This is a genomic window from Hymenobacter siberiensis (assembly GCF_018967845.1).
GTDB lineage: Bacteria > Bacteroidota > Bacteroidia > Cytophagales > Hymenobacteraceae > Hymenobacter > Hymenobacter siberiensis.
Map to the genome: position 1 here is coordinate 1 of NZ_JAHLZZ010000002.1, position 56314 is coordinate 56314.

Annotated in this window: 55 protein-coding genes and 1 pseudogene; 36 read left to right on the top strand and 20 right to left on the bottom strand. The window is 63.1% G+C overall.

Going from position 1 to position 56314, the window contains the following annotated elements; genetic code table 11:
• A pseudogene (locus KQ661_RS20710) lies at positions 1–255 on the top strand (dihydrolipoyl dehydrogenase family protein); the annotation flags it as partial.
• Between the two features lie 143 nt (positions 256–398).
• Here the strand turns inward: KQ661_RS20710 and KQ661_RS20715 are convergent.
• Positions 399–1175, bottom strand: coding sequence for a TIGR04283 family arsenosugar biosynthesis glycosyltransferase (locus tag KQ661_RS20715; RefSeq protein WP_216728026.1), 777 nt, complete (start codon positions 1173–1175; stop codon positions 399–401).
• Between the two features lie 413 nt (positions 1176–1588).
• Here KQ661_RS20715 and KQ661_RS20720 point away from each other — a divergent pair, with 413 nt between their 5' ends.
• Positions 1589–2215, top strand: a complete 627-nt coding sequence (locus tag KQ661_RS20720; protein WP_235727351.1) for a TlpA family protein disulfide reductase — start codon at positions 1589–1591, stop codon at positions 2213–2215.
• Between the two features lie 408 nt (positions 2216–2623).
• Positions 2624–3472, top strand: a complete 849-nt coding sequence (locus tag KQ661_RS20725; protein WP_216728027.1) for a sterol desaturase family protein — start codon at positions 2624–2626, stop codon at positions 3470–3472.
• A 219-nt stretch (positions 3473–3691) separates the two neighbouring features.
• Here the strand turns inward: KQ661_RS20725 and KQ661_RS22960 are convergent, their stop codons facing one another.
• Positions 3692–3844 (bottom strand): DUF547 domain-containing protein, encoded by a 153-nt coding sequence (locus tag KQ661_RS22960; RefSeq protein WP_317196161.1) that lies wholly within the window; start codon positions 3842–3844, stop codon positions 3692–3694.
• On the bottom strand, positions 3841–4179 hold the full coding sequence (locus KQ661_RS22965) for a DUF547 domain-containing protein (protein WP_317196162.1): 339 nt from the start codon (positions 4177–4179) through the stop codon (positions 3841–3843). Before KQ661_RS22965 ends, KQ661_RS22960 begins: the two co-directional genes overlap by 4 nt.
• A gap of 442 nt (positions 4180–4621) precedes the next feature.
• Between KQ661_RS22965 and KQ661_RS20735 the strand changes: the two genes are divergently transcribed.
• From KQ661_RS20735 to KQ661_RS20770, 8 genes are all read left to right on the top strand, one after another.
• The gene (locus tag KQ661_RS20735; protein WP_216690920.1) at positions 4622–5674 is read left to right on the top strand and encodes a tyrosine-type recombinase/integrase; all 1053 of its coding nucleotides are present in this window, start codon (positions 4622–4624) and stop codon (positions 5672–5674) included.
• Between the two features lie 490 nt (positions 5675–6164).
• Positions 6165–7649 carry a BON domain-containing protein gene (locus KQ661_RS20740; protein WP_216728028.1) on the top strand — a complete coding sequence of 495 codons (1485 nt, stop codon included), beginning with the start codon at positions 6165–6167 and terminating at the stop codon, positions 7647–7649.
• Between the two features lie 67 nt (positions 7650–7716).
• Complete coding sequence (locus KQ661_RS20745; protein WP_216728029.1) at positions 7717–8535, top strand: universal stress protein; 819 nt, start codon at positions 7717–7719, stop codon at positions 8533–8535.
• Between the two features lie 33 nt (positions 8536–8568).
• The gene (locus KQ661_RS20750) at positions 8569–9390 is read left to right on the top strand and encodes a universal stress protein (protein WP_216728030.1); all 822 of its coding nucleotides are present in this window, start codon (positions 8569–8571) and stop codon (positions 9388–9390) included.
• Between the two features lie 44 nt (positions 9391–9434).
• Positions 9435–10280 (top strand): universal stress protein, encoded by an 846-nt coding sequence (locus tag KQ661_RS20755; protein ID WP_216728031.1) that lies wholly within the window; start codon positions 9435–9437, stop codon positions 10278–10280.
• A 441-nt stretch (positions 10281–10721) separates the two neighbouring features.
• Entirely contained in the window at positions 10722–11801 is a 1080-nt protein-coding gene (locus KQ661_RS20760) for a site-2 protease family protein (RefSeq protein WP_216728032.1), read from the top strand.
• A gap of 40 nt (positions 11802–11841) precedes the next feature.
• On the top strand, positions 11842–12684 hold the full coding sequence (locus tag KQ661_RS20765; RefSeq protein ID WP_216690914.1) for a universal stress protein: 843 nt from the start codon (positions 11842–11844) through the stop codon (positions 12682–12684).
• 78 nt (positions 12685–12762) lie between these two features.
• Positions 12763–13680 (top strand): universal stress protein, encoded by a 918-nt coding sequence (locus KQ661_RS20770; RefSeq protein WP_216690913.1) that lies wholly within the window; start codon positions 12763–12765, stop codon positions 13678–13680.
• Positions 13681–13843: 163 nt separating this feature from the next.
• Here the strand turns inward: KQ661_RS20770 and KQ661_RS20775 are convergent, their stop codons facing one another.
• The 10 genes from KQ661_RS20775 to atpD form a co-directional block, all read right to left on the bottom strand.
• Positions 13844–14755, bottom strand: coding sequence for a F0F1 ATP synthase subunit gamma (locus KQ661_RS20775; protein ID WP_216690912.1), 912 nt, complete (start codon positions 14753–14755; stop codon positions 13844–13846).
• 252 nt (positions 14756–15007) lie between these two features.
• Positions 15008–16552: an alternate F1F0 ATPase, F1 subunit alpha gene (locus KQ661_RS20780; protein ID WP_216728033.1), complete on the bottom strand. Its 1545-nt coding sequence runs from the start codon at positions 16550–16552 to the stop codon at positions 15008–15010.
• The gene (locus KQ661_RS20785) at positions 16539–17405 is read right to left on the bottom strand and encodes a F0F1 ATP synthase subunit delta (RefSeq protein ID WP_216728034.1); all 867 of its coding nucleotides are present in this window, start codon (positions 17403–17405) and stop codon (positions 16539–16541) included. Before KQ661_RS20785 ends, KQ661_RS20780 begins: the two co-directional genes overlap by 14 nt.
• 13 nt (positions 17406–17418) lie before the next feature.
• A complete protein-coding gene (locus KQ661_RS20790; protein WP_168674861.1) occupies positions 17419–17688 on the bottom strand; it encodes a F0F1 ATP synthase subunit C in 270 nt (89 codons plus the stop codon).
• Positions 17689–17703: 15 nt separating this feature from the next.
• A complete protein-coding gene (locus KQ661_RS20795; RefSeq protein ID WP_216690909.1) occupies positions 17704–18399 on the bottom strand; it encodes a F0F1 ATP synthase subunit A in 696 nt (231 codons plus the stop codon).
• Positions 18389–18697 (bottom strand): ATP synthase subunit I, encoded by a 309-nt coding sequence (locus KQ661_RS20800; protein WP_216727013.1) that lies wholly within the window; start codon positions 18695–18697, stop codon positions 18389–18391. Before KQ661_RS20800 ends, KQ661_RS20795 begins: the two co-directional genes overlap by 11 nt.
• On the bottom strand, positions 18690–19022 hold the full coding sequence (locus KQ661_RS20805) for an AtpZ/AtpI family protein (RefSeq protein WP_216690907.1): 333 nt from the start codon (positions 19020–19022) through the stop codon (positions 18690–18692). The genes KQ661_RS20800 and KQ661_RS20805 overlap by 8 nt, the downstream gene beginning before the upstream one ends.
• Before the next feature lie 12 nt (positions 19023–19034).
• Entirely contained in the window at positions 19035–19433 is a 399-nt protein-coding gene (locus KQ661_RS20810) for a F0F1 ATP synthase subunit epsilon (RefSeq protein WP_216690906.1), read from the bottom strand.
• A 167-nt stretch (positions 19434–19600) separates the two neighbouring features.
• The gene (locus tag KQ661_RS20815) at positions 19601–19987 is read right to left on the bottom strand and encodes a cupin domain-containing protein (RefSeq protein WP_216690905.1); all 387 of its coding nucleotides are present in this window, start codon (positions 19985–19987) and stop codon (positions 19601–19603) included.
• Between the two features lie 113 nt (positions 19988–20100).
• On the bottom strand, positions 20101–21576 hold the full coding sequence (atpD, locus tag KQ661_RS20820; RefSeq protein WP_216728035.1) for a F0F1 ATP synthase subunit beta: 1476 nt from the start codon (positions 21574–21576) through the stop codon (positions 20101–20103).
• Positions 21577–21858: 282 nt separating this feature from the next.
• Between atpD and ppsA the strand changes: the two genes are divergently transcribed.
• From ppsA to KQ661_RS20845, 5 genes are all read left to right on the top strand, one after another.
• On the top strand, positions 21859–24294 hold the full coding sequence (ppsA, locus tag KQ661_RS20825; RefSeq protein WP_216728036.1) for a phosphoenolpyruvate synthase: 2436 nt from the start codon (positions 21859–21861) through the stop codon (positions 24292–24294).
• 72 nt (positions 24295–24366) lie between these two features.
• Complete coding sequence (locus KQ661_RS20830; protein ID WP_216690902.1) at positions 24367–25125, top strand: MlaE family ABC transporter permease; 759 nt, start codon at positions 24367–24369, stop codon at positions 25123–25125.
• Positions 25126–25209: 84 nt separating this feature from the next.
• Complete coding sequence (locus tag KQ661_RS20835; protein WP_216690901.1) at positions 25210–25986, top strand: ABC transporter ATP-binding protein; 777 nt, start codon at positions 25210–25212, stop codon at positions 25984–25986.
• Between the two features lie 124 nt (positions 25987–26110).
• Positions 26111–27112: an MlaD family protein gene (locus KQ661_RS20840; RefSeq protein ID WP_216728037.1), complete on the top strand. Its 1002-nt coding sequence runs from the start codon at positions 26111–26113 to the stop codon at positions 27110–27112.
• Positions 27113–27501: 389 nt separating this feature from the next.
• Positions 27502–28047: an LOG family protein gene (locus KQ661_RS20845; protein WP_235727353.1), complete on the top strand. Its 546-nt coding sequence runs from the start codon at positions 27502–27504 to the stop codon at positions 28045–28047.
• A gap of 126 nt (positions 28048–28173) precedes the next feature.
• Here the strand turns inward: KQ661_RS20845 and KQ661_RS20850 are convergent, their stop codons facing one another.
• Together KQ661_RS20850 and KQ661_RS20855 are read right to left on the bottom strand one after the other, a co-directional pair.
• Positions 28174–29577 (bottom strand): MBL fold metallo-hydrolase RNA specificity domain-containing protein, encoded by a 1404-nt coding sequence (locus tag KQ661_RS20850; RefSeq protein ID WP_216728038.1) that lies wholly within the window; start codon positions 29575–29577, stop codon positions 28174–28176.
• A 289-nt stretch (positions 29578–29866) separates the two neighbouring features.
• Complete coding sequence (locus tag KQ661_RS20855; RefSeq protein WP_216690898.1) at positions 29867–30208, bottom strand: thioredoxin family protein; 342 nt, start codon at positions 30206–30208, stop codon at positions 29867–29869.
• A gap of 399 nt (positions 30209–30607) precedes the next feature.
• Here KQ661_RS20855 and KQ661_RS20860 point away from each other — a divergent pair, with 399 nt between their 5' ends.
• The 4 genes from KQ661_RS20860 to KQ661_RS20875 all read left to right on the top strand — a co-directional run bounded on the left by KQ661_RS20860 (position 30608) and on the right by KQ661_RS20875 (position 34237).
• A complete protein-coding gene (locus tag KQ661_RS20860; protein WP_235727355.1) occupies positions 30608–32218 on the top strand; it encodes a sensor histidine kinase in 1611 nt (536 codons plus the stop codon).
• Between the two features lie 65 nt (positions 32219–32283).
• Positions 32284–33342 carry a response regulator gene (locus KQ661_RS20865; protein WP_216728039.1) on the top strand — a complete coding sequence of 353 codons (1059 nt, stop codon included), beginning with the start codon at positions 32284–32286 and terminating at the stop codon, positions 33340–33342.
• A 177-nt stretch (positions 33343–33519) separates the two neighbouring features.
• Entirely contained in the window at positions 33520–33783 is a 264-nt protein-coding gene (locus tag KQ661_RS20870; RefSeq protein WP_216690896.1) for a hypothetical protein, read from the top strand.
• 55 nt (positions 33784–33838) lie between these two features.
• Positions 33839–34237, top strand: coding sequence for a hypothetical protein (locus KQ661_RS20875; protein WP_216727018.1), 399 nt, complete (start codon positions 33839–33841; stop codon positions 34235–34237).
• Positions 34238–34673: 436 nt separating this feature from the next.
• Here KQ661_RS20875 and KQ661_RS20880 read toward each other — a convergent pair whose 3' ends face one another.
• The 4 genes from KQ661_RS20880 to KQ661_RS20895 form a co-directional block, all read right to left on the bottom strand.
• Positions 34674–35744 carry a chemotaxis protein CheB gene (locus tag KQ661_RS20880; protein WP_216728040.1) on the bottom strand — a complete coding sequence of 357 codons (1071 nt, stop codon included), beginning with the start codon at positions 35742–35744 and terminating at the stop codon, positions 34674–34676.
• A gap of 596 nt (positions 35745–36340) precedes the next feature.
• Positions 36341–37654, bottom strand: a complete 1314-nt coding sequence (gene nhaA / locus KQ661_RS20885; protein ID WP_216728041.1) for a Na+/H+ antiporter NhaA — start codon at positions 37652–37654, stop codon at positions 36341–36343.
• Positions 37655–37717: 63 nt separating this feature from the next.
• Positions 37718–40348 carry a cation-translocating P-type ATPase gene (locus KQ661_RS20890; protein ID WP_216728042.1) on the bottom strand — a complete coding sequence of 877 codons (2631 nt, stop codon included), beginning with the start codon at positions 40346–40348 and terminating at the stop codon, positions 37718–37720.
• 241 nt (positions 40349–40589) lie between these two features.
• Positions 40590–41414 carry a universal stress protein gene (locus KQ661_RS20895; protein WP_216690891.1) on the bottom strand — a complete coding sequence of 275 codons (825 nt, stop codon included), beginning with the start codon at positions 41412–41414 and terminating at the stop codon, positions 40590–40592.
• A gap of 230 nt (positions 41415–41644) precedes the next feature.
• Here KQ661_RS20895 and KQ661_RS20900 point away from each other — a divergent pair, with 230 nt between their 5' ends.
• Positions 41645–42661: a 2-hydroxyacid dehydrogenase gene (locus tag KQ661_RS20900; protein WP_216728043.1), complete on the top strand. Its 1017-nt coding sequence runs from the start codon at positions 41645–41647 to the stop codon at positions 42659–42661.
• A 137-nt stretch (positions 42662–42798) separates the two neighbouring features.
• Here KQ661_RS20900 and KQ661_RS20905 read toward each other — a convergent pair whose 3' ends face one another.
• Complete coding sequence (locus KQ661_RS20905) at positions 42799–43404, bottom strand: TlpA family protein disulfide reductase (RefSeq protein ID WP_216728044.1); 606 nt, start codon at positions 43402–43404, stop codon at positions 42799–42801.
• Between the two features lie 132 nt (positions 43405–43536).
• On the opposite strand from KQ661_RS20905, the gene KQ661_RS20910 reads away from it, so the two are divergent.
• The 15 genes from KQ661_RS20910 to KQ661_RS20980 all read left to right on the top strand — a co-directional run bounded on the left by KQ661_RS20910 (position 43537) and on the right by KQ661_RS20980 (position 55881).
• Complete coding sequence (locus KQ661_RS20910; protein ID WP_226915991.1) at positions 43537–43860, top strand: ArsR/SmtB family transcription factor; 324 nt, start codon at positions 43537–43539, stop codon at positions 43858–43860.
• A gap of 65 nt (positions 43861–43925) precedes the next feature.
• Positions 43926–44744, top strand: coding sequence for a sulfite exporter TauE/SafE family protein (locus tag KQ661_RS20915; protein ID WP_216690888.1), 819 nt, complete (start codon positions 43926–43928; stop codon positions 44742–44744).
• Between the two features lie 45 nt (positions 44745–44789).
• A complete protein-coding gene (locus tag KQ661_RS20920) occupies positions 44790–46145 on the top strand; it encodes an MBL fold metallo-hydrolase (RefSeq protein WP_216726955.1) in 1356 nt (451 codons plus the stop codon).
• Between the two features lie 278 nt (positions 46146–46423).
• A complete protein-coding gene (locus tag KQ661_RS20925) occupies positions 46424–46744 on the top strand; it encodes a rhodanese-like domain-containing protein (protein ID WP_216728045.1) in 321 nt (106 codons plus the stop codon).
• Between the two features lie 70 nt (positions 46745–46814).
• The gene (locus tag KQ661_RS20930) at positions 46815–47375 is read left to right on the top strand and encodes a YeeE/YedE family protein (RefSeq protein WP_216690885.1); all 561 of its coding nucleotides are present in this window, start codon (positions 46815–46817) and stop codon (positions 47373–47375) included.
• A gap of 9 nt (positions 47376–47384) precedes the next feature.
• Positions 47385–48032, top strand: a complete 648-nt coding sequence (locus tag KQ661_RS20935) for a class I SAM-dependent methyltransferase (RefSeq protein ID WP_216728046.1) — start codon at positions 47385–47387, stop codon at positions 48030–48032.
• A complete protein-coding gene (locus tag KQ661_RS20940; protein ID WP_216690883.1) occupies positions 48029–48439 on the top strand; it encodes a DUF6691 family protein in 411 nt (136 codons plus the stop codon). The genes KQ661_RS20935 and KQ661_RS20940 overlap by 4 nt, the downstream gene beginning before the upstream one ends.
• A 24-nt stretch (positions 48440–48463) precedes the next feature.
• Positions 48464–49513 (top strand): c-type cytochrome, encoded by a 1050-nt coding sequence (locus tag KQ661_RS20945; RefSeq protein WP_216728047.1) that lies wholly within the window; start codon positions 48464–48466, stop codon positions 49511–49513.
• A 9-nt stretch (positions 49514–49522) separates the two neighbouring features.
• Positions 49523–50986, top strand: a complete 1464-nt coding sequence (locus tag KQ661_RS20950) for an OprD family outer membrane porin (protein WP_216728048.1) — start codon at positions 49523–49525, stop codon at positions 50984–50986.
• A gap of 19 nt (positions 50987–51005) precedes the next feature.
• Positions 51006–51554 (top strand): DsrE family protein, encoded by a 549-nt coding sequence (locus tag KQ661_RS20955; RefSeq protein WP_216726961.1) that lies wholly within the window; start codon positions 51006–51008, stop codon positions 51552–51554.
• Positions 51555–51658: 104 nt separating this feature from the next.
• Positions 51659–52960, top strand: a complete 1302-nt coding sequence (locus tag KQ661_RS20960; RefSeq protein WP_216726962.1) for an MFS transporter — start codon at positions 51659–51661, stop codon at positions 52958–52960.
• Positions 52961–53112: 152 nt separating this feature from the next.
• Positions 53113–53577, top strand: coding sequence for a helix-turn-helix domain-containing protein (locus KQ661_RS20965; protein ID WP_216726963.1), 465 nt, complete (start codon positions 53113–53115; stop codon positions 53575–53577).
• Positions 53565–54200, top strand: coding sequence for an IS630 family transposase (locus tag KQ661_RS20970; RefSeq protein WP_216728049.1), 636 nt, complete (start codon positions 53565–53567; stop codon positions 54198–54200). Before KQ661_RS20965 ends, KQ661_RS20970 begins: the two co-directional genes overlap by 13 nt.
• Before the next feature lie 491 nt (positions 54201–54691).
• Positions 54692–55456 (top strand): ParA family protein, encoded by a 765-nt coding sequence (locus KQ661_RS20975; RefSeq protein ID WP_216728050.1) that lies wholly within the window; start codon positions 54692–54694, stop codon positions 55454–55456.
• Between the two features lie 35 nt (positions 55457–55491).
• The gene (locus tag KQ661_RS20980; RefSeq protein ID WP_216728051.1) at positions 55492–55881 is read left to right on the top strand and encodes a hypothetical protein; all 390 of its coding nucleotides are present in this window, start codon (positions 55492–55494) and stop codon (positions 55879–55881) included.
• Positions 55882–56314: the final 433 nt, after the last annotated feature.

Here is a 56314-nt window from a genome sequence, read left to right on the forward strand (position 1 = left end):
AAATTCCGGGTGAAGACCGACGTGACCACCGGCTGGTTTACTTCCCGCCGGCTGAGCACGCCCGTTTCGGCCTACAAGCTGCTGGTAGACGAGGATACCGACCAGATTCTGGGTGCCCACCTGTTGAGCCCCAACGCCGAGGAAGTCATCAACCTGTTCATGCTGGCCATGCACGCCAAGCTGCCGGCCAATGAGGTGAAGCAACTCATTTTCGCCTACCCAACGGCTGCTTCGGACATTATTTACATGCTATGAGGCATCGTTTGTTCGACGTTCGGAGTAGTTGTTTATTTGAGTAAAGCATCTGGCAGCAGCTCGATAGCAGCACAGCCGGCTTATCCCAACTACTGGTGTTTAAGCGGCTGTGCTCTGTCGCTGCGGCCACCTGCCATCATAGCCTACAGCTTGTCCTGCCGAATAAGCCGCTGGTAGAGTCCTACCAGCCGCGCCTGCGATACCCCCAGCCAGTAGAGCCCAGCCAGCAGGGTAAAGGCCGCCTGCAGGCGATACACCCCGTTATCGAGGTACTTGCGGGCGGAGGTGATAACGGCGCGCGGCATTATTTGAAACGGCCCGTGCGCCTGCAGTCGCTGCACAATTTCCTGGTCCTCCATCAGTAGCAGGTCCTCGCGAAAGCCGCTTATCTGCGCGAACAGCTCGCGCTGCACGAACAGGCTTTGGTCGCCGAAGCGCACCAGCAGCAGGGGTAGGCGCGTGCACCAGGCGCTGAAGCGCAGGAACCAGTGCCCGTGGTCGAAAGCCAGGCGGTAGCAGCCGCTGCCGTAGCCCTGTCGCCGGGCCCGCCGCAAGTCGGCTACGAAGCCGGGCGGGGGGTAAGAGTCGGCATGCAGGAAATAAAGGATGTCGCCGCTGGCATGGCTGGCGCCGTAGTTGAGCTGGGCGGCGCGGCCCTTGCGCGGGCTGCGCACCACGGCCGCGCCCGCCCGCCGGGCCAGCCCCCGGGTGTCGTCGGTGCTGCCCCCGTCGACCACAATGATTTCCAGGTCCGGCTCATCGACCGTGGCCTGGCGCAGACAGACCAGCAGCGCCCCGATACCGGGGGCTTCGTTGTAAGTCGGAATGATGATGCTGACCGTTGCCACCGCGATGTCCCCGGCCCCATAACCCGCCGGAACACGGGGTAAAAGCACAGGGGTGGGGACGGCAGATGGCATGTGTTAAGTACTAAGCTGAAAGGAGGGGGCAATCATCGGTCGATTTCCCACATTTGGTCATCAAAAGGGAGGGCCAGAGGCATTTCAGCCCAATGGTTCTACCCCGAGTACGCCCGCCCGGTGCGGGGTGTTGCCGGGCCGGGCAAATAAAAGGTATTCCAATTGCAAGGATTTTTTCCTATTTCCGACCACCCGTCTGCAAACGGGCTCGGGGCGGGTCGACGCTCCTTTTGTCAATGGAGTTGTTTAGAAAGTCACAAAAGGTACTCAAACGGTGATGCAGAGCGCAGCGAAGCATCTTGCTCGCATCGTTGAACGGGCCTGACGAGGCGAACGGTGATGCAGCGCTGCGCGCTGCATCACCGTTCGGGGACTTTCTAAACAGCTTCAATAATCTTTTTTAGAAACTGCAGATGTTGAATTGTAAAAGGCGCCGGTCGTGGCTTCCCCTGGCCCTGCTGGTGCTCGCGCCGCTTACCGGCCTGCATCCCATGGGGCGCAGCGGCGGGCAGCACAGCCAGCTGGCTACCGGCCGCTGGCAGGCCGAGACACCCGCCCGGGCTACTTCTGCCATGCCGGTGGCACTCACCAAGCACGCAAACTACCCCCACAACCTGCCCTTGGTCACGCTCGACGGCCTGGCCGTGAACCTGAGCGACCTGGAAGGCAAAGTGGTGTTCGTAAACCTATGGGCCAGCTGGTGCCTACCCTGCGTAGTCGAGCTGCCAGGCATTGAAGCACTATATAAAAAGATGGACCCGAGAAAGGTTGCCTTTGTTCTGATTTCACTTGATGAGAACCCAGCGAAGGCGAAGGCCCTGCTCAAGCGGCGGGGCTACACCTTTCCGGTCTATTTCCCTCCCAATAACCGCCCGCTGCCCGCGCCGTTCGATTCCAGCTCTATCCCGTCCACCATTATCCTCGGGCCCGATGGGCAGGTTGCCGCCCGCTACGATGGTATGGCCCGGTACAACACGCCGGAATTTAAAGCTGCCCTGGAGCAGCTGGCCGGTGCTGCCAGCCCGTCGGCAGGGGACTAACGCCGTTCTCAAACACGATAGGACGTTTTCTTCAGCCTGTACTTTCCGCGCCGGGAAGCCGGATGCAGGACAGGAAAAAGGTGGCCTTAGAAGCTGTTTAAATTAGCGGAGAATATCGTTTAAACGGTGTAGAGACGCAGAAATGCGTCTCTACACCGTTTAAAATCAGAAGAATTGACTCAAGCTTCTTGGCCGATTGGGCTTCGGGAGCACCGGCCAAGCAAGCCACACGCCCCGAATGCAGTATTCCGGCACAACGCTGCCGAATGGCTGCCCGATATGCCCTCCCACATGCAGACGCACCGGGCAACCCCGCCGATACCAACGCAGTATTACCACTCATTGCTGCTCCTGTTTTTCGCTCACTTACCCCCTGTTGCCGTGGCGCTACTTCCCTTTTCCGCTCCCTTGTTGCGCCGTTTCGACCGCTGGGCCGGCCCGGCGCTGGCCGTAGCCGCCCTGGGCCTGCTGCTGCTCGAAACCCGCCACCCCCTGCGCCGCCGCACCCGGCCCCGGCCCGAGCGGTGGCTGCGCAATGCCCTGGTGGCCGCGCCCGCCCTGCCCGCCATGCGACTCACGCTGCTGCCGGCCATGGTGGGCCTGGCCCAAACCTGGGCCCCCGGCCGGCCGGTGCTGGCCCGCCTGCCAGCGCCCCTGCGCCTGGCCGCCGAAGTGCTGCTGCTCGACTACCTGGGCTACACCTGGCACCGCCTGCTGCACGCGCCCCTACTCTGGCGGCTGCACCGCGTGCACCACAACGACCTGGACATGGATCTGACCACGGGCTGGCGCTTCCACTTTGGCGAGATGCTGGCCAGCATTCCCTGGCGGGCAGGGCTGCCCGCACTGCTGGGCGTGCGGCCGGCCACGGTGCTGGGCTTCGAAGCCGTGTTTGAGGCCTGCACGGCCTTTCACCACAGCAACTGGCGGCTGCCCTTTGCCGTGGAGCAGCGGCTGGTGCGCGTCGTGGTCACGCCGCGCACGCATGGCATCCACCACTCGCAGGTACAGCGCGAAACAGACAGCAACTTTGGCGTCGTGCTCACGCTTTGGGACCGGCTGCACCGCACCCTGCGCCTGAACGTGCCCCAGCAGGCCCTCACCATCGGTGTGCCCGCCTACCCGGAAGCGGCACAGATGCCGGTGGCGCGCCTGCTGGCCCTGCCGCTGGAGCCGCTACAGCCCTGGGCCCGCCCCGACGGCTCGGTACCGGCCCGGGCAGAATTGGCCGGCCCGCTGCACGTGCTGGTGCCGTAAGGCCTAAGCCGTTTACTGCTCGTTGAGCTGCCAGTTATAGTCCAGTAAGGTAACCGGGGTCTGTTCGTCGATTTTGGTTTTCGAATACCGATTTACCCACTTGGCCACCGACTGGCCGTTGCTGGTCCAGTCGCTCTTGTACCAACCAAAGTAGTTGGAGAGCTGTGCCTTGCCGGGGCTGATGCTATTTTTAGCCGGGTCGTTCAGAAAGTCATGGCCCTAGGCATCAAGCTGGGCATCGAGGCGGGCGGCGGTGTAGGGCTCGTTGCGCAGCCGGGCGCAGGACATGGAAGCGCACACCAGCGCGAAGTGAATGCGCGGGTCGTCGTACTGCTTGCGCAGTGTACCGTGCTCGATGTTGTCAAGGCTCATTTTCTCGCCCCCGATACTAAAAACTTCGCGGCCCAGGGCGTCGTCACGAAGGGAATTTGAATGGAGGAACCGATTTCCTTGATGCTCTTGACGGGGTAGTAATTCAAAATCAGCCGGATGGTGTAGGCATTGTAGGCGTTTATCCAGTACGCCATCTGCTCGTTCTTGCTCCAGCTGGCCGCCGGCGGGTTTTTGCTCAGCAGTGCCAGGTATTGGTTGAATTCTTTCTCGTCGGCCTTAAAGACTTTGTAGTTGACCAGGCCCTTTTCGGTGACGTATTTTTTCAGCAGCCGGTCGTAGCCGCTGTGGTCCGTTGCGGGGCCGGCCGTGGCCATCGTATAGGTAGTTACCGGCAACAGGGCCGGTTCAGTGTGGCGAAGGCCGCCACCGCAGCGGCTCCTATGGCGATGATGGCCAGCACGGGCAAAAAAGAGGTTTTCATAGTTTTGAGATTGGTGGCGCTGGAGCCGTAGTCGCCCAACTCGCTCCGGCCTTACAAAACGCCGCGTAGTGCGCGGCGGCCACTTTCGGACAAGCCCGATATCACGGCATCACGGCATGCAAGCCAAAACGTATCTGACTGCTTAACCTTCCTTGCAATACCCTTTTCAATAATTCATAAGGCTGGGCAAATATAAGTTATGATAATGTTTACTTATCATAACTTATATTTGACAGACAAAAAGGACAGCTTTTCGACCGTTTTTGACACCTATATATAAGGTATCGATTCGCGAGCCGTATCAGCTCGCTTTAGCACTACCTGAAATCCATTCCATGAGCGAAGACCTTTCCCTTGTCGCCTCGTCCAACGCCAACCAGTCGGTCAGCGCCCAACTGGCCCGGGCCTCCGCCAAAGTCGCGGGCTTTCTCGAAACCGGTCTGCAGGGCGCGGCCAATACGGAGCGCGCGTACACGTCCGACCTGAAAAGCTACGTGGCCTTCTGCGAGCAGCACGGTTTGCGGGCGCTGCCAGCCGACGTGGAAACGCTCACCGAGTACGTGGCCTATCTGGCCACGGAAAAAGCGGAGCCGGCAGCCGGGGACCGGCAGAAAAAAAAGAAGGGGCAACAGCCGCTCACCGGGCCGCACGCGCTGGCCACCATCAAGCGGCACCTAGCCGCCATCCGCAAAGCCCATCAGCTTGCCGGCTACCGGCTGCCGGCGACGTTGGATGCGCTCAACATCGTCATGGAAGGCATTGCCCGCACCTTAGGCAAGCGGCAGGACCAGGCGCAGGCCTTCACCGTCGAGGAGCTGAAGCAGGCCATTCGCCGAATTGACCTGGAAACGGCGGCTGGCCTGCGGGACCGGGCGCTGCTGCTGCTGGGCTTCGCGGGAGCCTTCCGGCGCTCGGAGCTGGTGGGGCTGAACATTGAGCAGCTGGAATTCACGGAGCGGGCCTTGCTGGTCCACCTGGCCAAAAGCAAAACCAACCAATACGGTGCGGTGGAGGACAAAGCCATTTTCTACGCGCCCAATATGGACTTCTGCCCGGTGCGCAGCCTGCGGGCCTGGCTCAATTTGCTGGGCCGTACCACAGGGCCGCTGTTCGTGAAGATTCCCCGGACCACGCCGGGGCGGCTGGCTACCCCATCGGAAAAGCGACTTTCTGATATTTCCCTCAACAAGCTGGTGCAAAAGCGGCTGGGGCCGGGCTACTCGGCGCACTCGCTACGCGTGTCCTTCGTGACGGTGGCCGTGCTCAACGGGCAATCCCACAAGGCGATTAAAAACCAGACCAAGCAAAAAACGGATGCCATGATTGAGCGCTATACCCAGCTCAACAACGTGGTATCGTACAATGCCGCGCAGGCGTTGGGCTTATAAACCTGACAGCTACGCGCCCGCCGGGCACTGCGTGCCCTCGGCCTTTTGCCTTGATGAAGCCCCGCCATTTCTTGCCTGTTCTGTGGCGGGCGGGGCCTGGCTGTTGGTGCAGGGATAGAACGGACGAATTGGCTTCATTAACTCTTCATTTGATGAATATCACGCGCTGCGGCAATTCTTGTCATGGGGCTTGCCGCGCTTTTGATTGATTTTTGTATCAATCCAGCTTTCAATTGACTTTCAGCGCGATGCCAGCGCATAGCTAAAACCTGCCAGATACCTGGAGTACTGCTGTGGGGGCTTGCAAGTACTGCGCTGCCGTCTACTTGCAGAACGACGATGTTGCAGGTACTACCCCGGGACATCGCCCTCACCCTGAGGCTCATGGCCCGCAACTCGGCGCGCGCCGAAATATGCGCCGCCGGTGCTCCTGAAGAGCCGCAAAGCTTATCAATTCATTGAATTGCAATATATTATCTCTCCACCAGTTATGGTTACGCCTCATCTCCTGATTATACCAGCCACCGCCGAAACCATGGCCGATACCGACATTACCATGGCCATCAAACGGCTATTTACCACCCAAAAAGGCCTGGACGAGCATTTGCTGGACGTGGCCACGCACGAGGGCCTGGTAACGCTGACTGGTTTCACCGACAACCTGCTGGCCCGGCAGCGGGCCGAGGACATTGCCCTGGCCGTGCGCGGCGTGCGCGGCGTTGCCAGCACGGTGGCCGTGCGCACCCCCACCCGGCCCGATGCCGACTTGCAGCGCGACGTGTGCGGCACCCTGGCCGACGACCCCGCCACTGGCGACTATCAGGTGCAGTGCGCCGTGGCCGGGGGCGTGGTCACGCTCACGGGCATGGTGCAGTCGTGGGCCGAGAAGCAGCTGGTGCTGCGCGTGGTGCAAGGCGTGCGGGGCGTGACGAGCCTCATAACGGAGGGCCTGACCATTCAAAAGGGCAAAATCGTGAATTCTGACGAGGAAATCACCATTCAGATTCAGGAGCTGCTCGACTGGGATATTCGGGTGAACAGCGCCTTAGTGCAGGTGCGCACCATCGAGTCCGTGGTGCACCTGTCGGGTACGGTGGGCACGGCCACGGAGCGGGACCACGTCATAGCCATAGCCTACCAGACCGGAGCCGCCCACGTAGATGCCCGCGACTTGCTTGTGGCCTACTGGGCGCTGAGCAGCGAGCTGCGGCGCGGGAAGTTTGCGCTCCGGGCCGACGAGGCCGTTGTGGAGGCCGTGCGCGGCGCCCTGCACCGCAACCCACGCGTGCGCTGCTCCGAAACGCTGGTGCAGGTCCATGAAGGCATTGTGACGCTGGCCGGTACGGTGAGCAACCTGCGCGCCCGCCAGGAAGCCGAGCACGACGCCCGCCTCGTAGTGGGCGTGACCGAAGTACACAACCTACTGAAGGTACGACCCAGCGGCCTGGTGCCTGATGCCGATATTCGCCAGGCCATTCTGGCCGCGCTGGCCCGTGACCCCTACGTGGGGCACTTCTTTTTTACCGTGAGCGTGAGCAACGGCCAGGCCACTGTGCACGGGCAGGTAGACCATGCGTTTGAGCGCGAGCGGGTGGGCGATGTGGCCGCAGGGGCCAGTGGCGTGCTGGCCGTGGCCAACCTGGTAGCCGAGCCCGCCGAAGCGCGGCCCGAAGCCCTTGCCCGGCCGGACAGCCCCGACCCCGACTCTGACTATGCGCTGGCCGGCCGCATCCGGGAGCGCCACTTCTGGTCGGCCAGCCTACACGACCAGGATATTGACGTGCAGGTGAGCCACGGCCACGCCACCCTTACCGGCACTGTGGACAGCTGGCCCGAGCGCCAGCAGGCCACCCTCGAAGCCTACAAGGCCGGAGCCCACGACGTGAAAAACCACCTGCTCGTGCTGGCCCCGGCAGGCCCCGGGCAGCAGGGCCCTCATCCCCCTGCTCATCTGCTAACCGACACCCACCGCTAGCGCTAGCACCCGGACTGGCCGGGCCGCCCACGGGTTTTCCAATTCACCCCTTTTTTCTCCTACTGCTATGGCTTCCCCCCTTGTCGTACTGACTGATTTTTACGCCGTCACCGCCCGGGCGCTGTCCTACGCTGCGGGGCTGGCGGTGTCGATGAAAACGGAGCTGGTGCTGCTGCACGCCCGCCACGACGTGCTGCTGGCTCCCATCGACTACGGCTCCTACTCACCCGTCAGCGACAATGCCACCGACCGGGTCCTGCAAACGCTGGCCGACGCGCAGCCCGTGCCCACCCAGGTAGATGTGTCGGACCGGGAGCTGACCGAGGCCGTGCGCGCCACCGTGCACCGCCACCATCCCCTGCTGCTGGTGCTGGGCCGCCCCGAAACGGCCGACGCACCCGTGGAAATCGTGACCGGCACAGCCATGGACCTGCTCACTACCGTGCCCTATCCGCTGCTGGTGGTGCCGCCCCCCGCCGGCGATACCTTCCCGCCCCGCCGCCTGCTGCTGGCCGTGGACGGCGAACCGTTCGTGCTGCTCCGGCATCAGAATGTGCTCCGGCAGCTGCTACGCCTGGCGGAGGGCACGTTGAACGTGGTGCGCGTAACCGACGACAGCCACGCGCGCCTGGGGGCCGAAGCCATCCTGCGCACGGTGGCCGACAACGACCTTACCGAGGTGCTGCCCCCCAGCCAGCTATATGAAGTGTATGACCGCTCGGTAGTGAGCGGGATACTGGCCGAAGCGGCCCGGCAGGAAGCCGACCTGCTGGTGGTCGTGGCCCGGCAGCACAGCCTTATCGGCAGCCTGTTTCATCGCAGCGTCACGGCCCAGCTGCTGGAGCACAGTCCGGTTCCGGTGCTGGTACTACCCGCCGAAGACTAGAGCGCCTTTTATCCTGTTGCCCAAACACTTGCCATGGAAGCATCTTTCATTATCCTCACCGATTTTTTCACTGTATACCCAGAGGCCCTGGCCTACACCACCAGCCTGGCGGCCGCGCAGCAGGCCCGCGTGGTGCTGCTGCACGTGTGCCACAATGGCCTGCACGGCCCCGGCGAAAAAGGCAGCCCGCGCACCGAGTGGAACAAGCGGCAAAAGCAGCGGGAACTAGCCCGGCTGACCACCAACCGACCCGTACCCACGGAGCTGGTGGTATCGGAAGAAGTTTTTCCTGAGGCCGTTGGCCAGACCGTGCGGGCCCAGCAAGGCCAGCTGCTGGTGCTGGGCCAGCCCGGCGCGGCCGAGCAGCCCGTGGAAATAGTAGCCGACGTGGCCCAACTGCTGCTGGAGCAAGCCCTGTGCCCGGTGCTGGTGGTGCCCCCCACGGCCTCGGAGGGCTTGCCGCCCCGCCGGCTGCTGCTGGCCGTGGACGGCGAGCCCCTGGACCTGCACCCACTCCCGGCGCTGGTGCACCAGCTGCTGGCCGGACCACAGGCGTCGCTGCAGGTGGTTTATATACCCGAAAGCGCCACCACCCCGCCCGACCCCGTTGCCGTGCTCAACACCATCCGCATCAACGGGGTGGTACCGGCCATACCGCTCAGCCGCCTGCACCTGCACCACGCACCCGATCTGGTGGCCGGAATTCTGGCCGAAGCCGTGCGCCAACAGGCCGATATGCTGGTGGTAGTGGCCCGGCACCACAGCCTTATTGGCAGCTTTTTTCACCGCAGCATCACGGCCCGGCTCATGGAGCAAAGCCCGATTCCGGTGCTGGCACTACCGGCCCGCGACTAGCCCCGGCGACTGATTGCAACAGCTTATCACTTAAAATTTTTGCTATGAATCCTTCCATTTTGGTGTTGGTCAATCTTTCTGAGGCGGCGGAGCAGGCGGCCCGCTACGCCGCCGTACTGGGCGCACCGCTACACGTGCGCCTGGAGCTGGTCAACGTCTATCAGCCCCCCATTCTGGCCTCCGGACTGGCAGCTGTGCCGATGCACTACTTCCCCCAGATGCAGGCCGAGACGGAAGACGCCTTGCAGGCGCTGGCCCAGCGCCTGCCCGCGCCCACCGAAGCGACGGTAGTCGCGGCCCCCATTACCGATGCCGTGCAGGAAGCCATTGAGCGCCACCACCCGCTGCTGCTGGCCATGAGCCTGAGCCCCGAGCAGGACCTGCTCGACTACCTGCTGCGCAACCACGTGCTGCCCGTACTGCGCGCCACCCACCACCCGCTGCTGCTGGTGCCCGAAGCCGACCCGCCCCCCAGCCGGCCGCGCCGCGTGCTGGTGGCCATCGATGGCGATTTTTTTACCCTCAGTGCCGCCACCCTGGCCCTGGCCCCGCTGCTGGCGAGCTGGCAGGCGGCCTATTCGGTGGTGCACGTTCGAACCCTTGCGAGCGGGGGCGTGCGGCCCGGTGGCTATGAGCAGCTGGGCGGGCCGCTGCGCAAGCTGCTGCCCACGGCCGCGCCGCTGGCGCTGTACGACGATGCCGGCCACGCTCCGGCTCCCGGGGTACTGCGCGCCGTGGCCGAGACGCAGGCCGATTTGCTGATTCTCATTGCCCGGCCCCGCAGCTTCCTGGGCCGGCTGTTTCATCGCAGCGTCACGGCGCAGGTGTTGCGCGGCTGTCCCGTGCCGGTACTCCTCCTACCCGCCGACGATGCCGACCAGCCCGACTGACTGCCGGCCATGAGCTGAGAGGTTGCGCCGACGCTTGCATAGTACCTGTTTTTCACCCAGGGCCGTTGCACGCCCCTTATTCCCCGTTGTATGCTCATTCCCACTTTTCTGTTTTCGGCCCTGCTCATCGGGGCCTTGGTCGCGGTGCGCCTGCACCGCCTCGACACGCAGCTGCAGCCGGTGCCCCTGCCCGGCCGCTGAGTTCGGCCGTGCCGCATCACCTCCCCGCTTTTCGGCTCACCGGCAGGCGGGGATTTCTGCTTTGTGGCCGGCTGTACTGCTCAAAGGAGTAGGCATGCAGGGGTTGATGAAAATCAAGTGTTCGGGTAATTCTCGTCATGCCGAAGTCAGCGACCGGGACGGACTTTTGCCTATGTCCCTTTGGGGCCGGTCGGGTGGGCTTTTTGTCTGCCCGGGGCGGCGCTCCTGGTACTTCTGCTTATGAAAAACTCCTTGCTAATCGGTCGTCTGGCCGGCATCCGCATCTTCCTGCACTGGACCTTCCTGCTGCTGCTCGGCTTCCTCGTGTTTGGCGAGGTGCGGCGGGGCAGCAGCTATGGGGCCGTGCTAGTGTCGGTGGGGTTTGTGCTGGCGCTGTTCGCCTGCGTGGTACTGCACGAACTGGGACACTCGCTCATGGCGCGGCGCTTCGGCATCGGCACGCGCTCTATCACGCTGCTGCCCATCGGGGGCCTGGCCACGCTGGAGCGCATACCCGAAAAGCCCCGGCAGGAGCTGCTGGTGGCCTTGGCCGGGCCGGCCGTGAACGTGCTGTTGGCGGCGATACTATACCCCTTCGTGGCGCCACTGGGGGCCTTCGAGGGCATCGGCCTCAGACACGATGCCGTGGGGCCGGGCTTTCTCACGGCCCTGTTCTGGGTGAACGTACTGCTGGTGGCATTCAACGCCATTCCGGCTTTCCCCATGGATGGTGGGCGGGTGCTGCGCGCCCTGCTGGCCATGCGCCTGGGCCGGCCCCGGGCTACCGCCATTGCCGCCGGGCTGGGCCGGCTGCTGGCCGTAGGCTTCGTGTTCTACGGCTTGTTCAACAATCCGTTTCTGGTGCTCATCGGCATCTTCGTGTATTTCGGGGCATATACCGAAAACGCGTCGGTGCAGCACCGCGAGCTGCTGGGCGACTATACCGTGGGCCACGCCATGATAACCAACTACCTCACCCTGGCCCCGTCCGACAGCGTGCAGCACGCGGCCGACACCCTGCTGGCCGGCTCCGACCAGGACCTGATTGTGCTCGACCAGGGCCGGGCCGTGGGGGTGCTCACCCGGCCCCTGCTCATGGCCGCCCTGCGCGACCACCGCCTCACCACGGCCGTGGCGGAAGTAATGAGCCGCGAATTCGATACGGTGGAAATCAGCGACAGCCTGGCCGCCGTGTATGCCCGCGCCCTGCGCCTGCCCAATGCCTTTTTTCCCGTGCTGGAAAACCAGCGGCTGCGCGGCGTCATCGACCAAAGCAACCTGACCGAGTTCCTGACCATCCGGGCCGCGCTGAGCCAGTAGTAACCAAGGCCCCTATTCTCACTTTCTTCTCTTCTTCGCCATGAAACCCACCCTGCTCGTTCTCACCGATTCTTCGCCCGCCGCCGAGCGGGCCCGGGCCTACGCCGCCGTGCTGGCCGCCCCGCTGGGGGCCGAGGTGCACCTGCTGCACGTGTACCCCACGCCGCCCACTACTGCACGGGTAGGCCAGGTCATGCGCGCCACCAACGCCGGCTACGTGCGACGGGAGCGCCACGCGCTGGAAGAAGTAGCCGCCGCCATGCCCGTAGCCACCACCGCCACCACCGTGGCGCAAGTCTGGGACGAGGCCGTGCAGGAAGCCCTGCACCAGCATCAGCCGCTGCTGGTTATCGCCGGCCTCACGGCCACCGACGGCCTGCTGGACGAATGGCTCAGCAACCGCGCCCTGCCGCTGGCCCACGAAACGGGCTACCCGCTGCTGCTGGTGCCGCAGAACCTGCCCACGGCCGCCCTGCGCCCGCCGCGCTGCCTGGCCCTGGCCGTGCGCGACCAGTCCTTTACCCTCACGCCCCAGGCCTTGGCCCTCACCCCACTCCTGGCGGCCCTGGGGGCCACCGTGGTGCCCGCCACCGTAGCCCGGCCCGACGAGCCCACCGCCGGCCGGCACGGCCTCACGGCGGCGCGCGAATGTGGCCTGACGCCGGCCCTGGCCGGCAGCAGCCTGCACCGGGTGGTGGGCGAAGCACCGGCCGCGGGCCTGCAGCAAGCCGTGGCGGAGCTGTCGGCCGATATGCTGGTTCTCCTCGACCCCGGCCACGGCTGGATAAGTAAGCTTTTTGGCAATAGCGTTATCGACGAGGTGCTACGGCATACCCAGGTGCCGGTACTGCTGCTGGCCACGCTGGAAAACGGGTTGGATTAAGCGGCTGGTAATATTAAGATTCCTGCATCCATAGCCAAGCTCCCTCACTGACCACTTAACCCTAACCTTCACTTCCCCATGGCCCTTTCCCTCATCGTCTTCGCCGGTTTTTATCCGCCCGCCCGCCGCGCTGTTAAATACGCCGACGTGATGGCTCAGGCCATGGTGGGCCAGTTGGTGCTGCTGCACGTCAACCGCGCCTCCCTGTTCGACCCCAACGATTTGGTGGCCCAAGGCTACCACCAGGAGGAGCTGGCGCGCCAGACCGATACGGCCGCCATTCTCTACCAACAGGCCCAAAGCCTGCAAACCACAGCCACCGTGGAAGTAGCCACCGACCTGCTGCCCGCCGTGGCCCAGGATTTGGCCAACCGCTACCAGCCGGCCCTCTTTGTCCTCAGCCAGGTGGATGAGGACCGTCCCGTCGCCGCCGACATGCTCACCTCCTGCGTGGAGATTCTGCGGGCCGGCGGCTACCCGCTGCTGGTGGTGTCGCCCACGTCCCCCACCGACCACCCGCCCCGCCGCATCCTCATTGCCGCCGACCGCGAACCATTCACGCTGACCGCGGAAGCCCAGGCCCTGCGCCCGCTGCTGGCCCAGCCCGGCGTCGAGATTATTGTGGCCCACGTTACGAGTGGGGTGGAAGACGACGAAGGCTGCGCCCTGGCGCTGCGGGCCGTGCAGGCCAGCGGCCTGGTCGAGGGGCTGCCCACGCCGGAACTACGGGGCTTTCAGCATGAGCACTACGAGCAGGGAGTGCTGGCGGCCGCCCTCGATTCACGGGCCGATTTGGTGGTGGTGCTGGCTCGTCATCGCAGCTATTTCGGCAACTTGTTTCACCGCAGCGTCACGGCCAAGCTCCTGGAAAACTGCCCGGTACCCGTGCTCGTACTGCCCGCCGCCGCCCCAGAGGTCGCTACCGAAACGTCTGCTTTGGTGGCTGCCACCGGCATTGCCAACACGGTACTTACCGGCCTCACGCCAGCTTTCTGACACGCGGTTTTTTGATAATTTGAGCAAATTTCAAGAGTCAGGTGTAGCAACGCGATACTTGCGTTCATGAATCTAAAATCTAACCCAGTGACTCAGCGGATGAACAGGCATGGCCCCGCCGCTCGGGTTTCGGCACCAGAATGACTGCACCGGGCTGCCTATCCTACTCCCGCTTCTCCTTGGCGTGGTCGGCGTTGAGGGCCTCGAAGCCGGACACGACGTCGAACAACTCCTCGTCGATGGCGCTTTGGCGCTTGTGGTGGTACTGGTGAGCCAGCTCGCCCAATAGCTCATCGATGCTTTTTTCGGCCCGCTGCATGGCTTTCAGGCGGCTGGCGTTTTCGCTGGCCAATGACTCGGCGCAGGCTCGGAACAAGGACACGAACAGAAACTCTCCGACGAGGGCCCGCAACGTGGGAAACCGCGCGCCAGCTACCTGGGGCCGCGTTTTTGTGGGCCAGTGCAGGGCCCGCAGCTCCTGTTTCCATTGCGCGTCCAGCGGCAGCAGGCGCTGATATACCGGCTCATACCCCGTGGCCTCCCGGGGCCGGTTGTGAAAGATGTAGAACGCGGTCAGGCTTCCGTTGTCGATGGCTTCCTGCGCTTTTAGCAGCATCTGCGCGACTAGCGGCGTAATGGCCGTGATGCCCGTGGGCACCAGAAAATGCGTGGTCACGGGCAGGCCCGCATCTGTTAGCAGGTGCTGCACCCGTTCGCCCACGGTCCAGAGCTGCTTACTGCCGGGCAGAGTGCCGAGCGTTTGGGCCACAAAAGCGGCGAGGGTATCGTTGAACGAGCCCACCAGCCCCTGGTCGGACCCAAAAACCAAGGCACCTATCAAGGGCTCAGCTACTTTTTGCGGCTCCTGTACCGGTGGTGTGGGGTTTCCGGCGGGCTCCGACTGAAAGTAAGCGACCAAGCCCAGCGCTACGGTTTGGTAATAGTCGCCGAGCGAGCTCACCGCCAGCTCGTACTGCCCGATGGTGGCCGCCGCCATGGCTTTCATGGTCCGCACCACGGATTTGATGTCCTTGGCACCTTCAATTTTCCGGCTCAGGCTTTCCAGGGTTTGCATTTGTTCGGGGTGTAATTTGCTCAGGGAGGAGCGCGCGCGATGAGCGGGATGAGCGGGATGAGCAAGAGGACCTAGAGCAAATTCAAGGTCCGTGTACACGATGTGGAGACGCAATATTTTGCGTCTCGTCGTTGCTGATGTTGTTATAACCGCGCAGGTTTGTGCGGTCCCGGTCGTTCAACGACGAGACGCAAAATGTTGCGTCTCTACATCGTGTACATAGACTCCGAAACCTCTCTAATAGCTTGTCAGCTAGTCGCTTTCCGCAGCGGGCTGCTCCTGAAAAGGGGCCAGCACCGTTTTGGCGCAGGCCAGCAGCGCGGCCTGGTCGTCCGGACTCAGGGGTTTTTGCGCGGTCAGGCGTTGCAGCAATTCGGCGGGTAGGGCGAGGCTGCTTTGCGTTAGCAGGGCCTCGGCTTCGGGTATTTTTTCGACGAGGATATTGTCAAAATAGCCGCTGGTGAGGGCCAGCAGCACAACCAGCTGCTCGGGCACCGACATGGGGTGCAGCTCCGGCTGCTTGAGCCAGCTTCGGATGCGCTGCCCGTGGTCGATGACGCGCTGCGTGTGCTCGTCGAGGCGTGTGCCGAAGCGGGCGTAGTTTTCCAGCTCCTCAAACTGCGAATACGCCAGCTTCAGGTTGCCGGTGGTGGTGCGGTAGGCCGGCAGCTGGGCTTTGCCGCCCACCCTGGAAACAGACTTACCCACGTCGACGGCCGGCAGAACGCCCGCTTCAAAGAGCTTGGGCGAGAGGTAAATCTGCCCGTCGGTGATGGAAATGAGGTTGGTGGGAATGTAGGCGGAGATGTTCTGCGCCTCCGTTTCGATGATGGGCAGGGCCGTGAGCGAGCCGCCGCCCAGCGCCGGGCTCAAGTGGGTGGCGCGTTCGAGCAGGCGGGAGTGGATGTAGAAAATATCGCCCGGAAACGCCTCCCGGCCCGGGGGCCGCCGCAGCAGCAGCGACAGCTCGCGGTAGGCCCGGGCGTGGTTGGTGAGGTCGTCGTACACAATCAGCACGTCGCGGCCCTGCTCCATGAAGTACTCGGCCACGCTGGTAGCCGCATACGGGGCAATGTATTTCAGGCCGGGGGCCTCGTTGCCTTCGGCCACCAACACGATGGTGTAGGCGAGGGCCTTCTTTTCGCGCAGCGTGGCAATGACCTTGGCCACCGACGCGGCCCGTTGGCCGATGGCGCAGTAAATGCACAGCACCTGCTTATCGTGCTGGTTGAGAATGGCATCGAGCGCCAAAGCCGTTTTGCCCGTCTGCCGGTCGCCCAGAATCAGCTCGCGCTGGCCCCGGCCCACGGGCAGCAGCGCATCAAGCACTTTGAGGCCGGTTTGCAGCGGCACGGTTACCGGCGCACGGTCCATGATGGCCGGCGCGGGCCGCTCGATGGGCAGGCGCTGCCGCGTAAGCAGCGGGCCGCCGCCGTCCAGCGGCTCGCCCAAGGGGTTGATTATCCGGCCAATCAGAGCGTCGCCCACGGGAATATCCATCACCCGGCCCGTGCGCTCCACTTCGTCGCCCACGCTCAGCCGCGCATCTTCCCCCAGCAAGACAACGCCGATTTCGGTTTCGTCGAGGTTGTAGGCCAGGCCATACAACCCGCCGGCAAACAGCAATAGCTCGCCGGAGCCCGCGCCCGGCAGCCCCGATACCCGCACCACTCCGGCCGACACGCTCAGCACCACCCCAATTTCGCGGGGAATCAGCGCGGGCCGGAACGCGGCGCTGCCCGCGCTCAGGGCCGCGAGCGTATCGTTCAGATTAGCAAGTAGTTCAGTGGCTGGCATGGTGGCGCGGTTCGGATTCGGATTCGGATTCGGATTCGGGTTCGGGTTCGGGTTCGGGTTCGGGTTCGGGTTCGGGTTCGGGTTCGCCCGCCGGCGCACGCTGCGGAGTGGCGGCCGAAAGGTTGCTTTCGAGCTCGGCGAGGTAGCTGGGCACGCTCCAGGCCAGCTTGTAGCCGTTGGCGCTCAGCGAAATACCGCTGATGAGCTCGGGCGCGGTGGTGAAGGTGCAGGCGGCTTCGGTGCCGATGAGGGCCGTGAGGGCGGCGGCCAGCTCAGCCTGCTGCTCAGCTGATAACGCAAAGGCGCTGCGTACCTGCACGGGCCTGGCGCTGGCCTGGAAAGCATCGATAAAGCCTTGCTTTTCGGTTCCCTGCAGGTGGTGAAGTCGTTCGATGAATACGGCCAGCGCCTGCGCTTCCAGGCCGGCGGAGGCCAGGTCGGTCAGGGCTTTTTTGGTGAGGGAAAGCACGGTCTGGCGGGTCTTTTGGGCCAGGTCGTCGTGCATTTCTTCCTGTATTTGCTGGTGGGCGGTGGCCTGTTTGGCGCGTAGCGTATCGGCGTCCTGCCGGGCTTCGTCCAGCAGCTGCTGGCGCTCGGCCTGCGCTTCGGCGTGGGCCGTGGCCAGCAGGGTTTGCTTGCGCTGGTCGAAGTCGACGTTTTTCTGCTGGTATTGCTCGCGCTCGGCCTGCGCCTCGGTTTTTTGAGTGCTGGCGTCGTTCAGCTGCGCCTTTATTTTTTGCTCGCGCGCTTCGATAGCCGCCAAAACCGGCTGGTACAGAAAGCGCTTCATGAGCCACACCAGCAGCAGAAAGTTCAGCAGCTGAGCGACGACGGTGAACCAGTTGATTTCCATGGGGTCGGGAGGCTTACTGGCCAATCATGTGGTTCCAGAAGGGGTTGGCGAAAATGAGAATCATCGACAGCACGAAGCAGTAGATGGCCGTCGATTCAATCATGGCCAACCCCACAAACAGGGTGCGCGTGATGGTGGCCGAGGCATCGGGCTGCTGCGCCAGCGCGCTGAGGGCGGTGGCCACGGCCTTGCCCTCGCTCACGGCCGGAAAAATGGTGCCGATGGCGGTGGTGAAGCCGGCCATGATAATGGAAATCATGGCGATAAGGGCGGTGCTGTCCATGGGTTGATTGGTTGATTAGTTAGAAGCGGGAAGTGGTTCCGGCGGGGCAGGCTTGGCCACCGCCGCGGCGATGTACACCGTGGCCAGCACGCTGAAAATGTAGGCCTGCACCAAGCCCGTAAGCAGCCCCAGCACGTTCATGATAACGGGAAAGAACAGGGGCGAAATGCTCAGCAGAATGCCCACAATCATGCCCCCGCTCATGATGTTGCCGAACAGGCGCACGGCCAGCGCCAGCGTCCGGGTGGCATCACTGATGAGGTTGAAAGGCAGCATGATGAAGGTGGGCTGCAGGTAGGTTTTGAGGTAGGCGAGCACCCCGGTTTTCCCGATTCCAAAGAAGGGCACGGCCAGAAACACGGCCACGGCCAGGGCCGCCGTGGTGGAGAGCGAGCCGGTGGGGGGCTGGTACCAGGGCAGGACAATACCCACGTTGGCAATGGCGATAAACAAAAACAGGGTGCCAATGAAGCCGATGTACTTTTCGGGCTGGGGCAGGCCCGCTTCCGCAATTTGGGTGTTGATGCCCTGCACCACGATTTCGAGGGCGCACTGCCAGCGGGAAATCAGCAGGCCGGTTTTCAGCTTTCGGGTGATGAGGAAAGCCCCCCCCACCATCAGCAGCATGATGCCCCAGGTGGTGACCAGCGTGAGGTTAATCGTCACGAATCCGTAACGCCAGAAAACGACTTCGTCGGGGCTAAGATTCATGGGCGAGGGGTTTTGAGAACGGCCGCGCAGCGGCCGGCCGGGTGAAGTGGGCCACCAGGTAGCGGGCCGCCACGAAGCCGGCCAGGCAGGCCACCAGCCGGGACCAGCTGCCCTGGCCCACGTAGTAGAAGCCGGCCCCGGCCAGGGCCAGCCGGCCCAGCAGGCTGCCCAGCAGCCAGAGCGCCGGGTAGCGGGCCATGAGGGCGCGCCGCACCGTGAGCCACAGGCCATAGAAAAACAGAGTGCCCAGGGCCAGGCCCGCAATCAGGGCCAGCGCGAGCGGAAAGATTTCAGTCATCGGAAGGAGTTTTAGTGGTTTGCGCTGGGGGTTCGTTGCCTTCTTTCCTCACCCAGACCCAGGCGGTGAGGCAGCCCACTACCAGCCCGGCAAAGAGCAGGGTCACCGTCCAGGAAAACGTCTGCGGGTAGCGGCGGTCGAGCCACACGCCCAGCGCCGTGCCCGCCAGCACCGGCACCGCCACCGACCAGCCAATCATGCCGAACATGCCCACGCCGTACCACACGCCCTTTTTGGGGTTGTGCAGGGCGTGCAGCTTGCGCGTTTCCAGGGCACCAATGCGCTGGCTGAGCGATGCGTCCGGTTTGTCGGCGGCGGGTTTCATGGGCAGGAGGGGCTAGGACTGTTGCAGTGTTTCGAGCCGGGTGAGCAGGCCGGTTTCTATTTTCCGCAGGGTGGTGCGGGCCGCCTGCTCCTCGGCATCGTGGCGGCGAAAGTCCTGCTCCACTAATTCGCGGAGCTGGCCGAGGCCGACCCCGCCGATGGCGTTGCGCACCGACACCGACACGTCGGGCCCGGCTTTGAGCAGCACGCCTTCGTCCACGGCCAGGTAATGCACGCGGCCATCGGCGGTTTCGTAGGTGAAAATGCCGGGCACCAGGGCCGCCACGCAATCGAGCCGCCGGGGCAGCAGGCCATACGCACCGGCGCTGGTTTCGAGCACGATACGACTTATCTGGCCGATGTCGAGGAACACGCGAAACGGCAGCAGCACTTTGAGGTTCATGGTCGACATGTGGGGTGAGACCTGAATAGAGATGAGAGAGAAAATCAGCCCGTCAGGCTGAGCGAGTGGGCGTAGTTCATCGCTCGCGTCGTGCAGCCCGGCCGCCCCCGCCACACTGCCCCATTCAGCAAATAAGTCGTTGGCAGCAAGCTGTTCGTGGGCTGCAAATGCCGCACCTAGCCTTTGGTCTTTTCAATCATGTGATTGATTACCAGCGTATGCTCATGCTGGGGACTAAACATAATCATCTCCGCATCTGCATTGACTTTTACATTATGCCCTGGAGGCCAATAAAAAAGGTCATTCGCATTTACAGTCTCTTCGGTGCCATTAGCGTCCGTTGCGGTCACCTGACCGCTCAGCAGATATCCCCAGTGTGGACACTGACATAAATCTCCTTCGAGCCCCACAAACAAAGGGGTAGTATCAACGCCTTCGGCAAGGCTGAAATACTCTGCGCTTATCATACCCAATCCGGCAGCATTACCGAATTCGGTTTTTTGACGAAGAACCGCTCCAGGAATATCCATTTTGACTTCGATGTCACCTTTTGAAATTTTCATGATTTCGGGTTTTTAAGTTTATGGTATTGAGTCTGTTTTGACAGTCGCCAGCCAGTTATGATGGGGTTATCTGAGCATGACTATCCGGCGATGCCCCGGCCACTGGGCTGCACTCACTCCTGGGCAGGGTGGCGGGCCTCGGCATGGCCAGCATCCTGGGGCTGCGCCTTCTCCTTTTTCCCAGCCTTCTGCCGGGCCTCCTCAATCGTCCCAATCATGTAAAAGGCACTCTCGGGCAGGTCGTTGAATTCGCCGGCCAGAATCCGCTCGCAGCCGCTGAGGGCGTCCTCCAGCCCAACGTCTTTGCCCGGCAGGCCGCTGAACTGCTCGGTGGTGAAAAACGGCTGGGTGAGAAACCGCTCCAGCCGCCGGGCCCGGCCCACCAGGTTGCGGTCAGCGGTGGAGAGCTGCTCCAGCCCTAGCATGGCGATAATGTCCTGCAGCTCTTCGTATTGGGCCAGCACCCGCTTTATTTCCTGGGCCACCGCGTAGTGTCGCGGCCCGATGATGTCGGCGGTGGCCATTTTGGAATTGGACTGCAGCAGGTCGATGGCCGGAAACAGGCCCTCGCTCGCTCTTTTGCGCGACAGCACGATGGTAGCCGACAGGTGCGAAAACGCGTGCACGGCGGCCGGGTCCGTCAGGTCGTCGGCCGGCACGTACACGGCCTGAATGGAGGTAATGGCCCCGGCCTCGGTGTTGGCAATGCGCTCTTCGAGCTTGGCCAGCTCCGTGGCCAGCGTGGGCTGGTAGCCTAGGCGCGAGGGCATCATGCCCAGCAGCCCCGATACTTCCATGCCCGCCTGGATAAAGCGGAAGATGTTGTCAATCAGCAACAATACGTCGCGCTGCTCGTCGTCGCGGAAGTATTCGGCCATGGTCAGGGCCGCGTGGCCTACCCGGAAGCGCGCGCCGGGCGGCTCGTTCATCTGGCCAAACAGCATGACCATATTTTGCAGCACCCCGGCCTCCTTCATTTCGTGGTACAGCTCGAGGCCTTCGCGGCACCGCTCGCCAATGCCGCAAAACAGGCTGACCCCGTTCGTGTGGCCGGCCATGTTGTGGATTATCTCCGTGAGCAGCACCGTTTTGCCCACCCCCGCGCCGCCGAACAGCCCGGCCTTGCCGCCCCGTTCCAGCGGAATCAGCACATCGATGGCCTTGATGCCGGTGCGGAAGATTTCGGACTTGGTGGAACGGTGCAGCAAAGGCGGGGGCAGCCGGTGAATGGCGCGCTGCGCAAGCTCGGCCAGGGGTGGCCCGTGGTCGATGGTATTGCCAAACACATCGAACATCCGGCCGAGGATTTCATTGCCTACGGGCACCTCAAGCTGCTTTCCTTCAGTATCTATCCGCAGGCCGCGGGTGAGGCCCTGGGTGGGATTCAGGGCAATGCCGCGCACCCGGTGCTCATCGAGCTGCGTCAATACTTCGATGACGACCTGCTGTCCGGCCCCGGCATACAGGACGGAGTAGATGGCGGGCAGGTCGTGGTCGAACCACACGTCTACCACACTTCCCCGCACGGAGATGATGCGGCCCGCGGGGCGGGGAGCTGCTGCTGCCGGTATATGCGTTTGATGGTTCATGGGCATTCACGATTGGGACGCGCAAAGGCGACTGCCCCCGGCCACTTACTACACGAGGGGGCGGGGGCAGCGCAGTTTTCTGGCTGAGGCATGCGCGTTGCGACACTGCTGGCTACTAATGCCATAGCCCCGCACAAGATTACGGCTGCCCCAGCCGCGTCCCCTTGACGAAAGTCATGGCCGGGGCCTGACATTGGGCATTCCCGTTGCCGGGGGCGCGCCGGTCCTTTGCCCTACGCCGCCAGTCACGCCGCCGACCTCACCCCTATTCAGCCCTGTACCATGGCACACGCAGCTTTCACGCTCTTTTTCCGGGAATTGACCAACGATAAAGTGGCCCAGGTGGGCGGCAAAAATGCCTCTTTGGGGGAGATGTTCAACAAGCTCAGCGACCAGGGCATCCGGGTGCCCGATGGCTTTGCCACCACGGCCGCCGCCTACTGGCTGCTGCTGGACGAAAACGGCCTGCGGGCGCCCCTCACCGAGCTGCTGGAAACCCTGGACACCAACGACTTCAGCAACCTGCCCGACGTGGGGGCCCGGGCCCGCTCGCTGGTGCACGGGGCCGTTATGCCCATGGCTGTAGCCGCCACCATTCGGGCAGCATACCGCGAGCTGACTGCCCAGCACCCCGACCGCGCGGAAGTAGCGGTGCGCAGCAGCGCCACGGCCGAAGACCTACCTACAGCCAGCTTTGCCGGCCAGCACGACTCGTTTCTGAACATTGAGGGCGAGCAGGGCGTGCTCGACGCCTGCCACCGCTGCTTCGAGTCGCTGTTCAACGACCGGGCCATCAAGTACCGCGTTACCAACGGGTTCGACCACATGCAGGTGGCCCTGTCGGTGGGCGTGCAGACCATGGTGCATTCGGATTTGGCTTCCGCCGGCGTGGCCTTCACCATTGAGCCCGAAACAGGGCATGAGCACTTCATCTACCTCACCGGCAGCTGGGGGCTGGGCGAAAACGTGGTGCAGGGCGCGGTGAATCCCGACGAGTTTTACCTCTTCAAGCCCTCGCTGCGCGACGGCCACCGTGCGCTGGTGACCAAAAAGCTGGGCGACAAGGCCAAGGCCATGCGCTACGCCGAACCCCCGGCCGATGCCCACGGCCAGCGGGCAGATACCATCGTGAATACCGACACGCCGGCCGCCCAGCGCGAAGTATTCGTGCTCACCGATGCCGAGGTCGAGCAGCTGGGCCGCTGGTGCCTCGTGATTGAGGAGCACTACGGCATGCCCATGGACATTGAGTGGGCCAAAGACGGGCTCAACAACCAGCTCTACATTGTGCAGGCCCGCCCCGAAACCATCAGCCAGAACCGCCAGGCCCTGCGCCTGCACGAGTACCACCGCACCGAAACCGGCCCGGTGCTGGCCACCGGCAAGGCCGTGGGCAGCCAGATTGTGTCGGGCGTGGCCCGCATCATCGACTCGCCGGCCGATGGCCACCGCCTGCAGCCGAGCGAAATCCTGGTCACCGACATCACCAGCCCCGACTGGAACGCCGTGCTCCAGAACGCGGCCGTCATCGTGACTAACCGGGGCGGGCGCACCAGCCACGCGGCCATTGTGGCCCGCGAGCTGGGGCTGTCGGCCGTGGTGGGTACGTTGAATGCTACGACTAAGATTAAAGACGGGCAGGTGATAACCGTTTCCTGCGCCGAGGGCGACGAAGGCCAGGTGTTCGACGGCCAGCTGGCCTGGACCGAAACCGACCTCGACCTGGCCCAGGTGGTCCGGCCCGCCACCAAGGCCCTGCTCATCCTCGCCGACCCCGACCGCGCCCTGCAGCTGGCCCGCTACCCCAGCCAGGGCGTGGGTTTGATGCGCATGGAATTCGTCATCAACAATACCATTCGCGTGCACCCCATGGCGCTGGTTGAGTTCGATAAGCTGACCGACGAGGCGGCCCGCGCCGAGATTGAGCAGCTCACCGCCCATTATCCCAGCAAGCCCGAGTACTTCGTGGAGAAGCTCGCCCAGGCCATTGGCTTCGTGGCGGCCACGTTTTTTCCGCGCGAAGTCATTGTGCGGATGAGCGACTTCAAAACCAACGAATACGCCGACCTGCTGGGCGGCCGGCAGTTTGAGCCCCACGAGGAAAACCCCATGCTGGGCTTTCGCGGGGCCTCGCGCTACTACAGCCCGCAGTACCGCGAGGGGTTCCGGCTGGAATGCGCGGCCCTGCGCCGGGTGCGCCACGACATGGGCCTGACCAACGTGAAAGCCATGGTGCCCTTCTGCCGCACCGTGGCCGAGGGCCGGCAGGTGGTGGCCCTGATGGAAGCGTTTGGCCTGAAGCAGGGCGAGGAAGGGCTGGAAATATACGTAATGGCCGAAATCCCGAGCAACGTCATCCTGGCCAAAGAATTCGCTGAAGTATTCGACGGCTTTTCCATCGGCTCCAACGACCTAACCCAGCTGGCGCTCGGCATCGACCGGGACTCGGCCATTATCAGCCATTTGTTTGATGAGCGCAACGAGGCCGTGACGCAGCTCATGGCGCAGGTCATCGGCGCGGCCCGGGCCAGCGGCCGGCCTATTGGCCTCTGCGGCCAGGCCCCGAGCGACTACCCCGAGTTTGCTCGCTTCCTGGTCGAGCAGGGCATCAACAGCATCTCCTTCGCCCCCGACGCGCTGCTGCAAGGCCTAGCCAACATGGTGGCGGCCGAAGCGGCCGGGCCCGCTGCGCCAACTGCGCAGGCAGCAGTCGACTAGCGGCTGCTTACCAGCCCATTAATAAGCCTGATTCGCATCGCTCCTTAACCCACCTTTTGAAACTCCTGCCCCGTGTTCAAAAGCCCTTTCCTTGCCGAAACCGGTGCCATCGCGCAGTTTACCGGGCGGTTTTTCCGCGAGGGATTCCGACCGCGCTACGAAGTGCGGGAGTTTCTGTACCAGTGCTTCGTGGTGGGCTACCAGTCGCTACCGATGGTGAGCATTACGGGCTTCATCATGGGCCTCGTGCTCACGCTGCAAAGCCGGCCCACTATGGCCAAGTTCGGGGCCGAGTCCTGGATTCCGACCATGGTCGGGCTGACCATTATCCGGGAGATGGGGCCGATTATCACGGCGCTGATTTTTGCGGGTAAAATCGGCTCCAGCATCGGGGCCGAGCTGGGCTCAATGCGCGTGACGGAGCAGATTGACGCCATGGAAGTATCGGGCACCAATCCGTTTAAGTACCTGGTGGTGACGCGGGTGCTGGCTACCACGCTCATGCTGCCCCTGCTCACGGTGCTGGCCGATGCCATTGGCCTCTACGCCTCCTACGTGGGCATCAACACCAGAGGCATGACGACGCTGGCACTCTTCATCAATACCGTGCTCGCCGGCCTGACCTTCGCCGACGTGCTGCCGGCCTTCTTCAAAACCTTCTTCTTCGGCTTTGCCGTGGGCCTGGTGGGCTGCTACAAGGGCTACTACGCCGCCAAAGGCACGGCCGGGGTGGGCGTGGCCGCCAACTCGGCCGTAGTGATATCCTCGCTGCTCATCTTCATCATCGACCTGCTGGCCGTGCAGATTACTGAGCTGCTGAGCTTTAATTAGAAAACATCATGCGGAGCGAAGTCGAAGCATGACGGTTCTTTTATCCTGCTCTTGACCTACTTACCATCCGCGCCAACCAACCCCATGAAATCCCTCACCGAATCGGCATTGACCCCTGCCCCGGCCGGCCCCGCCGAGGTGGTGCTCACGCTGGAGCACATCACCAAATCGTTTGGCGACAACCATGTATTGCAGGACTTTTCGCTGGACCTGCACCGGGGCGAAAACGTGGTGGTGCTGGGCAAGTCGGGCTCGGGCAAGTCGGTGCTCGTCAAGTGCATCATCGGGCTGATGCTACCAGATGCCGGCCGCATCACGGTGCTGGGGCAGGACATCAGCACCCTCGACCACGAGGCCATGGACCAGCTGCGGGCCAAGCTGGGCTTCCTTTTCCAGAGCAACGCCCTCTACGACTCGATGACGGTGCGCGAGAACCTGCTGTTTCCGTTGCGCCGGCAGTGGCTGGACGACCGCCGGGGCGAGGAAAAGGAATTGGTGCGGCAGGCCCTGGAAGACGTAGGCCTCGCCGACACCGCCGAGAAGATGCCGGCCGAGCTGTCGGGTGGGCAGCGCAAGCGCATCGCGCTGGCCCGCACCCTTATTCTGCAGCCCGAAATCATTCTCTATGACGAGCCCACCACCGGCCTCGACCCCATCACGGCGCGCGAAATCAGTGCCCTCATCCGGCAGGTGCAGCAGAAATACCAGACGGCGGCCTTCATCATCTCCCACGATATGGACAGCGTGCGCCTCGTGGCCGACCGGGTGGCCATGCTGGCCGACGGCCGCTGCTACGCCCAGGGCACCTACCAGGAGCTGGCCAAGCACGAAGACCCGCGGGTTAACGAGTTTTTTATCTGATGGCGAGCTGACTTCGACCAGATAAGAACGGTCATGCTGAGCTTGTCGAAGCAACGCTCAGCATGACGGCTTTCCCCTCCCAATCCAACGCATTCTTCCACTTAACCACTTTAATCCCATCATCATGCCCGACTCTTCCACCAGCAAGCAAGTGCGCCTCGGCCTGTTCGTCGTGGTGGGGGTGGGGTGCCTGCTTGCCGTGCTCTACCTGCTGGGCCGCCAGCAAAACCTGTTTCAGAGCAGCCTGCCGGTGCAGGCCGATTTTCGCAACGTGGCCGGCCTGCTGCCCGGCAACAACGTGCGGCTGGGCGGCATCACGGTGGGTACCGTGGAGGATATCAATATTATAAACGACACCACGGTGCGCGTGAACATGAGCCTGAACAAGGACGTGCAGCCCTTCGTGCGGCGCAACACGGTGGCCAGCATCGGCACCGACGGACTGGTGGGCAACACCATTATCAACCTCACGGCCGCTCCCGGCCCGGCCCCGGCCGTGCAGGCCGACGACCGGCTGCCTACGCAGGAAAAAACCAGCATCGACGCCATGCTGGCCACGCTCGACGTGTCTAACCAAAACCTGGTCGGCATCACCACCGGCCTGCGCCAGGTCACGAATAAGCTCAACGACAGTAAGGCGCTGTGGGAGCTGCTGAGCAACGAGCAGCTGCCGGCTGATGTGAGCCAGAGCGTGCGTAACGCGGCCGTCGCTTCGGCCCAACTCAACGCCGCCGCCACCGATGTGCACCAGCTTACCAGCGGGGTGCGCCAGGGCCAGGGGCCCCTGGGCTACCTGCTCACCGACAAGGCGTTTGCTGGCCAGATTGGGCACGCCGCCCGGCAACTGGCCGGCACTTCCGATACGCTGGCCGCCACCCTCAGCGGCCTGCAGCGCCAGGTACAGCACGGTGGCGGCCTGCTGCAGGTGCTGCTCACCGACACCGCCGCCGCCCGGCACCTGCGCCAGACCATGGGCAACGCGGCCCAAAGCACCGTTAAGCTCAACCAGAGCATGACGGCCCTGCAGCACAACTTCCTGCTCCGCGGCTACTTCCGCCGCAAAGCGGCCTGCGAAAAGGCCCGCCGGGAACGCCTGGCCCGCGACAGCGCCCGCCTTGCTCATTAGAGCAAATTCAAGGTCCGTGTACACGATGTAGAGACGCAATATTTTACGTCTCGTCGTTGCTGATGTTATTAGTGTTGCGCAGTCAGGTATTCCGGGCGGCGCGGTTCCGGTCGTTCAACGACGAGACGCAAAATATTGCGTCTCTACATCGTGTACATAGACTCCGAAACCTCTCTAACAGAACATTCCTGTGCCCGGACACCATGACAACCCTGCCGGCTTCGGAGGCAACGCGGGCTTTTCAACCCTTCCCCCGGCCCACGGCGCCCCCCCCCAAGCCAGCGGGCCGAGCGGCGCTTTATGGCCGGGCCGGGCACCCGCCGGGGGGGAGCTGCGCTTTTTGTGGACGGTGCTGCGCGAGTTTCTGCGCGGGTTTCGGATGCTGCACTTTGTGGGGCCGTGCGTGCCGGTATTCGGCTCGGCTCACCGAAGACTCGCCGTTTTATGCCCTGGCCCGGCAGCTGGGCGCGGGCCTGAGCCGGCAGGGCTTCACGGTGCTCACCGGCGGCGGGCCGGGGATTATGGAGGCCGCCAACCGCGGGGCCCACGACGTGGGCGGGCTTTCGGTGGGCTGCAACATCGTGCTGCCGAAGGAGCAGCATCCCAACCCGTACCTGGACCACTGGCTGGCCTGCCGGCATTTTTTCGTGCGCAAGGTGCTGCTGGTCAAATACTCCTATGCCTTCGTGATTATGCCCGGCGGCATTGGCACGCTCGACGAGCTGTTTGAGGCCCTCACGCTCATCCAGACCCGAAAAATCCACAATTTCCCGATGGTGATGGGCGGCCGCGACTATTGGCAGTCGTTGCGCGAGCTGCTCACCTACCTGGAGGCGCAGGGCATAGTAGCGCCGGCCGATTTGCGGCTGCTCACCTACACCGATTCGGTGGAGGAAGCCCTGGCCCACATCGAGCAGTACGCCGTGGTTAAGTAGCAGCTGGCGGCCCGGCGGCGGCCCCGGCGCTGGTGGTGGCTGGGCGAATAAGGAGTTTTCCCGAGAAGCTATTTGAGTTGATAAAACGCTCATGCTGAACGGCTGGCGAATTGCTGAACAGTCTGATTAAATACCTTCGAACAGCACTTTCCGGTCCAGGTAGTCGGGCACTTCCACGTTGGGCCAGCCGTGGGCTTCGCGCAGGGTTTGGGCCAGGGCCTCGGCGGGCACAGGCTCGCCGTGCACGATGAACGTGCGCTTGGGCGGGGCCTGGAACTGGCCGAGCCAGCGCAGCAGCTCCGAGCGGTCGGCGTGGGCCGAGAAGCCCTGGAGCTGCTTCACCTGGCAGCGCACGGGCACCATTTCACCGAACATTTTGATTTCCGTTTCGCCGTTTTGCAGGCGGCGGCCCCGGGTGCCCTCGGCCTGGTAGCCCACGAGCAGCAGCGTATCCTGGGGCCGGGGCAGGCGGTTGAACAGGTGGTGAATAATGCGCCCGCCAGTAAGCATGCCGCTGGAGGAAACGATGATAGCCGGCCCGGTTTTCGCGTTCAGCCCCTTCGACTCGCGGGCTTCGGTAACAAAGCGCACGCCCGGAAAGTCGAACACGTTGCCGTGCCCGAGGCGATGGGCGGCCGGGTGGCGCGGGTACAGGTCCGACACCCGGATGCCCATCGGGCTGTCCACGTACACGGGCACTTGGGGCAGGCGGCCTTCGGCAATAAGCTTTTTGAGGTAGTAGAGCAGCGTTTGGGTGCGGCCCACGGCGAAGGCGGCAATGAGCAGTACGCCGCCCCGGGCCAAGGCCTCGGTCACCACCTGCACCAGCTCGGCCTCGGGGTCTTCGATGCGGGCGTCGCGGTCGCCGTAGGTAGATTCCACCAGCAGCACATCGGCGCTGGCAATGGACGTGGGGTCGAAGAGCACCGGGTTGTCGTAGCGGCCCAGGTCGCCGGAAAATACCAGCTTCTTACGCTGCTGCGCGCCCTGCACTTCCAGCTCCACAATGGCCGAGCCGAGGATGTGGCCGGCATCGCGGAAGGTGAGCGTGAGCAGGCCGCCGAGCAGGGCCACTGGGGCATCGTAGGCCACGGTTTCCACCAGCGGCAGCATGTGCTCCACGTCGGTCTGGGTATAGAGCGGCTCGGCGGGGTGGTGCTTGGAATAGCCTTTTTTATTGGCGTACGCGGCTTCTTCTTCCTGGAGCTTGGCCGAATCGAGAAGCATGATGCTGAGCAGGTCGGCGGTGGCCTCGGTGCACAGAATACGGCCCCGAAAGCCGTCGCGCACCAGCTTGGGCAGGTAGCCGCTGTGGTCGATGTGGGCGTGCGTGAGGATGACCAGCTCCACGTCGGCCGGCGTCAGTGGCAGGGGCTCGCGGTTGCGCAGGCGCAGCTCTTTAAGCCCCTGAAACAGGCCGCAGTCCACCATCAGCTGGTGCGGCCGGGTGGCGCGGTCGTCGAGCGCGACCAGGTATTTGGAGCCGGTGACGCAGTGCGCGGCCCCCAGAAATTGTAGGGTAACATCCATAGAATTAACAGAAGAGCCGGCCCGAATAAAGCCCGACACAAGAGTACCGAAATTCCCGCCCCGCCGCCTTGACGAAAGTCACCCCGAGAGCCTGACCTTGGACAGGAAAGTGGCGGCCGCCTGGCCTTGTACTCCGCGAACCGGACTAACCGAGCGGGGTGTAGCTGCTGGTTTCTCGGTGCGGGTTGGTTCTCGTTTTATAAAAGCAGCTCACAGGCGTTAAACCAGAAGCCAGCAACGAGAAACCGTAACCAAAGCCCCAGCCGCACCAGTCACTGCGCGACATCAGCTACCCCCCGGCCTCGGCCAGCTTACTTAGCAGCAAGGCGGCCATGGGGGCACCTTCGGGCAGACCCTGCTGCCGCCACAGCTCCGCGCCGTCGCGCAGCAGTACGAAGGCGGGCACGCCCCGGCCATCGAAGGCGTGTACCACGGCGGGATGGCTGCCCTCATCCACTTTCAGCACGTGAATAGCGGTACCGAGCTGGAGTTGCAAGCCTTTCAGCAGCTGATTGGTAGTGGTGCGGGCGAGGGGACTTTCCTGCCGGTTGCCGGGGCCCACGGTGGGCAGCAGCACGAGCAACATGGCCGCGTGGGCGGGCAACAACGGAACAATAGCAGAAGAAAACATGGGCCGAGGAAAAGTAAGCTGCACCTTAGTGCTACAGGATAACTGATGTTACGCAGCCGGGTCGTTCTACTGTTCGCCTCACCCCCTAGCCCCCTCTCCGAAAAGGAGAGGGGGACTACTACTAGTCCTATAATCTGATATAAATCACTGATTTTTAGATTTATAAATCAGAAATAGTTCCCCCTCTCCTTTTCGGAGAGGGGGCTAGGGGGTGAGGCGAACGTGAGGAGCGAAGCTTGCTGCATAAAATCAGAGGGTAAGTAGCCGCAAAATTACCCGAGGATTCCGCTGGGCCGTATGATGGATATCAGGGAGCTGGGGTGACGTTTGTCAAGCCCGGTAGCATAAGCCCGCGCGTACCTGCCGCCCCCGGGCCTCCGCGCGGCTCATTTTGTAATTATGCCCATGCTTCCAGGTGCCTACACGGACGTGGTGGCCGAGTTACTATATACCCATTCTGAGGAGATGGCCGGCATTTACGACCTGGACCTGCGCTGGTTCACGCACGTAAACCCGGCCGGCGTACACCTGCTCGGCTATCCTTCGGAGGAAGCCCTGCTCGCCGACCCCAACCACTCGCTGCGCACGCCGCCCTGGACGCCCGAGCAGTGGCTGCGCCTGTGCGAAATTACCCGCCGCGAGGGCCACCACGAGCTCGAAGCCGACATTCGCCGCCATATCGGCGAGCCATTTCGGGCCTATGTCAAGCTGACGTATTTTGAGCTCAACGGCCGGGCCCTGTTTCTGGTCAACCTCACCGAGCACAGCCGGCTGCAACAGGCCGAGCGCGCCCTGGCCCACAGCGTGCGCCGCTTCGAGGCCGTGTTTACCAACGCCACGCTGGGCATCATCGTCTGCGACCAGCCGGGTCGCATGGTGTCGGTGAATGCGCGGGCCGGGCAGCTGTTCGGCTACTGCCCGACCGAGCTGCTGGGCCAGCAAATTGAAGTGCTGGTGCCCGATGCCGCCGGCCAGCACCACGCGCAGCTGCGCGCCTCCTACAACGCCGACCCGCAGGTGCGCAACATGGGCCACAACCGCCCGCTGGCCGGCCAGCGCCGCGACGGCTCCACTTTTCCCGTCGAGGCTAGCCTGAGCTACTTTTACCTCGACGAGGAGCTTTACGTGGTCGCCTACATCCTGGACCTCACCGCCAAGCAGGCCACCGAGCAGGAGCTGCACACCCAGCACCAGCGCGTGGCCCGCCTCAACGCCGAGCTGGAGCAAAAGGTCATCAACCGCACCAACGCCCTGATGCTCACGCTGGAGCAGCTAGAGAAGCGCGGCGACGAGCTGGCCCTGGCCCTGCAGGCCGAGCAGGAGCTAGGCGAGCTGAAATCGCGCTTCGTGAGCATGGCCTCGCACGAGTTCCGCACGCCCCTCACCGCCGTGCTCACCTCCGCCGATTTGATTGCCGAGTTTCCCGGCGGCCACCAGCAGGCCCAGCGCCTAAAGTACGTGGCCCACATCCGCACCTCGGTGCAGCACCTGAACACCATTCTGGAGGAATTCCTGTCGGTGGGCCGCATCGAGGAAGGCAAAATTGAGGCCCACCCCGGCAACCTGAACCTGACCAGCCTGGTGCACGACACGGTGGCCGACGTGCAAAGCCTGCTCAAAGCCGGCCAGGTCATCGACTGGCAGGTCGTGTGCCCCGTCCCGGTGTGGCTGGATGCGTCGCTGTTGCGCAAAATCCTGATGAATCTGCTCTCCAATTCCCTCAAGTACTCGGGCCAAAACTCGGTTATTACGGTGCGGGCCGGCTGCCAGCCCAAGCAGCTCACGATAACCGTGCAGGACCAGGGCGTGGGCATTTCGCAGGAAGACCAGGCGCACCTGTTCGAGCAGTTTTTTCGGGCTCCCAGCGTCGTCAGCGAGCCCGGCACCGGCCTGGGCCTCTACATCATCGCCAAATACGTGGAGCTGATGGGTGGCACCATCGACCTGCACAGCATCCTCGGCGAGGGCACGTTGGTCACCATCAGGCTGCCCCTCTCCACGCCCGATTAAGGGCGGTGAGGCCACCCGTTGAACAAGCCCCAAAACCGTCCCTTCCACCCTTCACCTCCCCTTTCATGCTCACCATTCTACTCATTGAAGACCATCAAATCATCCGGGAAAACACGGCGCAGCTACTGGAGCTGGCCGGCTACACCATGCAAACGGCCGAAAACGGGGAGGTGGGCGTGCAGCTGGCCCTGCGCGACCGCCCCGACCTGGTTATCTGCGACATCATGATGCCTGTGCTCGACGGCTACGGGGTGCTCCAGATTTTCAACCAGCACCCACAGCTCACCGGCATCCCGTTCATCTTCCTCACCGCCAAAACCGACCGGGCCGACCGCCGGCGCGGCATGGCCCTGGGGGCCGACGACTACCTGAGCAAACCCTTCGAAAAAGCAGATTTGCTCAGCGCCGTGAGCGGGCGGCTCAGCCGCTTTCAGCACCTGAAGCCGGAACCGAACCCCAACGACGAGCGCCTGCACCAGTTTCTGGACGAAGCACAGCAGGCCGGCGACCTGGCCAGCCTCTCGCTGGACCGCAAGCCCCACCTGATTCGCAAAAAACAGGACATTTACCTCGAAGGCGACGAATCGACCCGGCTCTACTACGTGCAGAGCGGCCGGGTGAAAACCGTGAAAACTACCGATGCCGGCAAGGAGCTGATTGTGGGCCTCTACGGCCCCGGCGAATTTTTCGGCTACCTGCCGCTGTTGCAGCACACCCACCACTGCGACTCGGCTATTGCCGTGGACGAGGCCGAGCTGCTCTACATTCCGAAGGATGATTTCATGGCGCTGCTGCTGCGCAACCCCGACGTGGGCCAGCAGTTTGTGCGCCTGCTGGCCGGCCAGGTGAGCGGGCAGGCCGAGCAGCTGCTGGCCCTGGCCTACAGCTCCATCCGCCGGCGGGTGGCCGATACGCTGGTGCAGCTGCACGAGCAGCAGGCCGGCACCGAAGCCGCCGACGCGGGCATTCAGCTCACCCGCGACGACATGGCCGCCATGGTGGGCACCGCCCCCGAGTCGCTGAGCCGCACGCTGAACGAGTTCAAGCAAGCCGGCCTGATTGCGTTGAGCCCGAACACCATCCGAGTGCTGGAACCCGAAAAGCTGCGCCGGGCCCATTGGTAGGCCACGGCACCGCGCGGCGCGGGCGGCAGTTCCCACTTTCGTTGACAAAGCTCATCCTTTGGGGATGAGCTTTTGCATTTCCGGGGCCTGGTGGGGCCGGTACTTTTGATACAGCCAGCCCCGGAGCAGTCCGGGCGGTGTCAACTGAATTTTATTCGTTTTACCCCCCCCTCCACCATGTCAAAGCCCCCCATCAATCCCGATAGCAAACAACCCGTGCTGCCCCGCCAGTCAACGCGCAGCGCCAAAGGCATTCCGGCCGGCGAGGGCCTCTCGAAAGCCAGCGTGAAAACCATTCCCGACCTGGAGGCGCTGGCCGATACGCTGGACCTGAGCCAGGAGTACACCGACGGCCCCGACGAGCCCGGCGCCAACGCCCCCCTAACCCACCCCAACCGCAACCTCGACAAGCCCGACAACGACCACCAGCCCTACGCCTAGGCCCGTTTCGGGCGGGGTCCCGCAATTCCCATTCTCACCTTTTCCTTTTTTAATCATGGCTACTAAAGCGAAGAACGAACACCACCGGACGCAGGCCCAGGTGGCCAACGACGGCAGCGATGCCCCCACCGATGCCAACGTGCACGGCGCGGGCGTGCAGCAGCAAGGCGCGCAAAAGCTAACCAAAGCCGCAAGCAGCGAAGGCCACCACGGCGGCAACCATGGCAACGACGTGAACGACGATGGCCAGCCGGCCTACACCGCCAAAGGCAGCAGCAACAAAGGCACACAGCTCAGCGCCGAGCAGCGCAACAGCGGCGGCGGCTCCGACCAGGAGCGGAAGAATCAACCCAAGAACACCACGGCCTACAACACCGATAACACCGGGGGCAATGCTTCCCCCAGCTCCGCCAACGACGGCGGCAAAATCGGCGATGCCGACAACCCAATATAACCGGCCGCCCCGCAGCGTAGCAAAAGGCTTCTCAGCAACCGCCGGGGAGCCTTTTTTTGCGTATTGTCGTAGCTGGGTTGGTTCATTAGGCCGGACAGGGTTCGAAAGGGAGGATTAGAGAAGTAGCACGTAATCAGGCAGTAAGTAGTCGGTCATAAGTAATCGGTAGTCAGACAGAAGTCAATTGACTGATATTTAAATAGCTGAAATCTGATTACTGACTACCTACTTAACCAGCGCAAAGGTTGGTAAGGTGCGAAGCAGGACTGCGGAAACCCACGGGCCGCACCTGGCGGGCAGCCAGGCAATGCAAGACGCGGTGGGCCCCGGCCAAAACGCGGGGGCGGGCCGGCTGCCATGGCCCCCGGCCTGGCACAGCCAACGTGCATTTACCGGTATTCCCGACCCTCTGGGTACGGGCGTGATGCCGGTCTGGTCAGGAAATGGGCCGCTTGTTTTGCCGGAACTGCAGGTCCCCGCTCAGGGCTTCCTGTGTGAGGATGGATTGGTGCACAATGCGGGCCTGCAGGCCGGTTTCATCGGCTTTGCGAAAAAATAGCTCGGCTACTTCCGTTTGCTGATTTTCGGTGAAGTGCATGCCCAGGTTGTGGAGTAGCATCTTGGTTTCTTCGAGCCCGCGCATGGCCTGGTAGAGCAGGCTTTCGACCGAGGCGGTGACTTCGCTGAGCAGAGAGCTGACCGTGTAGGCGTGGCCCGTGTGGCAGCGGTAGCGAATCAGATTTCCCTCAATTAGTTGGGTGAGGGCGCCGTGGCAGTCCGGGCAGGTGAAGGGCGTGAGCAGGCCCTTCTCGATGATGCCCAGCTCGAAGCCCCCGCCCTGCTTGGCAATGGTGAGCTCGATTTTGAGCAGGTCGAGCTGCTCGGCGGGCAGGTGCGGCCGGGCAGGTGCGGGTTCCCGCGTCAGCCGCACCAGCAAGGCCCCGAGTTCGGCCAGGGGAGTCACGTAATCGGCTTCGACGAACTGGAGCGCATTGGTCGGCATGGCCGGCTGCTCGGCGTCGTTCGGGTCCTGCACAATGGCTACCCCGCCCATGCGCTGCACGCTCCACAGGCCGGAGGTGCCGTCGTCGAGGTAGCCCGTGAGCACCACGCCCAGCACGCGGGGCCCAAACGTGTAGGCCGCCGAGCGAAACAACGCGTCGATGGACGGCCGGAAGCGGTTTTCCTTCGGTCCCCGCGTCACCAGCACCTTGTCGTCTTCGAGCAGCAGGTGGTGGTCGGGCGGAGCCACGTAGATGACGCCAAGCTCCACGGTTTCGCCATTCCGGGGGTGCCGGGCCTCCAGGGCCGACACGGAGCTGAGCAGCTGGGGCAGAATACTCGGCGAATCCGGGGCTACGTGCTGCACGATGAAAATGGGGGCCGGAAAGTCGGCCGGCAGGATTTTGGCCAGCGCCAGCAAGGCCGTGACGCCGCCAGCTGAGGCACCAATGACCACGATATCCCGGAAATGTGGCCGGGGTTTGCGGCGAATAGCAGTGTCCATGGGCTTCATTGTGTGGTGAGGGTGCCCGGCAGATTCAGTACAAGGGCTACGCGCACTGCCGCCGGGCCCGTTTTATCTGGCAATAATCATGTCTTTTAACGACCAGCCAATGGCTAGAACATCATTTCTGGACTGGTCATCAATCTTGTGCTTACACAACGCCGTCAACAATCGACTTGATACCAGCTGTGCCTCCGAGGCGTTCAAAAAGGATATTAGTCATGGCTAATAAGTCTAAAAGTGACGTCGGGCAGCCTGGAAATCGCTAAAACCGAATGAATATCAAACAACTGCCTTGCCTGGCTCAATTATTCAAACTTACGGGCGGTGGTTCCGGCATTGGTTGACAAAGCTTATCCCCGGGGCATGAGCTTTGTCAACCAATGCCGTTCGCGCCGGGGCGCTGCCGCCGCGTAGCGCGGGCGGCCATCGACAAAGCCCATGCCCCGGGGATGAGCTTTGGGAACTAACCAGTTGCTGGGCGCTCATTGCCGGCTGCTATTTATGCGCTGATAATCAGCTAAAAAATAGCAGCCGGCAACAGAAAAGCCGCCTCAACAGCAGTTGCGCAGCAACAGGTGAAGAGCAACTCCGGATTACGCTGGCGCGGTTAGCGTACGCCGCAGCAGCGCGTAGCCCAGCCCACTGGCGCAGACGGAGGCCACCAGCACCGCCAGCTTGGCCGTGTCGATATCGGGCGAGCGGGGGTCCAGGGCCAGCAAGGTGATGAAAATGGACATGGTGAAGCCAATGCCGGCCAGCACGCCCACGGCCCATATCTGCGACCAGCCCACGCCGGCCGGCAGCTTGGCCCACCCCAAACGCACCGTGAGCCAGCACACGGCCCCAACGCCCAGGGGCTTGCCCACCAGCAGCCCCACCACAATGCCCAGGCCCAGCGGCGAGAGCAGCCCGCGCACGGCCGCCGGTGCAATTACCAGGCTGCTATTGGCGAAGGCAAACAGGGGGATGACCACGAAGGCGACCACAACGTAGAGCTGGTCCTCCAGGCGTTGGGCCGGCGAGCTGCTGCTGCGGCCCAGCGCCTCCAGCTCCGCCCCGATGCCGTGCGGGTCGGCGCTTTTGTGTTGCGTTCGGTCCTGCAGCCGGCCTAGCTGCCGGTGCAGCCGCTCCAGCATTTCGGGGCGCGGGCAGGCGTCGCGGAAGGGAATGGCCACCGCCAGCAGCACCCCGGCCAGCGTGGTATGAATGCCCGATTCGAGCATGAAGTACGTGAGCAGCAGCCCCAGCGGCAGGTAGGCCCACAAACTACTTACGCGCAGGTAGTTGAAAGCCAGCAGCAAAGCCCAGGTACCGATGGCAAGGTACAGGTAGTTCAGGTACAGGGTTTTGGTGTAGAAAGCGGCAATAATGGCCATGGCCCCCATATCATCGACCACAGCCAGGGCTGTGAGAAACACCTTGAGGCCCAGCGGTACGCGCGGCCCCAATAGCTGCAGCACGGCCAGCGCAAAGGCAATGTCGGTGGCCATGGGAATGCCCCAGCCGCTGGCCGTAGGCGTGCCGTGGTTGAAGAGTGTGAAGAGCAGCGCCGGCACCACCATGCCCCCCAGCGCCCCGGCCAGCGGCAGGGCCGCCTGGTGCAGCGTGGCGAGCCCGCCCCCCAGCACTTCACGCTTGATTTCCAGGCCGACCATCAGAAAAAACAGGGTCATCAGCCCATCGTTTATCCAGTCCAGCAGCGAGTGGTCGAGCACAAGATGGTGCACCGTAATGCGCAGGTGCTGGTGCCACACCGCCGGGAAGTGCTGGCACAGCCCCCAGCTGATGTTGGCCAGCACCAGGGCCAGCACCGCGCTGGCCAGCAGCAACAGGCAGCTGGCGGCCTTGAGGTGGAAGAACTGGGCGAAAGGCCGCACCAGGGGGCGCATGAATCGGACAATGGCCATGGCGGTAGGGTGAAGGAGTACAAGCCGTCGGCCTGTTGGCCGGGCAGGCGAAACAGGCCGTGCTCAGGTAGCACGACGAGGTAATAACGCGACACTTTTATCCTTAAGTTGCAGCATCACATCACTCCCACGCCGCCGAATGATGAGCTTCTGGATTTCCACCACCCAGAACACCACGCTGGCCACGGCCACCGTGATGCCCAGCTCGGCCACGGTGAGCGGCTGGGTGCTGAACAGCTCGTTGCAGAAGGGTACGTACAAGATAGTGAGGTGCAGGCCCACGGTGAGCACCACCGACCCCAGCATGGCCTTGTTGGAAAACAGACCGAGGGTGAAAATGGACTCGCGCCGCGAGCGAATGACCAGCGCCATGCCCAGCTGGCTGAAGCAGAGCACGGTGAAGGCCATCGTTTGCCAGTGCGGCAGGCCCCGGTGAATGGACCAGGCCTGCATGCCGATGGTGAGGCCGCCCACCAGCAGCCCGATACCCAGAATAAACCAGCCCAGGCCATCGGAGAAAATGGTCTGGCGCGGGTCGATGGGCGGGCGCTGCATGCTGTTCTTTTCCGACGGCTCGTAGGCCAGGGCCAGGCCGGGCAGGCCGTCGGTTATCAGGTTAATCCACAGAATGTGAATGGCCAGCAACGGCACGGGCAAGCCGAAAAACGGCGCGCAGAACAGGGCAATGATTTCCCCCGCGCTGCCGGCCAGAATGTAGCGGATGAACTTGAGGATGTTGGCGTAGATGCGCCGCCCGTGCCGCACCGCCTCCACGATGGTCGCAAAGTCGTCGTCGAGCAGAATCATGGCTGCCGCCTCCTTGGCCACCTCCGTGCCGTGCAGGCCCATGGCAATGCCGATATCGGCGTTTTTGAGGGCCGGGGCGTCGTTCACGCCGTCGCCGGTCATGGCCACGAACTGGTGCCGGGCCTGCAGCGCACCGATGATGCGGAGCTTCTGCGCCGGGTCGACACGGGCGTACACCCGCACTTTTTCCACCAGGGCGGCAAAGGCGGGCTCATCCAGCGCCGCCAGCTCGGGGCCGGTGAGCACCAGCTCTTCATCGGAAGAAATGATGCCCAGCTGCTCGGCAATGGCCTTGGCCGTGAGCTTGTGGTCGCCGGTAATCATGACGGCAATAATGCCGGCCGTTTTGCACTCGGCCACGGCCTGGCGGGCTTCCTCGCGGGGCGGGTCCATCAGGCTGGCGAAGCCGAGGAAGGTGAGGCCGGTTTCCACGGCGGCCGGGGCGAGGTCGACGGGCATTACGGGTAGTACTTTGGCCCCGTAGGCCAGCACCCGGTAGCCCTGGGCGGCCATTTCGTCCACGCGCCGGGTGAGGTCGATAATACTGGCCTGCTGGCTGCCGGCTAGCTGCTTGTACAGCGCCCCCGCCGCGCCTTTGGTAAGCACCAGCACGCCCGCCGGGGTTTGGTGCAGCGTGGTCATGCACCGGCGCTCCGAGTCGAAGGGCAGCTCGGCCAGGCGCGGAAACTGCTGCTCCAGCGCCGGGCGGGTATAGTCATGGGCGGCGGCATACCGGGCCAGGGCGACTTCGGTCGAGTCACCCAGCCATTGGTTTTCGGGGTCGCAGGTAGCATCGGTGTTCAGGGCCAGGGCCGTGAGCAGGGCGTTGCGGTCGGCCAGGCCGGGCAGGGTCACGGCGGGCACTTCGTAGAGGTGCTGCACCGTCATCTGGTTCAGGGTGAGGGTGCCGGTTTTATCGGTGCAGATGTAGGTGACCGAGCCCAGCGTTTCCACGGCCGGCAGCTTGCGGATGAGGGCGTGGCTCTGCATGAGCCGGCCCGCGCCCAGCGCCAGCGACACGGTAACCAGCGCCGGCAACGCCTCGGGCAGGGCCGCGATGGCCAGCGAGATGGACACCAGCAGCAGGTTTTCCCAAGGCTCGCCCCGCAGCCAGCCCACGCCAAAAAACAGCCCGCCCACCACCAGCGCCGCCACCGACAGGCGCTTGCCCAGCGTGCCCAGCCGCTTTTGCAGCGGCGTCACCACTTCGGCGGTCTGAATGAGGGCGGCAATCTTGCCCAGCTCGGTGCCCATGCCGGTGCCCACCACGTAGGCCGTGGCCCGGCCGTTGGTCACAGCCGTGCCCTTGTAGCCCAGGTTCAACCGGTCGCCGAGGGGGTAGTCGCCGGGCGGCAGCGCATCGGGCGTTTTCTCCACGTCACCGGATTCGCCGGTCAGCGACGACTCGTCCACTTTCAGGGCGTGGGTTTCCAGGAAGCGCACATCGGCCGGAATCACGTTGCCGGCTTCGAGCAGCACCACATCGCCGGGCACCAGGTCGGCGGTGAGCACTTGCTGCGGCTGGCCGTCGCGCAGCACCTGGGCGTGGCTGGCGGCCATCTTTTGCAGGGCCTCCATGGCCTTATCGGCCCGGTATTCCTGCACAAACCCGATGACGGCGTTCAGCACCACAATGGCCAGAATGACGTAGGCCGACTTGGCTTCGCCGATGAGCACCGACACCCCGGCGGCGGCCAGCAGCACCAGAATCATCACGTCGGCCAGCTGGTGCAGCACCAGCTGCCAAAGCGTTTTCTGCTTGGTGTCGGCCAGCCGGTTGGGACCGTACTCGGCCAGGCGCTGCCCGGCCGTGGTCGCGTCGAGGCCGGCCGGCGAGGTAGTCAGCGCGGCAGCCACGTCGGTCACGGGGGTCAGGCAGTAGTCCATAGGAAGATGTTAAGTTGAATTTGCCCGAATGCCCGCCGGGGCGCGAAGCGGAAGCCGCGCGAGGCAAAAAGGAAGCCGTGCCCGGCACCCGTATGCTCCGGTCCGACCGCCTGGGGCGGTCGGACCGGAGCATACGGGTGCCGGGCACAAGAATTTAATTAACAAGACTGTGCCTCATTATCACCCAGGCTTCGTTGCCGGGCCCTGGCGGCCTGGCGGGTTAGTTCTTCTACGTGCAGCGTCAGGCAATGGTGGGGAGCACCAGCACCGGCACCGGGCTGTGCAGCAGCACTTCAGCCGTCACGCTTTGGTGAAACAGCTGCCCCCAGAAGCTGCGGGGCCGCGCCAGCAGCACCACCAGGTCTGTGTCGCCGGCCTGGGCAGCGTGCAGAATGCCGTCGGCCGGGCGGGCCGCCGCCACGCGCCGGAAGCGCATCGGCACCGGCAAATCAACGCCCAGCCCGGTGCGCCGCACCGACGCCATTACCTCGTCCTCCGAAATATCGGCGGCGGCATCAGGTGCTACGTGCAGCACCGTCAGCTCCACGCCCAAGGTGCGCGACAGGTAGCGCATAACCCCGGCGTGCGGGCCGATGGTGAAGTCCTCCCCATCAACGGCCAGCAGCACACGCCGGGGCAAGGTGCTGCTGGCCAGTGTGTGCGGCACAATGAGCATGGGGTACAGTGCCGTGCGCAGCAGGTCGAGCGCGGTGGTTTGCACCAGCTCGTCGGGCGTGGCCGAATAGTCGGGCCGGCCCAGCACCACCAGCAGCGGATGGTGCCGGCTCACGGCATCGGCTACGGCAAAGGCCACGCGGCCGTGCCCAATTTCGGTCACTACCGGCACGGCCAGGTCATCGGTTACCCGGCTCAGGGCCATTGCCGTAGCCTGCTTGCTCAGGTCGGACAGCTCGCCGGTGAACATCTCCGGGTCGAGAATGGAGTCGCGGCGCACGTGCAGCAGCACCAGCCGGGCCCCAAGCGGCCGGGCCAGGTTGGTGGCGTAGTCGAACGCCTTGTTGGCGGCCCGAAAAAAGTCGGTGAGAATCAACAGGGAAGGCGTCATGGGGCGGTGCTTGGGGCGGAGGTAACAGCACTGGCAAAGAACCGGGCAGCGGGCGGCAAACGGCATGCGCAAGGTCAGGCCCCGGGAATGACTTTTATCAAGGAGCCGGCTGCGCGCGCGGCGTATTCTTGTATTTCCACCGCTTTGCGAAATTCCCTGAGCACGGCTGCCGGCGCGCCACTCCTCACCCGACAATTTGTACCCAACATCCTTTTCTTCAACACAATCCCATGACCATCACCGTTTTCAGCGCCTACCCCTTCGAGCGCCCCTACCTCACCACCGCCGCGCAGGGCCATCACACCTTCCATTTCCTGGACGCGGCCCTGACCCTGGAAACCGCTGCCCAGGCCGCCGGCAGCACCGCCGTGGCCATATTCGTAAACGACGATGCCTCCGCGCCAGTGCTCGAAAAACTCCGGGCGCTGGGCGTGCGCTACCTGCTGGTGCGCGCCGCCGGCCACGACAACGTGGACCTGCCCGCCGCCCACCGGCTGGGCCTGCGCGTGGCCAACGTGCCGCACTACTCCCCTTTCGCCATTGCCGAGCACACCCTGGCCCTCATGCTGGCCCTGAACCGCCACCTGCGCCAGGCCGATGCCCAGGTGCGCCGCGCCGACTTCCGGCTCGACAACCTCGTGGGCTTCGATTTGCACGGCAAAACGGTGGGTATCATCGGCTGCGGCACCATCGGCGGCACGTTGGCGGGCCTGCTGCACGGCTTCGGCTGCCGATTGCTGGGCTACGACATCCAGCCCGATGCGGAGCTGACCCGGCGCTACGGCCTGGAATACGTGTCGCTGAACGAGCTGTGCGCGCAGGCCGATGTCATCACCCTACACGCCCCGCTCACGCCCGTCACCCGGCACCTAATGAACGCGGCGCAGCTGGCCCGCACCAAGCGCGGCGTTATGCTCATCAACACGGGCCGGGGCGCGCTGCTGGACACGGAGGCCGCCCTTAAGGTGCTGGAATCGGGCCAGCTGGGCTACCTGGGGCTCGATGTGTACGAGCACGAAAAAGGCCTGTTTTTCAACGACCATTCCCGGCAGCCCCTCCAGGATGCGCTGCTGGTGCGGCTGCTGGCCCACCCCAACGTGCTGATAACCGGCCACCAGGGCTTCCTGACCCACGACGCGCTGACTAACATCGCCACCACCTCCATCGAAAACCTGGACTGCTGGCTGGCCGGGCAGCCCACACCCAACGAGCTGGTCCCGCCCCCACCAATGGCCATACCGGCCTGATAACAAGCAGGGAAAGCCCCTGTAATTATCCTTGTGCCTGAACAGCAAAACGTCATGCAGAATGCGCTGCATGATGTTTTTTTTTGCGCGGCTCACCAGCTGGGGGCCCCGCTTTTGCTTTCAGAGTCAGTTTATATTCAGCGAGTTGCTCCTTTCGCCAGCTTATCCAGCGCGGCCAGGAACTCGGGCGTGTCGTACTCGGCCATGCCGTCGTGGCGGGCCGCTACCTGCCCATCGGGGCCAAGGATGACGGTGGAGGGGATGGAGTTGGAATCGAACGGCGCGGGCAGGTCGCCGGTGCGCATGTACACGGGAAAGGTGTAGCCCTGGGCCTTCACGAACTTCTGGGCCTTGGCCACGTCATCATCGAGCGAGAGCATCACGAAGGCCACTTTGGAGTGGTCCACCTTCTTATAGAGGGCCTCGATGCCGGGCATTTCGGCACGGCAAGGCGGGCACCAGCTGGCCCAGAGGTTCACGAACACCACTTTGCCTTTCAGGTCGCTCATATTCAAGGCTTTGCCGTCGAGGGTGGTCATGGGCAGGTTGTGGGGGTAGGCGCTGCCGCCGGTGAGCACCACCGGCATTTCGTTGGCGGGCGCGACGGGCACGTCGGCTTTCATAAGGCCGGTAGCCAGCAGGCCGCGCTGCAGGCCACCAAGCACGATGGGCCGCAGGGGCGAAAGCATGACGAGGGCAAACAGGGCCAACGGGAGCCAGGAGGTGAGGGTTTTTCGATTCATGGTTGGAAAATTGAAATAGTTCGAAAGCTCCTCGAGGGCGTAGGTTCCGGGAAGGAAATTATTGAACATGGTGAACTTATTGGGGGCTTACGATTGTACGCATGATAAGTTGTTCATATATTTGCAATCCAAATGACACTTCTCGCTTCCCCTGCTGCCATTGATATGGGCCTCTCCATCGAGAAGATGGAGAAAGTGGCCTTCATTCTCAAAACCACGGCCCACCCTACGCGCATCGCCATCGTGCAGCTGCTGGCCGCGCAGGAAAGCCTGTCGGTCACAGAAATCAGCGACAAGCTGAGCGTGGAGCAGAGCCTGCTCTCGCACCACCTCTCGGGCATGAAGCTCAAGGGCATTCTGAGCAGCACCCGCGAGGGCAAGAACATTTACTACTCGCTGAAAATGCGGGAGGTGATTGACGTGATTCAGTGCCTGGCCGGCTGCACCTTTTTGTAAGGAACCGGCGCTTTTTTTGCCGCAACACATGAACAACCTTTCATAAATTCATACGTAAAACACGCATGCTTCACTACCTCGGTTATTTCGCCGCCATCTTTATCGGCCTCTCGCTCGGCATCATGGGCGGCGGGGGCTCCATTCTCACGGTGCCCGTGCTGGTGTACCTGATGGGCGTGAGCCCGGTGCTGAGTACGGCGTATTCGCTGTTTGTAGTGGGCAGCACCTCGGTGGTGGGCGCCTGGGGCTATTTCCGCAAGGGGCTGGTGTCGCTGAAAACGGCCGTGGTGTTTCTGATTCCCTCGCTGGCCTCGGTGTTCTTGGTGCGCAAGGTGCTGATGCCGGCCATCCCGCACGAGCTGTTCACGGTGGGCAACATCCTCTTTACCAAGGATTTGCTAGTACTGGTGGCCTTTGCGGTACTCATGGTCGGCGCGGCCGTTTCCATGATTCGCAGCAAGCAGGCCGAAGTGGTGCTGGGCGAGGAGCTGCACCAGAAGCACGCGTTCAACTACCTGCTCATTCTGGGCATTGGCCTGGTGGTGGGTCTGCTCACGGGTTTTGTGGGCGCGGGGGGCGGCTTCCTCATCATTCCGGCCCTGGTGCTGGGCGCGCGCCTGCCCATGAAGCTGGCCGTGGGCACCTCCCTGGCCATTATTGCCCTCAACTCGCTCATCGGCTTCAGCGGCGATTTGAGCGCGGGCACGCCCATTGCGTGGCCCTTTATCCTTGGTTTTCTGGCCTTTGCCCTCGGCGGCATCGTGCTGGGCACCTACCTGGCCCGCTTCATTCCAGGGGCCAAGCTCAAGCCCGCTTTCGGCTGGTTCACGCTGGCCATGGGCACGTTTATTCTCACCAAGGAGCTACTGTTTCATCACGCTTAACGAACTGTTTTTCAACATTCTCTCACCCGTTTCTCATCGAATACCATGAAAATCGAGCAATTTGAAGACAAGGGCCTCGCCCATTATTCCTACGCCATCCTCAGTGATTGCGCCCGCGAAATCGTGTTGGTGGACCCCGCCCGCGACCCGCAGCAATACTACGATTTCGCGAAGCAGCACGACGCCAAAATCGTGTGCGTGCTCGAAACCCACCCCCACGCCGACTTCGTGTCATCGCACTTGGAAATCGCGCAGCAAACCGGCGCCGTTATTCGCGTCAGCAAGCTACTGGGAGCCGAATACGCCCACGAGGCGTTTGACGAGGGCGACTCGTTCATGGTGGGCAAGCTCACCTTCCGAGCCCTGAATACGCCCGGCCACTCACCCGATTCGGTGAGCACCGTGCTCAGCCGCGAGGGCAAAGACGTGGCCGTGTTCACGGGCGACACGCTGCTCATCGGCGACGTGGGGCGGCCCGACCTGCGCGAAAAGGCCGGCAACATGACCGCCAAGCGCGAGGAGCTGGCCAAGCAGATGTACCACAGCACCCGCGAGAAGCTAATGACACTGGCCGACGACGTGCTGGTGTACCCCGCCCACGGCGCGGGCTCGCTCTGCAGCAAGGCCACCAACTCGGCCAACAGCAGCACCATCGGGGCCGAAAAGGCCGGCAACTACGCCCTGCGTCCTCAGTCGGAGGAGGACTTCGTGAAGGAGCTGCTGGCCGACCAGCCCTTCATTCCCAAATACTTCGGCTACGACGTGGACCTGAACAAGGCCGGCGCGCCCGACTTCGCCCCGAGCATCGCCAAGGTACCCCGCCTGGAAGCCGACGCGCCGCTGGCCGCCGGGGTAGTGGTAGTGGATACCCGGCCCGAAGCCGAGTTTAAAAAAGGCCACGCGGCCGGAGCCATCAACATTCAGCAGGGCGGCAAGTTCGAAACCTGGCTGGGCTCCATTGTGGGGCCGCAGGAGTCGTTCTACCTGCTGGCAGCCGACGAGGCCACGCTGACGGACCTGATTCAGAAAACGGCCAAAGTCGGCTACGAGCCGCTGATTAAAGGCGCGCTGGTGGGCACGTCTTCTACCCAGGAGACCATGCCCGAAATCGACGTAGAGGCCTTCCGCCAGCACCCCGAGAACTACACCATTGTGGACATCCGCAATGCCTCGGAGGTGGAAGCGGAGCCGCTGTTTGCCGGGGCCCTCAACCTGCCCCTGCCCGAGCTGCGCGAGCGGGTGGGCGAGATTCCGGCCGGCAAGCCCGTGGTGGTGCATTGCGCCGGCGGCTACCGCTCGGCAGCCGGCAGCAGCATTGTGGCCCCGGCCCTGCCCGGCACCACGGTGCTCGACCTAGGCGAGGCCGTGGAGTCCTTCCAGACGGCTGGTGCCGCCCACTAACGAGTCGGTAGACCGTCATGCTGAGCATATGGCGCATCAAGCCAGGGTGCGCCGCCGCAGTCGAAGCATCTCTACCGCGCCGCTTGTCATCCTGAGCGTAGCGAAGGAACTTCTCACGTTTAAACGATTCGTTCTTCGGTCATAAGGTCCTTCCTTCGTCGGGATGACAAGCGGCGCGGTAGAGATGCTTCGACTGCGCTCCGCTTCGCTCAGCATGACGGTCAATTTTCTTTCATTTCACTCACCCCTCGCCTGCTATGTTTGGTTTCAATAAATCTGTGGCCTCCGCCTTCCACAACCTCACCCCCGCAAAGTTTGCCGAGGGCCTGCGCCAGCCCGACGCGGTGCTCGTGGATGTGCGCCGCCCCGAAGAGTTTGCCCAGGGCCATTTGCCCGGGGCGGTGAACATCGAAGTCACCGCGCCCGACTTTGCCCAGCGCGTGGCCAGCCTCGACAAAGAAGCGCCCACCTACGTGTATTGCCGCAGCGGTGCCCGCTCCGCCAGCGCGGCCGGGCAGCTCACCCAGGCCGGTTTTGCCAATGTGAGCAACCTGCTCGGCGGCGTGCTCGACTGGACCGAGCCGCTGACGACTAAATAGTCGCTCCCCTTTGTTTTTCTCAGCGTCCGGCTCCAAACCGGGCCGGACGCGCTATTTCAATTCGAATTTTATGCTTGAACTTTTGCAAAAGCCCTGGCCCTGGTACGTGGCCGGGCCCCTGATTGGCCTGACTGTGCCGGCCCTGCTGCTCATCGGCAACAAGGCCCTGGGCATCAGCTCCTCGCTGCGCCATGTGTGCGCAGCCTGCGTGCCGGCCGGCATTCCCTTTCTCACCTACAACTGGCGGGCCGAAATCTGGAACCTGGTGTTCGTGTTGGGCGTGGCCCTGGGCGGCTTTATCGGCTACCGGGTGATGGGGCACCCCGACGTGGTGGGCATCTCGCCCGAAACCGTGCACGACCTCAAGACCCAGCTGCACCTCACCGATTTTTCGGGCCTGCTCCCCCGCGAGCTGTTTTCGCTTGATAACCTAGCCAACTGGAAAGGCTGGTTCTTTCTGGTATTCGGGGGCTTTCTGGTGGGCTTCGGCACGCGCTACGCCGGGGGCTGCACCTCGGGCCATGCCATTTCGGGCCTCTCGAATTTGCAGTGGGTGTCGCTGGTGGCCGTTATCGGCTTTTTCGCCGGCGGCTTGCTGATGACCTGGGTGGTTTACCCGAAGCTGTTTTAATTGCCGACCATGACGCACGCCGCCGATTTCTGGGATGCCCGCTACGAGGCCGAGGCCTATGCCTACGGCACCGAACCCAACGCCTACTTCCGCCGACAGCTCGACACGCTGCCACCCGGCCGCCTGCTACTACTGGCCGAGGGCGAAGGCCGCAACGCCGTGTACGCCGCCCGCAAGGGCTGGCAGGTCACGGCCGTGGACTTTAGCGACGAGGCCCGCGCCAAGGCCCAGCGCCTGGCCGCCAGCCATGGCGTGCGCCTCGACTACCGCGTGGAGGACCTGATGGACCTGGCCTGGCAGCAGCCGGCCGGCTACGATGCCATCGGGCTGATTTACGCCCATTTTCCGCCCACTGAGCGGCAAGCAGTGCACACCGCCGCCGTGGCCAGCCTGGCCCCCGGCGGGCACCTACTGCTGGAGGCCTTCAATCCCCGGCAGCTCGGCCTCTCGTCGGGCGGCCCGCGCGAGGCCGAGCTGCTCTACGAGCCGGCCCAGCTGGCCGCCGATTTCGCCGGCCTGACGCTGCTGGAAAACTACGAAGCCACGGTGGTGCTGCGCGAAGGCAGCTTCCACGCCGGCCCGGCCCAGGTGGTGCGCCTGCTGGCCCAGCGCCCCACCCTTGCTACCTCATCCACTGAACTCACTTACTCGATATGAAATACTTTAAATACCTGGTGCTGGGCACCTTGTTCGGCATCATCCTCACCAAAAGCGAAGTCATCAGCTGGTTCCGGATTCAGGAGATGTTCCGCTTTCAGGCCTTCCATATGTACGGCGTCATCGGCTCGGCCGTCGTGGTGGGCATGATTTCGATTCAGCTCATCAAGCGCAACCGCCTGAAAAGCATCGACGGCGAGCCCATTGTGCTCGCAGATAAGAAATTCAACCACGGCATCTGGATTGGCGGCTTCATCTTCGGCTTGGGCTGGGCCATTACCGGCGCCTGCCCCGGCCCCCTGTTTGCCCAGTTGGGCAGCGGCGTGGGCGCGGCGGCCGTGATGATTGTGGCGGCCCTGGCCGGCACCTGGACCTATAGCGCCCTGCGCGAAAAGCTGCCTTACTAACGTATCCTCCTCACTAAACTGACCATGAAACCCTCGGAAGAACGGGTGCAACAGCTGCCCCACCTGGTGCGCCTGCTGATGCTGCTGACGGCGGCCGTGGTGCTGGTTCTAGTGGTGGTGCTCACCAAGCTCTATGGGCCGCCGGCCGCGTCCACGCCCGTGGTGGTAGAGGACGAGGCCACGCAGGGCCCGCCGCCGGCCGGCAGCTACCACCGCCCCGCTACCGCGGCCCCCGATACGGCCCTGATTCCGCGCACGGCCGCCGGCCGCCAGATTCGCTACGGCCGCGAGCTGATTGCTAATACGGCGCAGTACCTGGGGCCGCAGGGCACAGTAGTTCATCTCACCAACGGCATGAACTGCCAGAACTGCCACCTGCAGGCGGGTACCCAGGGCTTCGCTAACAACTACCTGGCCGTGGCGGCCACCTACCCCAAGCTCCGCGCCCGCTCGGGCCAAGTGGAGAGCATCGATAAGCGCGTGAACGACTGCCTGGAGCGCAGCCTCAACGGGCGGGCGCTGGCCGACAGCAGCCGCGAGATGCGCGCCATTGTGGCCTACGTCAAGTGGCTGGGCCAGAACATTCCTAAAGGAAAAAAGGTGTACGGCACGGGCTTCCTCAAGCTGGCCTATCTCGACCGAGCTACCGACCCGGTGATTGGCAAAGCCGTGTTCGCCAGCAAGTGCCAGAGCTGCCACGGAACCACTGGCCAGGGCCAGCCGCTGGCCGACGGCCGCGGCTACCAGTACCCGCCGCTGTGGGGGCCGCACAGCTACAACGACGGCGCGGGCCTGTTCCGGGTCACCAACCTAGCCAAGTATGTGAAAGCGGCCATGCCCTACGGCGCCACCTTCGACCACCCGCAGCTCACCAACAAACAGGCCTGGGACGTGGCGGCTTTCGTGAACTCGCAGCCCCGCCCGCACCTGAAAACCATGCACGACTGGCCCGACATCAGCAAGAAGCCGGTGGACCATCCCTTCGGGCCCTACGCCGATGCGTTTTCGGTACAGCAGCACAAATTCGGACCGTGGCAGCCCATTGAGGCCGCCCACCCCGGCAAAAGCAACTAATTCCCGCTAATGAATTTTCTCTTACGTCTCCGCGTGGCCGCTCTGTTGCTGGCTCCCCTCGCCGCGCGGGCGCAGCAGGCCGAGCCCGCCCCTACCCTGCCCACCACCGGCCGGCCGGTACTGGCGCCCTACGCCAACCCTGCCAAAACCGCTAAGGCCGACACTCTGCCGGCCCGCACGCTGGCCGAAGCCTTCGGGCGGGGGCAGTGGCACGGCCGGGTGCGCAACTACTTCATGGCCACGCGCAACCAAGGCGGCCTGCCCGACTACTACGCCAACGGCCTGGGTGCCGGGGCACGATTCGAAACGGCCCCGCTGCACGGGTTTTCGGTGGGAGCCAGCGGCTTTTTCTGGGTGAACCTGGCCGCCAATGACCTGGCCACGCCCGACGCGGCTACCGGGGCGGTGAGCCGCTATGAAGTAGGCCTGTTTGATGTGAGCGACCCCACCCGTCGCCAGCTCACGGGCCGGCCCGAGGAGCTGTTTGTGCGCTACCGCTGGCGGAAGTCGGTGGCCACCTTTGGCCGACAGCTGCTGGTCACGCCCCTGCTCAACCCACAGGATGGCCGCCTGAGCCCCAACTACGAGCAGGGTCTGTGGCTGGAAGTGAACGAGCTGGCCCGCACCCGCATCACGGCAGGCTGGCTCACGCACATGGCCGTGCGCTCCACCTCGGAATGGGCCTCGGTGGCGGGCTCCATCGGCCTCTACCCGACCGGTGTAGATGAAACCGGCAAGCGCGCCCTCTATACCGGCAACCTGAGCAGCCGCGGCCTGGGCGTGCTGGGCCTCAGCCGGCAGCTGGGTACCCGCACCCGCATGCAGGCCTGGAACTACTACGCCGACAACCTCTTCAACAGCTTATTCACGGAGCTGACAACCAGCCGGGCCGTGGGTGCGGGCCAGCTCACGCTGGGCGCGCAGTACCACTACCAGCGCACGGTAGGCACCGGCGGCAACGCCGACCCGCGCCTGGCCTACAGCGCCCCTGGCCGCCAGGCCCACGCCCTGAGCGCCCGCCTGGGCGCGCAGCACGGCCCCTGGAGCCTGAGCGCCAACTACACGCGCATCACCCGCACGGGGCGCTTTCTGTTTCCGCGCGAGTGGGGCCGCGAGCCGTTCTACACCTTTCTGCCCCGCGAGCGGGAAGAGGGTTTCGGCGGCCTCGACGCGGCCGCGCTGCTGGCCAGCTACGCGGTGCCAGCCGTGCCGGGACTGAAGGCGGAGGCCGGCTATGGCCACTACTACCTGCCCGACATGAAGGATTTTCGCCTCAACAAGTATGGTGTGCCTTCATATAGCCAGCTCAATGCCTCCCTCAGCTACCCGCTTCGCGGCTGGGCCAAGGGCCTGCGGGGCCAGCTGCTCTACCTTTACAAGGCCTCCCTGGGCGACACTTACGGCGAAACCCGCTACGTGGTAAATAAAGTGGACATGCACCAGCTGAACCTGATACTGAACTATGATTTCTAACCCCAATAACCGCCTGCCGATGAACTCCTTTTCCCGCCTGCTCGCCACCGCCGCCCTCTTGGCCACCATGGGCACCGCGCAGGCCCAGACTACGCCTCCGGCACCCGCTGTTACGCCAGTTGCGGGCGCTACCGCCCCAACCCAGGCCCCGGTCCTGACGCCACCCAATGCGGCCGTAGCGGCCAAGGCGGCGGCATTTGAGGGCGCGCCAGCTACCAAAAAGCATTATCGAGCCGTGTATCAGCTCGATAGCAACGACCCCAAGCTCATCAACCAGACGCTGCACAACATGCAAAATGCCCTGAAAGACCCGCGCCTAAAGGATAAGCTAGAGTTGGAGCTGGTGGTGTTCAGCGGTGGCACGGTGGTGTTCAAAAAAGACCAGCCCTACGAGGCCGACGTGCTGGCCCTGCAACAGGCCGGCGTTATCCTGTCCCAGTGCGCGAACTCGATGAAAGCCTATAAGCTGACCAAGGATGACATGCTGCCCTACATTTCCGTGGTGCCCACCGGCAACGGCGAGCTGATTATCCGCCAGACTGAGGGCTGGGTGCTGGTGCATCCGTAGCCGGCTTCCGATATCAAGCAAAAAAAGCCCGTCATGCCGAGCATGGATCAGAGAACTCAGCATAAGGTTTTCTTCCCCTATTTCAATCCTCCTCAACCACCCTAATGCCCATCCAGCTTGGCCTACGCGAAAATGCCCGGCAGTTCACCCTGCTGGTTATTATCAATGCCTTTGTGGGCGGCATGGTGGGGCTGGAGCGCACGATTCTGCCCCGGCTGGCCGAGCAGGAGTTTCACCTGGTGGCGCGCACGGCCATTCTGGCGTTCATTGTGGTATTCGGCCTCACCAAGGCCGGAGCCAACTACTACGCGGGGGCCTGGGCCAATAAGGTGGGGCGTAAAAACCTGCTGCTCATCGGCTGGCTTTTCGGGCTGCCAGTGCCGCTGCTGCTACTTTGGGCGCCGAGCTGGGGCTGGGTGATTTTTGCCAACGTGCTGCTGGGCCTGAACCAGGGCCTGGCCTGGTCGAGCACGGTGGTGATGAAAATGGACCTGGTGGGCCCCAAGCAGCGCGGGCTGGCCATGGGCCTGAACGAGTCGGCCGGCTACCTGGCCGTGGCGGCCACGGCCTTCGCCTCGGGCTGGCTGGCCACCGAATACGGCCTGCGCCCCTACCCCTTCTACCTGGGCATCGGGCTGGCAGTGCTGGGCCTACTGGGCAGCCTGCTGGTGCGCGACACCCGCGCCCACGTAGCCCTGGAAGCGGCGCAGGCCCCGGCCGGGCCGGCGGAGCCCCACCTCTCGTTCTGGGATGTCACCTGGCGCCACCCCAACCTGGGCTCCGTGACCCAGGCCGGGCTGGTAAATAACCTGAACGATGGCATGGTGTGGGGCCTGCTGCCGCTGCTCCTGGCCACCAAAGGCTTCACTCTGATGCAGATTGGCACCGTGGCCGCCGTGTACCCGGCCGTGTGGGGCCTAGGCCAGCTTCTGACTGGCCCGCTGGCTGACCGACTCTGCAAGAAGGACCTGCTGTTCTGGGGCATGCTGCTGCAGGGCGCCGTGTTGCTGGCCCTGCTGTTTGCCTCCTCCTACCCGGTATTTCTGCTGCTGGCGGCCCTGCTCGGCGCGGGCACGGCGCTGGTCTACCCCACGTTTCTGGCGGCGGTGGCCGAGTATGCGCCGGCTTCGCAGCGGGCGCGCAGCGTGGGCATCTTCCGCCTCTGGCGCGACGCGGGCTACGCCATCGGGGCGCTGCTCACCGGCCTGCTGGCCGATGCTTTCGGGCTGCCATCGGCCCTGGCGGCCATTGGCGGGCTTACGGTGCTTTCAGCGCTGGTTATTCAGCGGCGCATGTACTGCCCGCCCGTGGCGGACGGCAACGCCGCGCCGGCCATTAGCTGCGGCCAGTCCGCCCGGCCACAGCGGCCGGCCATTGCCCGGTCGCTGTGGCCGGGCGCCGGCTAACGCGGCACCCTCATCACCACTTTCCTTGTATGCTATGACGACCACGCTCACCCTGTTTCAGCTCAATGACGTGCACGGCTACCTGAACCTGCACTAGTGGTTCAAAAACTTTAATTGGTCGTATCGGATTAAGGATGACTAATTCCTTCGTTATGACCCTTTATCGCCTTTACCTGACCGCCGACGAACGCCAGACCCTAGAGGGGTGGCAGAAGAAGTATAAAGCCCATTCGGCTAAACTTCGGGACATTCAAATTTTGTTGAACAGCGACGAGCAGACCGGGCGCCGCCCGGCCCTGGAACTGGCTGCCGTGCTGGGTATCTGCACCCGCACGGTGGAACGGGTACGCCGTCAGTTCTGCGAGGAAGGCCTGAAGATGTTCGAGCCGAAAGTACGTAAAACGCGCTCTGACAAGAAGATAGACGGTCGGGTAGAAGCCCATCTGACGGTCTTGCTCTGCCAAAGTCCCCCCGACGACCACCCGCGCTGGCAGTTGGGGATGCTGGCCAACCGGCTGGTGGAGTTGCAGGTGGTCGAGCATATTTCGACCACAATGGTGGCGCGGCTGCTAAAAAAAACGAACTTAAGCCTTTTCAGGGCCCCATGCAATGGGTGATTCCGGCCGAAGAGAACGCGGCCTTTGTGTGCCAGATGGAGCAGGTGCTCGACGTGTACGAGCAGCCCTACGACGCGGATTTTCCCGTTGTGTGCCTGGACAAATCACCTAAACAACTACTCGATTACCAAGAATTTACTGCTTCCAACGGGCAGCCACACCGCGATTCGGAATACGTGCGCCGGGGCGTGGTGGAGTTGTTCGTCGCCACCGAACCGTTGCGCGGTTGGCGCGAGTTGACCGTGGAGAACGACCACAAAGCCGCCACGTGGGTGCAGTTCGTGGCCCGGCTAATGGACACGACCTACCGGGAAGCGAAAAAAGTGCGCTGGGTGATGGACAACCTGAGTACGCATAGAACCAGCAACTTCTACGCCCACTTCCCACCGGAAGTCGCCCGGGCCTATGTGCAGCGGATGGAAATCATTTACCCCCCCGTCCACGGGTCGTGGCTGAATATGGCTGAAATTGAATTCTCCGTCCTCACGCGCCAAGTGCTTGACCGCTCCTTTTCGAGCAAAGAAGCCGTGCAGGCGGTCGTCGAACGGTGGAAAAACAAGCAAAATGCCAACCTAAAACCGCGCAACTGGCAATTAAAACCGCTGATGCCCGCATCAAATTAAACCGATTATACCCGACTATTTAATGTTTTTTGACCACTAGCCGGCCTGGCACTGGCTCGCCTTCGTTGTCATCCTTTTGCGAAAAATCAACCAAAAACCGACTTTCTAAACAGCTTCGATGCAGGAAAGAAAAGGACCTATATGCTGTCCACCTTTAGCCGACCACCTCACCTCGCCGGTGGTACCAGTTAATGGAAGGAGCTTACTATGCGGGCGCGGTATAAACATCACAATCCGGCGCATTCATCTTCTCTGCTCATCATCGGGAATTAATAAAGATATAAGTTAAATAAAGTTATAAAGACATCTTTATAAACAGTCAATAAAGACTGCTTTACGGGCTGATTCTATAGCAAATAGCTTATTTTTAACAAAGTATGCTATGTTTTATAAAGACCAGACAGACGGAAAGATGATAAATATCTCTTTTTAATACAGATTGTCTTTACCATCTTTGTGTCAAGATAATCTGTATATCAATTCCAGTTAAGATGAAAGTTATTGCAATTGCCCAGCACAAGGGAGGGGTGGGGAAAACGACTTCGGCGCTCGGCATAGGTCATTCCCTGGTGCTGCTCGGTCACCGGGTGCTGCTCATCGATTGTGACCCTCAGAGTAACCTTACCTCAACCTTTGCTAATGTGCAAGCCCCCAACCTGTGCATGGTCCTGCGGGGGGAGGCAACGCTGGCCGAGGTGGTGCAGCCCATGGGGGACAACCTGAGCCTGATTGCTTCCCGGCCCGAACTAAGCCCCCTCGAACGCATGATTGGGGCCGATGCCACGCATCCCAATCTCCTCCGCCGGCAGCTGGCAGGCTTGGAGAAGCAGTACGATTACGTCGTTATCGATACGCCGCCTTCCATGGGCCCCATGACGGTGATGAGCCTGACCGCGGCCCATTACGTGCTGGCCCCCATGCGCCCCGACCCGTTTGCTTTTGCCGGCTTTTACAAGCTGCTTGACATGCTGGAAGCGGTGCGGGACAATTTTAACCCGGCCCTTGAATTGAAGGGCGTCTTTCTGACGCAATACCACCCCAGCTACCGCGGGCAGGTGTACCACGATTTTGCGGCGGAACTGGCCCAGCAAGTACGCGTACGGGGCCTGTTGACGGAAACGTCCATCCGCATCAACGCCAAACTGGTGGAAGCCGTGGCCTTGAAAAAAAGCATTCACGCCCATGCGCCGGAATCCAACAGCGCGCACGACTACCTGGCCCTTACCCAAGAACTTTTAACCCGCATTGCGCAATGAGCAAGCAGCCTCGTCCTAATTTCGCCGCCACTGCCGTGGCCGATATTACCGGTGTTCCTCCCCAGGCCATCAATCCCGACCAGGCCCTGTGGCCCAATGCCGGCACTATTCGCACAACTCACCAGGCGGGTACTGCCGAATTCATACAGGGCTCGGTAACGCCAGCAGCCAGCATAAAAGGAAATATTTATGGTAAAGATAGTCTTGACAATAAAGACGTAAAGCCAGAAAAGATAATCTTTTCAAACAAGCTGGAAGCTGCCACTTACCTAAAGCTGCAGCAACTGGCGACGTACGGCGGCGAGAATATTCAGGAGATTCTTGAAGCGGCGCTAACGGCTTATTTTGTGGGGAAAGAGGAAGCCTACCGGCCTTTGCCGCCCAAAGTATTGACTGTATTGCAAAAGAAATACCCGTTTCTGTAACCGCATTGAAAGGGTAGGGGAGCAGGACAGCAATTGAGCGATTGAACAAGTCGACGCGATTGTAGCGCTGGCGCAAGAAGCAGTTGCTGGCTTCCGCGATGCTCGTCTGGCTTTCGCCGTTGGGGCAGGGCCAGTGCCGCCAGCGGGGCAGTACCTTGGCGTAGGCCTTCCTCTGGTTGGTGAAGTACCGGCAGTGGCGGTGATAACGGCGGGGCAAGGCCTGCCAGAGCTGCCGCAATGAGGCGTTTGGCAATCGTCATCCGCGCGACACCAGTTGGGCGCACAATGCTGCGCGGGGAGTTGCGCTCGCCCAGCAACCTAGTCCACTTGTCCGTATTGTATGGCCTTGGCAACCGCTGCCGGTTCGAATCGTGCCTGGTAACGGCAGGCTTTGCATTGATAACGGGCATGGCCTTGACTATGCCCATTGCGC

Bases quoted from the DNA above. Each gene is read 5' to 3' on its own strand.
- KQ661_RS20715 (WP_216728026.1), bottom strand. From the start codon at position 1,175: ATGCCATCTGCCGTCCCCACCCCTGTGCTTTTACCCCGTGTTCCGGCG.
- KQ661_RS20720 (WP_235727351.1), top strand. From the start codon at position 1,589: ATGTTGAATTGTAAAAGGCGCCGGTCGTGGCTTCCCCTGGCCCTGCTG.
- KQ661_RS22960 (WP_317196161.1), bottom strand. From the start codon at position 3,844: ATGAGCCTTGACAACATCGAGCACGGTACACTGCGCAAGCAGTACGAC.
- KQ661_RS22965 (WP_317196162.1), bottom strand. From the start codon at position 4,179: ATGGCCACGGCCGGCCCCGCAACGGACCACAGCGGCTACGACCGGCTG.
- KQ661_RS20735 (WP_216690920.1), top strand. From the start codon at position 4,622: ATGAGCGAAGACCTTTCCCTTGTCGCCTCGTCCAACGCCAACCAGTCG.
- KQ661_RS20740 (WP_216728028.1), top strand. From the start codon at position 6,165: ATGGTTACGCCTCATCTCCTGATTATACCAGCCACCGCCGAAACCATG.
- KQ661_RS20745 (WP_216728029.1), top strand. From the start codon at position 7,717: ATGGCTTCCCCCCTTGTCGTACTGACTGATTTTTACGCCGTCACCGCC.
- KQ661_RS20750 (WP_216728030.1), top strand. From the start codon at position 8,569: ATGGAAGCATCTTTCATTATCCTCACCGATTTTTTCACTGTATACCCA.
- KQ661_RS20755 (WP_216728031.1), top strand. From the start codon at position 9,435: ATGAATCCTTCCATTTTGGTGTTGGTCAATCTTTCTGAGGCGGCGGAG.
- KQ661_RS20760 (WP_216728032.1), top strand. From the start codon at position 10,722: ATGAAAAACTCCTTGCTAATCGGTCGTCTGGCCGGCATCCGCATCTTC.
- KQ661_RS20765 (WP_216690914.1), top strand. From the start codon at position 11,842: ATGAAACCCACCCTGCTCGTTCTCACCGATTCTTCGCCCGCCGCCGAG.
- KQ661_RS20770 (WP_216690913.1), top strand. From the start codon at position 12,763: ATGGCCCTTTCCCTCATCGTCTTCGCCGGTTTTTATCCGCCCGCCCGC.
- KQ661_RS20775 (WP_216690912.1), bottom strand. From the start codon at position 14,755: ATGCAAACCCTGGAAAGCCTGAGCCGGAAAATTGAAGGTGCCAAGGAC.
- KQ661_RS20780 (WP_216728033.1), bottom strand. From the start codon at position 16,552: ATGCCAGCCACTGAACTACTTGCTAATCTGAACGATACGCTCGCGGCC.
- KQ661_RS20785 (WP_216728034.1), bottom strand. From the start codon at position 17,405: ATGGAAATCAACTGGTTCACCGTCGTCGCTCAGCTGCTGAACTTTCTG.
- KQ661_RS20790 (WP_168674861.1), bottom strand. From the start codon at position 17,688: ATGGACAGCACCGCCCTTATCGCCATGATTTCCATTATCATGGCCGGC.
- KQ661_RS20795 (WP_216690909.1), bottom strand. From the start codon at position 18,399: ATGAATCTTAGCCCCGACGAAGTCGTTTTCTGGCGTTACGGATTCGTG.
- KQ661_RS20800 (WP_216727013.1), bottom strand. From the start codon at position 18,697: ATGACTGAAATCTTTCCGCTCGCGCTGGCCCTGATTGCGGGCCTGGCC.
- KQ661_RS20805 (WP_216690907.1), bottom strand. From the start codon at position 19,022: ATGAAACCCGCCGCCGACAAACCGGACGCATCGCTCAGCCAGCGCATT.
- KQ661_RS20810 (WP_216690906.1), bottom strand. From the start codon at position 19,433: ATGTCGACCATGAACCTCAAAGTGCTGCTGCCGTTTCGCGTGTTCCTC.
- KQ661_RS20815 (WP_216690905.1), bottom strand. From the start codon at position 19,987: ATGAAAATTTCAAAAGGTGACATCGAAGTCAAAATGGATATTCCTGGA.
- atpD (WP_216728035.1), bottom strand. From the start codon at position 21,576: ATGAACCATCAAACGCATATACCGGCAGCAGCAGCTCCCCGCCCCGCG.
- ppsA (WP_216728036.1), top strand. From the start codon at position 21,859: ATGGCACACGCAGCTTTCACGCTCTTTTTCCGGGAATTGACCAACGAT.
- KQ661_RS20835 (WP_216690901.1), top strand. From the start codon at position 25,210: ATGAAATCCCTCACCGAATCGGCATTGACCCCTGCCCCGGCCGGCCCC.
- KQ661_RS20840 (WP_216728037.1), top strand. From the start codon at position 26,111: ATGCCCGACTCTTCCACCAGCAAGCAAGTGCGCCTCGGCCTGTTCGTC.
- KQ661_RS20850 (WP_216728038.1), bottom strand. From the start codon at position 29,577: ATGGATGTTACCCTACAATTTCTGGGGGCCGCGCACTGCGTCACCGGC.
- KQ661_RS20855 (WP_216690898.1), bottom strand. From the start codon at position 30,208: ATGTTTTCTTCTGCTATTGTTCCGTTGTTGCCCGCCCACGCGGCCATG.
- KQ661_RS20860 (WP_235727355.1), top strand. From the start codon at position 30,608: ATGCCCATGCTTCCAGGTGCCTACACGGACGTGGTGGCCGAGTTACTA.
- KQ661_RS20865 (WP_216728039.1), top strand. From the start codon at position 32,284: ATGCTCACCATTCTACTCATTGAAGACCATCAAATCATCCGGGAAAAC.
- KQ661_RS20870 (WP_216690896.1), top strand. From the start codon at position 33,520: ATGTCAAAGCCCCCCATCAATCCCGATAGCAAACAACCCGTGCTGCCC.
- KQ661_RS20875 (WP_216727018.1), top strand. From the start codon at position 33,839: ATGGCTACTAAAGCGAAGAACGAACACCACCGGACGCAGGCCCAGGTG.
- KQ661_RS20880 (WP_216728040.1), bottom strand. From the start codon at position 35,744: ATGGACACTGCTATTCGCCGCAAACCCCGGCCACATTTCCGGGATATC.
- nhaA (WP_216728041.1), bottom strand. From the start codon at position 37,654: ATGGCCATTGTCCGATTCATGCGCCCCCTGGTGCGGCCTTTCGCCCAG.
- KQ661_RS20890 (WP_216728042.1), bottom strand. From the start codon at position 40,348: ATGGACTACTGCCTGACCCCCGTGACCGACGTGGCTGCCGCGCTGACT.
- KQ661_RS20895 (WP_216690891.1), bottom strand. From the start codon at position 41,414: ATGACGCCTTCCCTGTTGATTCTCACCGACTTTTTTCGGGCCGCCAAC.
- KQ661_RS20900 (WP_216728043.1), top strand. From the start codon at position 41,645: ATGACCATCACCGTTTTCAGCGCCTACCCCTTCGAGCGCCCCTACCTC.
- KQ661_RS20905 (WP_216728044.1), bottom strand. From the start codon at position 43,404: ATGAATCGAAAAACCCTCACCTCCTGGCTCCCGTTGGCCCTGTTTGCC.
- KQ661_RS20910 (WP_226915991.1), top strand. From the start codon at position 43,537: ATGACACTTCTCGCTTCCCCTGCTGCCATTGATATGGGCCTCTCCATC.
- KQ661_RS20915 (WP_216690888.1), top strand. From the start codon at position 43,926: ATGCTTCACTACCTCGGTTATTTCGCCGCCATCTTTATCGGCCTCTCG.
- KQ661_RS20920 (WP_216726955.1), top strand. From the start codon at position 44,790: ATGAAAATCGAGCAATTTGAAGACAAGGGCCTCGCCCATTATTCCTAC.
- KQ661_RS20930 (WP_216690885.1), top strand. From the start codon at position 46,815: ATGCTTGAACTTTTGCAAAAGCCCTGGCCCTGGTACGTGGCCGGGCCC.
- KQ661_RS20935 (WP_216728046.1), top strand. From the start codon at position 47,385: ATGACGCACGCCGCCGATTTCTGGGATGCCCGCTACGAGGCCGAGGCC.
- KQ661_RS20940 (WP_216690883.1), top strand. From the start codon at position 48,029: ATGAAATACTTTAAATACCTGGTGCTGGGCACCTTGTTCGGCATCATC.
- KQ661_RS20945 (WP_216728047.1), top strand. From the start codon at position 48,464: ATGAAACCCTCGGAAGAACGGGTGCAACAGCTGCCCCACCTGGTGCGC.
- KQ661_RS20950 (WP_216728048.1), top strand. From the start codon at position 49,523: ATGAATTTTCTCTTACGTCTCCGCGTGGCCGCTCTGTTGCTGGCTCCC.
- KQ661_RS20955 (WP_216726961.1), top strand. From the start codon at position 51,006: ATGAACTCCTTTTCCCGCCTGCTCGCCACCGCCGCCCTCTTGGCCACC.
- KQ661_RS20960 (WP_216726962.1), top strand. From the start codon at position 51,659: ATGCCCATCCAGCTTGGCCTACGCGAAAATGCCCGGCAGTTCACCCTG.
- KQ661_RS20965 (WP_216726963.1), top strand. From the start codon at position 53,113: ATGACCCTTTATCGCCTTTACCTGACCGCCGACGAACGCCAGACCCTA.
- KQ661_RS20970 (WP_216728049.1), top strand. From the start codon at position 53,565: ATGCAATGGGTGATTCCGGCCGAAGAGAACGCGGCCTTTGTGTGCCAG.
- KQ661_RS20975 (WP_216728050.1), top strand. From the start codon at position 54,692: ATGAAAGTTATTGCAATTGCCCAGCACAAGGGAGGGGTGGGGAAAACG.